Origin of the sequence: Streptomyces roseolus, assembly GCF_014649855.1 — a bacterium.
Taxonomy (GTDB): Bacteria; Actinomycetota; Actinomycetes; order Streptomycetales; family Streptomycetaceae; genus Streptomyces; species Streptomyces roseolus.
Map to the genome: position 1 here is coordinate 295948 of NZ_BMTV01000001.1, position 55301 is coordinate 351248.

Below are 55301 nucleotides of genomic sequence, written 5' to 3' on the forward strand. Positions count from 1 at the left end.
GTCCACAGCCGGAGGAAGGCCGCCGGGCGGTCGGCGGGCGGGGCGTCCGCCAGGAGGGCGCGCTCCGGCGCGGTGAGGGATTTCGCCTCCAGGCGGGGGGAGGGCGGGGGGCCGGGGAGCTCTTCCATGTCCACGCCCACCAGGCCCTCCGCCACCACGGCGATCAGGATCCAGTGGGCGGTGTGGGCCACCGAGTAGTCCAGGGGGGTCTCCGCGTCCCAGCGCGGGCGGCCGTGGTCCGCGCCGCAGTGGTGGCAGGTGCGGTCGATCGGCACCCGTGCGGGCGGCAGCCCCACGTAGTGCCACGCCAGGAGGCGTTGGGCCGAGCGGGACGCCGTGTAGGTGTCGCGTGACGGACCCGGGGGGAGGGCGGCCGCCCTGCCCGCCTCCTCGGGGGCGAGCAGGCGCCGCACGTCACGGGGCGGGCGGGCCGGGGTCAGCCACAGGTGGCACTCACCGGGGGCCGGGAGCACGCTCGGCGCCTTCCGCCGGGGCGGGTTCGGGGGTCGCGGACGTCCGCGTCCTCCAGTGGCGGACCAGGGCGAGGGAGGCCAGGTAGACCACCAGGCCGTCCAGGAGGTGCCACAGGAAGTGGGTGCCCACCGGAAAGTCGGAGCAGACGGACTCGTCGGCCGTGCGGGCCAGCAGCGCGCCGGCGAAGGACACGGTGGCGAGGCCGAACGTTCCGGCGTGCACGCGGAGTTCGGGGTCCGGAGAGGTGCGCAGGACCACGGTCAGGGCCGCGAGGAGGAGGAGCACGGGGACGTACGTGCCCGACCTGTTGGGGACGTACGGGCCCACCACGACGATGAACGCGGCGAGGAAGGCGATGAACGCGACCACGCCGAGGAGGGCGCGGCGGCGGGAGAGGCCGTGGAACCAGTGCAGGTAACTGCCCAGGAACCACAGGACGAAGAGGGCGATCGGCGCGACGTCGAGGACCTGCGCCCAGCGGGTGCCGAGGGTGTGGAAGGCGAAGCTGCCCAGGCTGATGGAGGCCGCGAGGGGCACCGTGAAGGCGATGCTCAGCGGGGCCTTCCGGCCGGCCGGGCCGGTGCGGTGGCGGGCGAGCATCCGCCAGATCGCCCAGGCGGCGACGGCGAAGGAGAGGTTGCTCAGCGCGTTGACGGGTTCGGCCCAGAAGGCGGCCGAGGCCCGCTCGCAGTACTGGTCCACGTGCTCGTACAGGTTCATCGTCCGGTTCCTACGGTCTCGTCGGCCGTCGCGTGGGCGAGGGGGGCGGGGGCGGCCGGGTCGGGCGCGGGGTGCGGTGCGGGGTGGTGCTCGGGCGGCGGGGCGGCGTCGAGGAGGGGACCGGCCATCGCCGTGGTCACGACGGCCATGACGACCATCATCGAGTAGACGGTCCCGTCGATCAGGCCGAGTTCGAGGCCGACCGAGAGGATGACGATCTCCGTGAGGCCGCGGACGTTCATGAGGACCGAGAGCGGCAGCGCCGACCGGTGGTCCAGGCCGGAGAGGCGGGCTCCGGCGTACACGCCGGCCGCCTTCGCGGCCACGGCGACGGCCAGCAGGGTGAGGAGCGTGACGAGGGTGGAGGTGCCGAAGCCGTCCAGGCTCACCTTGGACCCCGCCACCACGAAGTACAGCGGCAGCAGCAGCGTCCCGGCCTGGTCCGCCGTGTGGATCAGGCGGTCGCGGAGCTTCTCCAGGCCGGCGCGCGGCATGATCGCGCCGAAGGCGAAGGAGCCGAAGATGTAGTGCACGCCCATCCACTCGGTGGCCGCGCACGACAGCAGCAGTCCGGAGACCAGGAGCGGGAAGAGCGCCGCCGGTGCCGTCGGCCGCTCGGCCCAGCGGGTCAGCACCCGCTTCAGCAGGGGGCGGGCGCAGAGGAGGAGCAGGACGTAGACCGGCAGCAGGGCGATCCGCCACTGCTCGCCGGTGGCGGTCAGCGCGGCCACGCCGGCCAGGCCCACCCAGGCGACCAGGTCGCCGACGGCCGCCGCCGCGAGGGCGAGGCCGCCGAGGGGGCCGTTGGTGAGGCCCCGGTCGGCGAGGATCCTGGCCAGGACGGGGAAGGCCGTCACGGACATGGCGATGCCGAGGAAGAGCACGAAGCCGGTCCGGGAACCGGGGGCGTACCGGGCGGCGAGCGGCACCGCGACCAGGACGCCGACGACGAGCGGCACCAGGACCGAGCCGACCGCGACGCCGAGCGCGGCGCGCCGGCGGCCGCGCAGCAGGGTGTGCTCCAGCTCGTACCCCACGACGAACATGAAGAGGGCGAGGCCCACCGCGGCGAGCGCCGAGAGCAGCGGCGCCACGTCCGGGGGGATCAGGACGGCGCGCACGGACTCGGGCAGGACCAGCGGGCCGCACAGGACACCGGCGACGATCTCGCCGACCACCGGCGGCTGCCGGACGGCGCGGCCGAGGGCGCCGAAGAGCTTGGCCACCGCCAGGAGCGCGGCGAGGCTGAAGAACAGGTGGACCGTGGTCTGGCCCGTCATGGGGTCACCGCCAGGGAAGGAGGGGCTGAACCGTCCGGCTGCCGGGGCGGCGGGCTCGAACGGACGATCAGTGAGGCGGCGAGCGCCCCGAGGAGCAGGAGCCCGGCCGGCAGGTAGACCGTCTCGGCCAGGGCGGCGCTCAGCGCGGGAGGGGCGGGATCGGTGCCGCCGGCCGCCGCCGGGCCGTCCGTCAGGCCGTCCGTCAGGCCGTGGGCGGCCAGCCGGGAGGCCAGGACGGCGCTGACCGCGGCGCTGCCGAGGACGGAACCGACCTGCCGGAGGGCGTTGTACGCGCCCGAGCCCGCGCCCGCCCGGTCGGCCGGGAGCCGCAGGGTGGCGGCCACGGCCAGCGAGGGCCAGATGCAGGCGTTGGCGAGCCCGGCGAGGGCCGCGCCGGCCAGGAACCAGCCGAGCGGCAGGTCGAGGGTCATGAGCGCGGCGAACGCGGCGAGGGAGGCGGCGAACAGCACGAGCCCCACGAGCGGCACGGTGCGCGGGTGGAGGCGGTCGCCGAGCAGGCCGACGAGGGGGACGCACACGATGGCGGCCACGGCCATCGGCGCGAGCACGGCGCCCGCTCCCGTCCCGGACAGCGCGCGGGCCTCCTCCAGGTAGAGGTACAGCGGCACCATCACGGCCGTCACCGCCGCCGCGGCGAGGGCGACCGCCAGGGAGGCGGCGACGAACGTCCGGTCGCGGAAGATGCCGAGCGGCAGCAGCGGATCGGCGGCCGTGCGGGTCTGGTGGACCACGAACAGGGCCAGGACGGCGAGGCCGGCGGCCGTGGCGCACCAGGTCCAGGCGGTCCAGCCGCGGCTGCCGCCCTCCTGGAGACCGAGGACGAGCGCGGCCATGCCGACGGTGCTGAGGACCAGGCCGACGGTGTCGAAGCGGTGCGGGCGGGTGGGCAGCACGGGCACGTACCGGACGGCCAGGACGAGGCCGATCAGGCCGATCGGCAGGTTGGCGTGGAAGATCCACTGCCAGCCGGCCCGGTCCACGACCAGGCCGCCGAGGAGCGGGCCGAGGAGGTTGGCCAGTCCGGCGACCGCGCCCCACACGCTCATCGCGGCGGCGCGGCGCTCCGGCGGGAAGGTGCGGCTGATGACGGCCATCGTCTGCGGCGTCAGCAGCGCGGCGCCGACGCCCTGGACGGCCCGGGCCGCGATCAGCGTCCCGATGTCCGCCGACAGGCCGCACCACAGGGACGCGCCGGTGAACACGGCGAGTCCGGCGAGGTAGACGAGCCTGGGGCCGAAGCGGTCGCCCAGCCGGCCGGCGGGCAGCAGCAGGGCGGCGAAGGTGAGCAGGTAGGAGCTGGTCGCCCAGACGAGGGACGTGACGTCGGCGCGCAGGCTCGTCATGATCGCCGGGTTGGCGACGGAGACGACGGTCATGTCGAGGATGACCAGGAAGTAGCCGACGCAGAGCGCCGCCAGCGCCGGCCAGGGACGGGGTGGAGCGGACACGGGCAGGGTCCTCACGGGGCGGGCGGGCGGACGGGAGGGGACGGGGCGGAGCGGTCGGTCGGGGTGGCGGGGGGACGGGGCGGGGCGGGCGGTCGGGGTGGCGGGGGAACCGGCGGGGTGCGGCGCGGGTCATCGCGGGCGGGGCCGCCGCCGCGCCCGGACGGGGCGGCGCACGGCGGCCGGCCGCCGACGGCTCTCCGCGCACGGCCGGGCACGGCCCACCGCGTACGACCGCCCCGCGGCCCGCCGCTCGCAGTCGCCCGCGGCTCGCCGACGGGTACGGTCGCCCGCCGCTCACCGCCCCCGTGGGCTCACAGCAGGCTGCTCGTGACGCGCTTGACGCGGAAGGGGACGCGGCGCAGGCCGTGGACCAGGGCGGTCAGGGTGTGGGGGGAGGAGGTGCGCAGGTAGTGGCCGACGACGGGGCCGAAGACGTACTGCCAGCGCGGCCAGTCGTGGCCCAGGCGGCCGAGTTGCTCGCCGATGTCGATGGCCATGACCCGGACGGGCTCCTTGGTGTACGGGTGCGTCTTGGAGATCGGCAGCTTGCGGCCGCCGAGGCGCTCGTACTGGGGGACGAGCTTGTCGATGGCGTCGAGGACGAGGTAGCGGCAGCCGAGGTTGAAGGCCAGCCGGGCGATCTCGCGGAAGAGGGCGAGGACGACGCCGGAGCCCCGGTAGTCGGGGTGGATCGCGAGGCGGGAGACCTCGACGAAGCCGCCCTGCCAGATGTGCGGCGGCAGCCCTTCCGTCTGCGCCTCGATCTCGCTGAGGTCGCGGTCGCCGGCGTTGACGACGATCCGGCCGGTGCCGACCGGCTTGTCGCCGAGCCGGCAGACGATGCCGACGGCGTGCCGGTCGAGGCGGTCGCCGACCTCGCTGCTGTCGCCGACGTCGGCGAGCCGCCCGAAGTGCCGGTTGCCGGCCAGCCGGACGTCCAGGGCCTGCCGGTACGTGGCCTCGTCGGCGACCGTACGGATCGACAGGTAGCGGTTCACCCGGGACGGCCGGACGCCGGCGGCCCGCAGCGCGGGGAAGCCGAACTCCGGGACCGTACCGGCGAGGACGACGGCGCAGTCGCGTACGGACCTCCGGGTGGCGGTCCGGAAGGAGAAGCGGGCCTCGCCGCCGGACTGGCGGCAGGACGTGAGCCGGGCGGCGATCCTCCGGCCGCCCAGCCAGGGCAGCCACAGGTCGAGCGTCACGGACATGCCGGGAGCCAGCAGGCGTCCGGGGTCGTCGGCGGAGAACTCGCCGCCGTACGGGCCGAGTCGGCCGATCGTGACGCGCTGCGGCCGGGCGAAGAGGGTGGGGCTGTCGAGGCGGGCCGTGATCGGTTCCGCCAGCGCGTGGGTGTGGGCGTCGTCGCGGACGGCGGGCGGCCGCACCTCGATCCGCCCGGTCCGGTGGTCGACGGTGTGGTCGCGGCTGAAGAGCGGGACCGGGGCACCGCCGCCGGGGCGCCGGCCGTCGCCGCGGAAGAGCAGCGCGAGGCGGGCGCCGGGCCGGATGCCGGACAGCCGGTCCGGTTCGGGCGCGGTCAGGACGAGCGTCCCGTCCGCGGTGCGCTCGTCGAGGACGCACGTCACCCGGTGGCGGCCGGACCGGAGGACGACCTGGGGCCGGTGCAGATCGGCCGGCCAGTACCGGTACGTCGCCGGGGTGGCCGGGGCCGCCCGGTGCGCGGGGTCCGCCGGGTCCGCCGGGCCGGACGAGGGGCGGACCGGCTCGGCCTGGACAAGTTCCATCGTTGCTCCCTGCTGTTCTCCCCGGGCGCGGACGGCCTCGGGGGTGTGGCCGGACCGGGGCGGCACCGGCGGGCGGAGCCTGGTCGGCTCCGCCCGCCGGTGGGCACGCCACCGCTGTGCCCGTGTGCCCGGGGGGACCTCGGGCTCAGGCCGTCAGGCCTTCAGGGCGTCCTGGAAGAGCTGCCAGCCCTCGCTCCACTCCCCCAGTCCGGAGGAGGCGTTGATGTGGCCGAGGCCGCCGACGTTGTGGAGGCGGGCGCCGAGCTGCCGGGCGGCGTTCTCGGCGTGCTCCAGGGAGCCGTACGGGTCGTCCTCGCTGGCGACGACGACGGCGGGGAACGGCAGCGGCAGCGCGTACGCGTCGGTGGCGAATCCCTCCGCCTGGGCGGGGAAGTTCTCGCCCGCGACGTCGGGCGCGGCGACCAGGAAGGCGGCCGTGACGTCGGCGGAGGCCGGGGCGTCGGCGCGGGCGCGGGCCCACTCCGCGAGGAGGGTGCAGCCGAGGCTGTGGGCGACGACGACCTTCGGGCCCGGGACGGCGGCGAGGGCCTCGTCGAGCTCCTTCACCCAGGTGGCGGCGACGGGCTCGTCCCAGGAGGAGTGCTCCACCCAGACGGCGCGGTCGGCCTCGCGCTCGAACCACTGGCGCTGCCAGTGCTCGGGGCCGGAGTTGCCGATGCCGGCGAGGAAGACAAGGGTCGGGTTCTGGTCGGACATGGTCGTCACACCTCGTACTCGACGCCGACGCCGTCGAAGCGCAGGCGGTCCTGGATGAAGACGGGCTGGTCGTTCTTGTCGTAGCCGGTGACGAGACCGGCCTCCATGAGCCGGATGACGATCTGGGAGCTCAGCTCCTGCTTGCCGGTCTCGCTCAGGCGGCGGATGACCTCCTTGTAGCCGAGGTCCTCCTTCAGCAGGGCCTCGAAGATCTCCCGGTGCTCCTCCTCCAGCGGCCACTTGACCATGTCGACGCCGGCCTCGTTGCCGATGACCTGCTTGCGCTGGAGCGTGAAGCCCTCCGGGTCCACCTTGTAGAAGGGCTCCAGGCGCACCTCCGCGCCGTTCCACTGGAGGCGCTTGATGCTGTTGAGGTCCTTGGTCAGGCGGCTGATCCACTGGACGCGGGCGACGTTGAGCTCGTCGTCGGTGAACTCGTCGCTCAGTTCGAGGCGCTGGTGCCTGCCGATGCCGATCATCGTGGAGGCGCGGTCGCGGAAGTCGGCGATCGACCAGTCGCTGCTGCCCCGGTCGGCCTGGACGAGGCGGTCGAACCACGCCTTGCGGCTGAGGCGCTCGTCGGCGGACTCGCTGATGCGGCGCTTGAGCCAGAACTCGGACTCCGGCTCGGTGAAGGAGGCGAAGGTGTAGAAGGAGGCCAGGAACTCGTGGTACTGCTCGTAGGTCTCGCCGTAGGTGCGGTTGTACCAGGCGTGGACCTCGTCGCTCTCGTCCGGGTTCGCGGTGATCCGGTCGATCGCGGCGGCGGCGGAGACCGCGGACTGGGTGGCCAGGTGGACGCCCTGGGAGAAGAGCGGGTCGGTGAAGCAGGCGGCGTCGCCACTGAGGAAGAAGCGGCCGGCGGAGACGTACTCGGAGTCGTACGACCAGTCGTGGACGATCCGCACCTCGTCGACCATCTCGGCGCCGTCCAGGAGGGCGGTGGCGCGCTTGGCCTTGGCGAGGGTCTCGCGGTAGAAGCGCTCCGGGCCCAGCTCCTTGACCTCGGCCGACTTCGAGCGGTCGACGACGAGGCCGACGCTGTACAGGTCGCCCTTGAGCGGGATCATCCACACCCAGCCGTCCTCGAAGGTGATCGAGTACGTGGTGCCCTTGAGGTCGCCCTCGAAGGGGTCGGGGCGCTTGAAGTACGACCAGACCGCGAAGTTCTTGTAGAACTCGTCGTAGCGGCGGATCTTCAGCCGGCGGGCGAGCGGGCTGTGCGAGCCGCTCGCGTCGATGACGAAGTCGCTGACGACCGTGCGGGTCTCCTCGCCCTGGCGGACGGTGAGGGTGACGGAGTCGGCGGCGGATATGTCGACGTCGGTCACCGGGGTGGACTCGTGGACGGTGACGCCGCGCTCGCGGACCTCGTCGACGAGGAGCTGGTCGAACTCCTCGCGCTTGACCTGGATGGCGTGGTCGAAGACCCACGGCGAGGTGCGCGGGGTGGTGAAGGAGAACGTCCACGGGGCCTGGTCCTGGCCCCAGAGGAAGGTCGCGGAGGGCTTCTTCACGAACCCGGCGGCGTCGATCTTCTCCTGGAGGCCGAGCCGGGTGAGGATCGACAGGGTGCCGGGCAGGAACGACTCGCCGACGCGGTAGCGCGGGAAGGTGTCGCGCTCGAAGACCTCGACCTCGTGGCCGAGTTTGGTGAGGGTGAGTGCCGCCACGCAGCCCGCGGGGCCCGCACCGATGACGGAAACCTTCGACTTCTTCATGTGCTGTCTCCTCAAAGGGACTTGATGGTCTTGATGCGGCTCGGTGCGAGGTACGTGAGGCCGCTGGCCGCGTTCTCGAAGAGACCGAGGCCGGCCTGGAAGCGGCAGTCGCTGCCGATGACGACCTCCGGGGCCACGGTGCACGCGAGCCCGAAGAAGTTGTCGTCGCCGATCTCGACGCTGTTGCCGCAGTGGAAGTTCGGCGCCAGGAAGTTGTTCGAGCCGAGGCGCGAGTGGTGTCCGACGCTGCTGAGGTAGTTGAGGACGTTGAAGTCCCCGAGGGACACGTTCACGCCCAGGTAGTTGTCCGGGCCGATGACGTTGCCGACGCCCTGGAGGGCGGCCGGGTCGACCCGGGACGCGGGGTGGACGACGTTCTCGGCCGCGAGACCGTGCTTCACGACGACCTCGTCGATGAGCCGGCGCCGTACGGCCGTGTCCGAGACCGCGAGCACCACGGGGGTGCCGGGCTCCCACACGACCTCGTCGAGGCCGGTGCACAGCTCGGCCGGGGCGTGCGCCGTCTCGCCGTCCACGACGACGTGGCGCACGATCCGGTACGTCTCCGGGCCGGCGGCGGAGGCGTCGGCCACGTAGCGGGCGACCTCCAGGGCGAACTTGCCCGCCCCGAGGAAGACGAGCTCCTTCATGCGCGGATCCTCTGCTTCTTGAACCGTTCGGACACCCGCAGCTCCTCGACGAGGTTCACCTTGGCGGGCAGCTTGAAGGGCTCGACCTTGCCCTCCAGGAACTCGCGGACGTGCCGCCGGGCCTCGGCCCGGGTCATCGGGCCGCTCGGCTTGACGTCGACGCAGACGGACTGGCCGGTGATCGAGTTCGGCCGGCCGTAGACCACGCAGTCGTCGATGAGCGGGCTGCCGAGCAGGATCGACTCCAGCTCCAGCGGGAGGACCTTCTCCCCGCCCACGTTGATGACCTCCTTGGCCCGGCCCTTGACCTTGAGGAAGCCGTCCTCCTTCTCCTCGACGAGGTCGCCGGTGCGGAACCAGCCGTCCTCGGTCAGCGAGTCGTCGGGGTAGTTGAGGTACCCCATGAACTGGGTGCGGCTCTTGAGCTGCAGCTCTCCGTCGACGATCCGGTACCGCACGTTCTCGTCGGAGATCCGGAAGTACGTGCTCTCCGAGGACTCGCTGGTGGTCGCGGAGATGCCGGTCTCGCTGGTGCCGAAGGTCTGCAGCAGCCGGGCCCGCGGCAGCGCCGTGTGCAGGCGCCGCAGCAGCTCCTCGGGCATGGGCTCGGTGCCGTACGAGATCATCCGCAGGCTGCTCAGGTCGTGCTTGCGGTGGTAGTCGCCGATGAGGATGAGGTTGAGGAAGGTCGGGCTGGTGGGAAGCAGCCGGATGCCGTGCTCCTCGATCAGCGCGCAGATCTCCTCCGGGGTGCGCCGGGCCGGCAGCACCGCCGTCCCGTTGACCTTGAAGACGCCGAGCAGCGAGTTGATGCCGCCGATGTGGTCGAAGAGCAGGAACATCAGGATGTTCGTGGTCCGCGAGCCGACGCGGTCGCCGGAGCCGGCCTTCTCCGCGACGAGCGTGTCGAGGTTGTGCAGGATCGCCTTGGGCGCGCCCGTGCTGCCGCTGCTCAGCAGGACGAGGCCCGCCGCGCCCGCCTCGACGAGCGGGCGGTACGCCTCCGGGGTCGCCGCCCCCGGCTCCGTACCGGCCTGTGCGCCCGGATCCGCCGCCGCCATGGGCTCGACGACGAGCTCGGAGCCGTCGTCGGCGACCTTCACCAGGTGGCGCGGGGCGCAGGAGTCGTTGACGGTGCGCAGGGCGCCCTCGGTGAAGGCCACCAGGGGAACCACGACGTTCCGGTTCAGGTACAGGGCCAGCAGGGTGGCGATGGAGCCGAACGAGAAGTCGGCGTTGAGGACGACGGCCTCGTGCGGGGCCACGCCCCGCTCCCGCAGCCGGTCCGCCGTGGTGCGGATCGCGTGGGCCAGGTCGCCGTAGCTGTGCGTCCGGCCCTTGTCGATGACGGCGGGGCGGTCCCCCAGCCGGGCGAACCTCTCCGCCAGTTCGTCGCGGCGGTCCGGTGCGTCGCGACGGTCCAGTTCATCGCTCATGTCAGTGGACTCCCCCCAGGAAGAGCGTTTCTCCGGTGACGAATCCGGATTGCTCGGAGATCAGGAAATCGACGGGGCCGAAGAGGTCCGCCATCGTGCACATCCGCTTGATGGCCTGCCGGTCGACCAGGGACTCGACCATGCCCGCGGGCAGGGTGCGGGTCAGCACGGTCCGCACCGGGGGCAGCCCGATGCCGTTGACGCGGATGCCGAAGCCGGCCAGCTCCTTGCTCATGACCCGGGTCAGCTGCTCGACGGCGCTCTTGCTCGCCGAGTACGCGAGCTGTCCGTCGAGCGCCCACGGCACGGCGACCGTCGAGACGTTGAGGATCGCCGACGAGGGGCCGGGGCTCTTCTGCAGCAGCTTGGCCGCCTCGCGGCAGGAGTTGAGCACCGCGAAGAAGTTGATGTCGAAGATGTCCCGGACGGTCTTCTCCGGGGTCATCATGAAGTGGTTCATGCTGGACGTGCCGGCGTTGTTGACGAGGGCGTCGAGGTGGCCGAACTCCCGGCGCACCTCGCGGAACATGGCCCGCAGCGCTTTCGCGTCGGTGAGGTCCACCTCGTGGTGCCGGTAGCCGGGGTGGTCGACGGTCGACGGCCTCCGGCTGCATCCGACGACCTGGTGGCCCTGCTCGACGAGGTGCTCGGCGAGCGCCTTGCCGACCCCCGACCGCGTGCCCGTGACAAGGATGTTCATCGTCGTCAGTGCAGCCGGTAGCCGATGAGCAGGGGAAGCGAGTACAGGGCGGGCCGCATGTCTTCGGGCTCCAGGGTCTTGGACTTGAACTGCGAGGGGACCGCGCGGGTGACCAGGCGGGTGAAGGCGGGCGGCTCGACGGCCGCCGCGGTGCCGGCGAGTTCCGCGTCGTCGATGACGGTGAAGGCGAGGCCGAGCCGGAGGCACCAGCGGATCCGCAGGTGGTCGAGCGCCTCCAGGAACATCGGCTTGTCGCTGACGTACAGGAGGCGGCCGAAGGGCACGAACCGGCCCAGGCGCAGCTTCTTGAGGATCACGTACAGGTACTCGGAGCTGTCCTTCCTGGTGATCAGGAAGTGCCGGCAGCGGAGGTCGGCGTGGTCGAGGAAGATCCGCCGGTCGGCCTCGTCGAGGTGCTGCGCGATGACGTGCTTGCGGGTCTCCACCCGGAAGCCCCGCCCGAGGCTGCGCGGCGTCGGCACCGGCAGGAACTGCCGGACGCCCGTCTCCAGGTCCTTCCAGCCGAACTTCTTGCTGATGTCGTACACGGCCTGCGTGGGCGTGTAGTTGACCAGGGTCACCTTGCGCAGGGACGTGACCGGCAGGAAGAGACGGAGGCTCTCGTGGCGGTACTCCTCCTTCACGTACCAGCTGTGGATCTCGCAGAACCTGTGCGGCTCGCCCCGCACCTCCCGCTCGGTGAAGAGCGTGCCGAGGAAGCCCACGACCTCGTCGCCGTCCTCCATGACGTAGCCGTAGTAGCCCTCGCTGCCGCCCCAGACCGGCTGGAACATCCGCCGGCGCCACTCGAAGGGGATCCACGCGGAATTCAGCGTCGATCCCTTGAGGAGCAGGTAGACCTTGTACAGGTCCCCCTCCAGGGCCTTTCTCACCGTCACCGACATGTTCTCGCCTCTCCGCGGGGACCGGGCCGTCAGGCCGCGGTCGTCTCCGCGTTCTCGTTCATCTCTTCCTCGATGAACTCGATGAGCCGGCTGACGCGGCTGAACGGGCTCACCCGCCGGGAGACGGCCTTCTCCGAGGTCAGGGAGATCTCCACGTCGAATTCGTCCTCGATCGCCTCTTCCACGAGCGTGAGGAAATTGACGAGGTGCATCGAGTCGAAGACGCCGGCGTCTCCGTAGAGGCTGACGTCGAGGAGGTTTTCCGTGGGGATCTTCTCGTCCCGCCGTTCATTGACTTCGGCCACGACGTTCCCGATGAGGCCGACAAGACGCTCGCGCATCGTTCTTCCCTTTCTGATTCCACGCACTCAACACGTTCTACGTTCAAAAGAGGCAGGTCGGAGCAGGGCCGGCCTCCTGCTCGAAACGGCGGCGAGGCAGTGCCCTTTCCGCACGGCACGCCCTTCCGGATCTCTGCATCGGGGAAGCGGCGAAGCTTTCGACACGGGGCGAGAAGGCGACTCGGACCGGTCCGAGAACTCCCCTTCACGGCCCGGGGCAATAAGGCGCACACCCCTCCGGAAAACCCCTGGGAAGAGGTTTTCCGGATCCGTGGGGATCAGCGGCGAGTGATTTCTATACGCAATCGGCGCCGGAGATCCAGTGGGTTGTCCGCATGACGAGACCCCGCCGCTGTCTTTGTCCGGTTTCGCCGCCGAAGTGGTCTGGCGCATCTGCGACTGTCGCGGATGCGGCACCCGGAACCGGTGTCTCCGGAGCGCCGCGTGCACCAGAGTCGTCCGTGTCAGCAGGCGGCGCGTCCGCCGACCGTCGAAGGTGAGGAACCCCCTGTGCCCCGTTTCCGCAGCGCATGGTCGCCCGTCGTCCTCAGTGCCCTCGTCGTGGCGTTGTGCAGCGTCGGCGTCGTCAAGAGCGGTACGGGACAAGGCACTTCGGGCTCGGCTGCCGGTCCGGCCGCCGGCGGCTCCGACACCGACGCCGCCCTCTCCCTCGACCTCGGCTGGGACTGAGCCGGCGCCCCGCAGCCACCGCCGGGCACGGCGACTCCCCCGACCGTGCGCCCGACGTCCCGTCCCCCGGCCGTGGCCCCGACGACGCAGCCCACCGAGACCGGAACCCATGACCACGACACCCGGCACCGTCCCGCCCCGGCACATCGATCTCGCCGAGGCCGTGCTGCTCACCCTCGCCCGCCTGGGCTTCGGCCACTTCACGGGAGTCCCCTGCGCGACGCTCCACGGGGTCTTCCGGCTCCTGGAGGACGCGCCGCGGAGCCCCCACCCCGAACTCCGCGACCTCGTCTACCTGCCCGCACCGCACGAGGACGCGGCCATCAGCATGGCCACCGGCATGGCCCTCACCGGCGGTGACGCCGCCGTGTTCCTGGCGCACACCGGACCCGGACACGCGCTGGCCGCCCTCACCGCGCTGAACCGGGCCTACGAGGTGCCGCTCCTGGTGGTCGCCGGGCGCCCGGCGAAGGACGCCGAGGAGGAACCCGACGGCCTGGACGCCCAGTTCGCCCCGCCCGGCGTCGTCCTCGACCCGCTGCGCCCCGAGGAGGCCGTCGGGGAGTGCCACCGGCTCATGCAGCGGACCCGGCGTCCCGCGGTCCTGATCGTGACCGATCCGCTGTGACCCCGCTCGGGCCCCCGCCCGGAGCCCCGCTCAGGGCCGTCCGGTGCCGTCCCCCACGGGCTCGTCCTGCCGGAACGACCGGTCCAGCAGCCCGTGCTTGTGGATCAGGTAGCCCGCGTGCAGCCGGTTCCGGGCACCGAGCCTGGTCATGACCTCCGACAGGTGGCGCTGGCAGGTCCGGATGGACACGCCCAGCTTCCTGGCGATCACCTTGTCGTCGTCGCCCTCGACCAGGAGGCGCAGCAGCGCCTGCTTGAACTCCTCGGAGGCGTCCACCACTTGGGCCCGCTGCTGCTGCAGGGGGAACTCGGCGGCGGTGTTCCAGGTGTTCTCGAAGATCTCCGTCATGAACTCCAGGACGCTGCACTCCCGGACCACCACCGCGCCGTGGGGAAGGCCGGGCAGGTTGATCAGCGCCGCCTCGCGGTCGAAGATCAGCAGCCGGGACACCACCCCGCTGGCGATCCGCACCTCGGCGCCCAGCTCGCTCACCATGCGCACGTAGTCGACGGTCGTGCCGTCGAACCGGGCCGAGTGCTGGTAGAGGGTGCGCATCCGCACCCCGCGCCCCAGCAGCCGCACCGTGCGGTCGTGCGCCTCCGAGATGCTGCCCGGCGGGCGGCTGCCGCCCGGCTGCACGGTGAGCACCTCCTCCTTGGCGCGCGCCGCGAGCTCGGTGATCACCTGCCGGGTGGTGGCCAGGTCGGAGAGGTACTGGAAGGCCGGCTGCTCCAGCTGCGACAGCACCCCGGACTCGTACGCCGGCATCATCGCCAGGATCCGGGCGAAGGACTGCCCCATCTCCCGCTGGCTCTCGCGCAGTTGGCGGATGGCCGGCATCAGCAGCTGCGCGCCGGCGGTGGCCGGGGGAACCGCGCACAGGCGGGTCCCCTCGGGGTCCACGCTGCGCAGCAGCCGCAGCTCGCGGAGGTTCCTGATGACGTCCCGCGCGGTCTCCTGGGGGGCGTCCAGGATCTGCGCCAGCTCGTCCTCCGTCACGTGTTCCCGGGGCACCGCGTACGAGTAGGCGGCGTACTCCAGCTGAGCCTCCCCGGAGGCGTGCATCAGTTCCAGCCGCGCGACAGTCATGCAACCAGCTCCTAGATCACTCAGATCAGAACCAGCTCGCCCCGTTGCGAACCCCTAGTTACCTGCGGGTTCCCCCGAGCGTAGAAGATCTGGCGGAGAAATCCACGCCCTTCCACCATCCGGACACCGCCATCTCGGTGTCCGATTCCGGGTGTTGCCCGGTGCCGGGGAGGCGCGCCGGACGCGCCCGGGGGGGCGGGCGTCGGCCGGAGGGGCACATGGTCTCGGTGGCCCGGGCGTGCTGTTCTCGGTCATGCGCGCACCAGGCCTTCCACGGGCGGGACGAACGGGCGACGGATCACGGACGCCCCACCGTACGCCCCGGAGCGCGTGGCCCGGATCACTCTTTCGGGCCGCCACGGCTGTCACGCGCCGAGGAACCGTCCGGTCATGAGGGTGTAGCCACCTGGAGGTTGACCATGAGGATCCTGCTCGCCGGTGCCACCGGCGCCATCGGCCGCCCGCTGACCCGCGCCCTCGTCCGGGACGGGCACGAGGTGCTGGCCCTCGCCCGCTCGGACGGTTCCGCGCAGGCGGTACGCGCCCTGGGCGCGACGCCCGTGCGGGCCGACGCGCTCGACCGGGAGGGGCTGCTGCGGGCGCTCGACGGCCTGTCCGCCGACGCGGTGGTCCACCAGCTGACCGCGCTCAAGGCGCCCAGGCTGAGGCTCACCGCGGACGACCCCAGCAACGTGCTGCGGGAACGCGGCACCGCGCACCTCCTGGAGGCGGCGGGCGTGCTCGGGGCGGGCCGCTTCGTCACCCAGTCGCTGGTCCTCGGCTACGGCTACCGCGACCACGGCGAGCGCCCCGTCACCGAGGACGACCCCTTCGGGGTGCGCGGCGGCACGGTCGCGGACCACGTGATCACGGGCCTCGTCGAGGCGGAGGGCCGGTTGTTCGCCGCGGACCACGTGGCGGGCACGGCGCTGCGGTACGGCGTCTTCTACGGCCCCGGCACCTGGTTCGACCCGACGCCCGGCACCCGGCCGTTCCCGGTCCCGAGGGGCGGCGGCGGCACGATGTCGTGGATCCACGTCGAGGACGCGGCCGAGGCGACCGTCGCCGCGCTGGAGCGGGGCCGCGCGGGCGAGGCGTACAACATCGTCGACGACCGTCCGTCCACCTGGGGCGAACTCTCGGCGGCCCGCGGCGGCCGCCGCCTCGTCCTCCCCGGCCGCCTCCTGCGCCTCGCCGTCCCCTATCTGGGCGCCCTCATGCTCGACACCCGCCTCCGCGTCTCCCACGCCAAGGCCACCCGCGACCTCGGCTGGACCCCGCGCCACCCGGACCACCGGGCGGGGATGCGGGCGTGACCGGCGGAGCGGGGGTCAGGCGGCGGCCCTCTTGACGAGGGCCTCGATGCGGGCCTCGACCTCGGGGGTGAGGGTGGTGAGGGCGAAGGCGGTGGGCCACATGTCGCCGTCGTCGAGGGCCGCGGAGTCGTTGAAGCCGAGGGTGGCGTAGCGGGCCTTGAACTTGGCGGCGCTCTGGAAGAAGAGGACGACCTTGCCGTCCTTGGCGTAGGCGGGCATGCCGTACCAGGTCTTGGCGGCGAGCTCGGGGGCGACCTTCTTGACCAGGGCGTGGACGCCCTCGGCGAGCACGCGGTCGTCGCCCGTCATCTCGGCGATCTTCGCGAGGAGGTCGGCCTCGGCGTCGGCGGCCTTGCCGCGGGCCTTGGCGGCCTTCAGCTCCTTCGCCCGCTCCTTCATCGCCGCCCGCTCGTCGTCGGTGAAGCCGTCGTTCTTCGTCGTCCTGGTGGTCATGACCGGTCCCCTCGTTCGTCGCGTCCGTCGCGTCCGTGGTCGTCCCGCGGTGTTTCCAGGCTAGGTTCCGGCGTTTCCCGGTGCTTCTCCGAAACTGACCGGGTGCCGTCCTGCCGTTCCCGGAGCCGTACCGCCTCCGTGCGGGCCCGGGCCCATCCGGGGCGGCACATCAGCGGGTTTCCTGGATGCGGATCAGGTTGCCCGCCGGGTCGCGGAAGGCGCAGTCGCGGATGCCGTACGGCTGCTCGGTCGGCTCCTGCACGATCTCGGCGTCGCCGGCGGAGACCTTCGCGAAGACGGCGTCGAGGTCGGGGGTGGCGAGGAGGATCCAGCCGTACGTGCCCTTCGCCATCATCTCCGTGATGGTGCGGCGCTCGTCCTCCGTGATCCCCGGGTCGACGGCCGGCGGCGCGAGGAGGATCGAGGTGCCGGGCTGTCCGGCGGGGCCGACGGTGATCCAGCGCATCTTCCCCTGGCCGACGTCGCTGCGGACCTCGAAGCCGAGGACATCGCGGAAGAAGGCGACGGACGCCTCGGGGTCCTCGTGCGGGAGGGCGGTGGTGTGGATGGTGATGTCCATGGAACCGAAGGTAGTTGGCCGGATCGGTGCGCGCTTCTCCGTTCCTGACCGTGTCGGGGCGCCTGGACCGTCTCCGCCGGATGGGGGAACGGCCTAAGGGGTCGCGCGTTCCTCGTCCCCGCCCGCCAGGAAGTCCGTCACCGCCAGCGCGAGGAGCAGCGCGAGCGCCAGGCCGATCACGACCCAGCCCGTCGGGTGCGGCCACAGGACGAAGGCGAGGGCCGCGCCGGCGACCAGGATCCACACGATCCAGGTGCGGAAGCGGCGGACGAAGCCCCCGACCGGGCCGAGCCGCATGCCCGCCCGGTCGGCCGTCGAGCGGGTCGCCGTGATGCCCGAGCGCCACAGGCCGCGCGCCAGGACGGCCGGGCGGCCCGGCCCCGACAGCCAGGCGGCGAGGGCGACGAGCACACCGAGGACCGCGCACACCCGGACCGAGGTGCGCAGGAAGCGGATCAGGGTGTCGTAGACGGAGCCGGCGGCGGCCGGGGAGACGGAGGCGGGCAGCGCGTTCAGGTAGACCGTGCGGAAGACGGTGAGCGCGATCCCGAGGACGACGGCCGCCACGGCGAAGCCGAGGGCCGCGGCGACCAGCGCCCGGCGCCTGCGGACCGCGAGCAGCACCCCGCCGGCCACGCACAGAACGGCGATCACCGGCAGCCACACGCCGAGGGCCTGGAGCAGCGCGAAGCCGGTCCTGGCCTTCCCGATGTCGTCGGAGCGCAGCACCGTGAAGTCGGTGTGCACCTCGGGGATCTTCCCGGCAGCGGTGAGGCCGGAGTCGACGAGGCGTTCCTTGACGCGTTCGACGACGGGCGCGAGGTCGATCGTCACCGCGTCCGTCTCGATCTTCACCGCCCCGTCCTGGTCGCCCGTCAGGGCCCGGTCGAGGGAGGTGTGGACCGCGCGGTTGGCGTCGGTCCAGACGGTCTCGAAGGCCGGGGAGTCGACGACGTCCTGGGCCCGGTCGTGGACGAAGCTCGTGAGCGCGCCCTCCAGCGAGCCGCCGAGCTTCCCCAGCGCCTTCTCCACCAGGGGCCGCTGGTCGGGGGCGACGTCCTCCAGGAGCGTCGGCAGGTCGATGTGGTCCATGACGGCGTCGGTGGCCCGGTTCGCGACCGCCGCCCGCACGTCGGGGTCGGAGGCGAGCGGCTTCACCGTCTGCACGTAGCGGTCGGTGTCGCCGAGGAGGTCGGCGGTCCAGGCGGCGACCAGGCCGAGCGGCACCAGCACGCAGCCGATGACCACGAGGAGCCCGGAGAAGAGGGAACGCAGGCGGTGGTGCTCGCGCCGCGGCCGGTCCTGGGCGGCGCCGTCCTCCAGGGCCGCCACCCGGGCCCGCAGCCTGGTGAGTTCGTCGTCGCCGCTCGCGCCGGCCGGTGTTCCCATGGGGCCACCCTGGGGGCGGGTCCCGGTGACGGCTCCCCGGGCGGGCCCGAACGGGTGAGCCGTACGGGGGGGCCGGGCCGGGGCGGCTCGTGGCCGTGCGGCGGGTCAGCCCATGCTGGTGCGCGCCAGGTCGAGGAACTCCTCTTCGGTGAGGCCGAGTTCGCGGGCCTCGGCGGCGGCCTCGCGGAGCCGGGTGACGAGCCGGGCGCGGTCGGGGGCGGCGGCGCCGGGGACGATGAGGGCGCCGCGGCCCCGGCGGAGCTCGATGAGGCCCTCCTCGCGGAGCCGCTGGTAGCCGCGCAGGACGGTGTGGACGTTGACGCCGAGGGAGTCGGCGAGTTCGCGGGCGGCGGGGAGCCGTTCGCCGGGGGCGGCGGTGCCGTCGGCGAGGGCGCCGCGGACGCAGCCGGCGATCTGGTCGCCGAGCGGGACGGCGGAGGCGGGGTCGACGCGGAAGAGCACGGTCAGAGCCTTCCACGTCGTGCGACGAGGGTGTTGAGGAGGGCGGCGGCGGTCCGGGCGTCGGGCACGGTGACGGCGAACTCGCGGCCGTTCCCGCGCCGGACCACCAGGGCCTCGCCGGAGCGCAGGACCACGCCGGAGCGGTGGGCGCGGACCCGGTATCCCCAGCCGCCGAACTCGCGCAGCGCGTCGACGTCGCGGGTGTCGGCGGCGGCGATGTCGGCGAGCGGCACGTGGACGCGGGGCCGGGGGGTGAGCGTGGAGCGGACGGTGAGGCCGTGCCGGTCGACGTTGACGCGGACCCGGGCGAGGGCGAGCCCGGGCACGCCGACGGCGAGCGCGACGAGGAGCAGCGGCCACGGGCCGAGGAGGGCGGCGACGGCGCCGGCGGCGAGGAAGAGCAGGCCGAGGACGGTGAGCGGGGCGGAGGCGGTGGCCCGGGACCAGCCGGCGACCTCCCCGGCGCCGAGGTCGAGCCGGGGCGCGTCCGGCTCCGGCTCCGCGTCGCCGGCGTCGTGCTCCTCCGGCGGGACCAGCCGGGAGAGGGCGTGGCCCGCGAGGGCGAGGACGGCGCCGGCGGCGGCCGCGACGGCGAGGTGGGAGAGCGGGGAGGTGACGGCGGCGGGGTCGGCCGCGTCGAGGTTGTCGTGGACGACGAGGCAGAGGAGGGTGCCGGCGAAGCCGGCGGTCAGCCAGGCGCCCCAGAGGGCGTTGCGCCGGACGAAGACGGTCCAGCCGGCGCCGAGGGCGAGCAGCAGCCCGGTGCCGACGGCGGCGAAGGCGCCCCGGCCGGTGAAGCCGTCGGCCTCCCCGCCGGGGGAGAAGTGGGTGGCGAGCCGGCCGGGGAGCCGGTCGGACCAGAGGGCGGAGAGCAGCAGGTACGCGGCGGCGGCGAGCACGAAGGGGAGGGCGGTGAGAAGGCGGAGACGGAGCGGGACGCGGAGGGGCGTGCGGAGGACGGCGGGGCGCGGGACGTCGGTCATGGGGACCTCCTTTGTTCGTACTCTACTAGAACAAGCGAGGTTTCAAGCGGGACGGCACCGGCCTCCTTCCGGATGCGACGGCGCACGGCCGGTAGTTGAATGACCCAAATACCAACAAATGCCGTCGCACGGCCGTCGAATGGGGAGTCTTCATGCGCCGTCGGTCCGCCGTCCTCACCGCCCTGGCCGTCCTCACCGCCGCCTTCGCCACCGCCTGCGGGAGCGACGAGGAGCCCGACCCGCTGCGGAGCCGGCAGTGGGCGCTCGACTCGCTCAAGCTCCCGGACGCCTGGGGCACGGACAAGGGCGACGACACGGTCATCGCCGTCGTGGACACCGGCGTCGACCCCGGTCACCCCGACCTCAAGGGGCGGCTCGTCGACGGCTACGACTTCGTGGACGGCGACGCCGACCCGAAGGACCTCAACGGGCACGGCACCCACGTCGCGGGCATCGCCGCCGCCCACACCGACAACGGCATCGGCATCGCGGGCGGCGCGCCCGGGGCGAAGATCATGCCGGTGCGGGTGCTGGGCGCGGACGGCAGCGGCAGCGACGCGAACATCACGAAGGGGATCGTCTGGGCCGCGCAGCACGGCGCCGACGTCATCAACCTCTCCCTCGGCGAGTCCGGCCTGATGGCCCGGCTGCTCAAGGGCGGCGTCCTCAACGACGCGATCTCGGCCGCGAACGGCAAGGGCGCGGTGGTGGTGGCCGCCGCCGGCAACGACGCGACCCTGCTCCAGCCGTACAGGCTGACGACGCCGGTCCTCGTCGTGAACGCCGCCGACCGGAACGGGCGGCCGGCCGAGTTCACCAACTTCGGCGCGCAGAACGCGGTGGCGGCGCCCGGCGTCGACATCCTCTCGACCCTGCCGACGTACAAGGCCAGGGAGACGCTCAGGAACACGACGGGGTACGGCGAGCTCTCCGGCACCTCCATGGCCTCGCCGTACGTCTCCGCCGTGGCCGCGCTCCTGCACCGGCAGGGACTGAACCCGGCCGAGATCATGAAGGCCATCCGCGACACGGCGGAGAACCCGTCCCAGGACCCGAAGCTCGGCCTGGGGAACGTGGACGCGGCCGCCGCCGTGAAGGCGGCGACCGACGGGAACTGACCCCGACGCCCCCGGGGGCCCCGGGGCCCCCGGGGCCCGTCTCAGCCCTCCAGGACCGTCCGCAGCGCCTTCGCGAACTCCTCCGGCGCCCCCTGCTGCCCGAACTCGCCGCCGAGGAAGCCCCCGTGGTGGCTGGGGAAGACGGCGAGCGGGAGACCGAGCCGGTCGGCGAGCGCGGCGGCGGCTCGGGCGGCGAGCTCCTGCCGGGACTCCTCGCCGGCGGCGACGACGATCCGGGTCGTGCCGGCGGCGGCCTTCAGGGCCTCGGTGTCGGGGACGTACGAGGTGCAGCCGCGCATGTTCCTGCCGAGCAGGGGGTCGTCCCGGCGCCCGTCGTCCTCGGCGGGCAGGCCGTACGTCTCCGGCGGGACCGGCAGCCCGGCCCAGTCGGCCGGGATCGGGCCCTGGTGGCTCGTGAGGGCGATGAACTTGGCCATGCCGGCGCCCCAGCCGTCCCGCTGGTAGACGGCCCGCACGTCGGCGCAGGCGGCGAGGGCCTCGGCGGCGTCGGGGACGAGCCCGGCGGCGGGCGGCTCGTGGGCGACGAGGGTGTGCACGAGCTCGGGGCGGCGGGCCACCAGGGCCAGCGCGTTGACGGCGCCGCCGCTGCTGGCGAAGAGCTCCACCGGCCCGGCGGCCAGGTCCTCGATCAACCGCGCCAGGTCGTCGGCGTGCTCCTCCGGCCGGATCTCCGTCGGGGCGCCCTCGGCCGTCTCGCTGCGTCCCACGCCGCGCGGGTCGTAGGTGACGACGGTCCGGTCGGCGAAGTGGGAGGCGAGCGTGGTGAATCCGGTCGCGTCCATGGGGGAGCCGACGAGCAGCAGGGGACGCGGGTCCGCGCCGGTGCCGGGGCGGACGTCGTAGCGCAGGGTCGCGCCGGCGGTCTCCAGGGTGCGGGTGGTGGTCTCGGCCATCGTTCTCTCCTCCGTGCGGTGCTCTCACGGGGGTAGACGGCCGGGGGCCGGCGAACTCATCGGCCGGCCGGCGCTTCCCTTCGGACGCGTCGGCTACGCGCCGCAGTCGTGGTCGGCCGGGTCGACGACCACGCGGTCCAGGAGGCTGCGGAGCAGGGCCCGTTCGGCCTCGGTCAGGTCGGCGAAGAGTTCGCGCTCGGCCTCGGTGACGGCCTGGTCGACGCGGTCCAGGACGGCCGCGCCGGCCGGGGTGATCTCCACGATGTGACGGCGCCGGTCCGCCGGGTCGCGGCGGCGCTCGGCGAGGCCGGACGTCTCCAAGTCGTTCAGGATCGCGACCAGTTGACTGGGGTCGACCTCCATGGCGGCGGCCAGGTCGCGCTGGCTCATGGGCGCGGGGGCGAGCTGCATGAGGGCCATGGCGTGGCGCGGGGGCAGCCCGGCGACGCCCAGGGCGGAGCGGATGCGCGCACCGGTGAGCTCTCCGCGGAAGGAGAGGAGGAAACCGAGGCGGTCGGTCGGGAGGGCTGCCATGTCGTCCACCGTAACAACAACGACATTGTGGAGCGAGAGAAACCGTTGTTACGCTTCAATGGTTTCCGTCCCCGGATCATTGGAGCGCACCCATGTTCATCGGCTACGCCGTCCTGGCCGTCCTGCTCGCCCTCGCCATGACCGGCTCCGCCGTCGCGACCCTCACCCGCAACCCGGCGGTCGTGGGGAGCATGCGGAAGGCGGGCGTACCGGACGGATGGCTGCCGTGGCTGGCCGCGGCGAAGCTCACGGGGGCGCTGGGTCTCCTCGCGGGGCTGGTGGTCCCGGTGCTCGGCGAGGCGGCGGCGATCGGCCTGGTCCTCTACTTCGTCGGCGCGGTCGTCTCCCACGTCCGCGTGAAGGACTACGCGGTGGCACCGGCGGTCATCCTGGCCGTCCTCCCGGCGGTCGCGCTGGTGCTGCGCGCGGCCAGCGCCTGACCCCTCCCCCGCACCCCTTTCCCCGAACCCCCGACAAGACGAGACGAACCGTCTTGTCAAATCCCCCGGGACCCTTTACCGTCGAGTCAGCGAGACGTTGCGTCTCGCTTCCCCGACGGCAGGAGACCGCCCTTGTTCCGTGCCCGACTCACCGAGGTCACCAAGCGCTACGACGACCGGCACGTCCACCACCGGACCGTCCTCGACCGGGCCTCCCTCACCGTCCGTCCCGGCGAACGCCTCGGCGTCGTCGGCGACAACGGCTCCGGGAAGTCCACCCTGCTCCGGCTCCTCGCCGGCCTCGAAAGCGCCGACCACGGCACCGTGGCCGTCGACGCCCCCGGCGGCCTCGGCCATCTCGCCCAGACCCTCGACCTCCCCGCGACCGCGACCGTCGGCGACGCCGTCGACCACGCGCTCGCGGAGATCCGCGAGCTGGAGCGGGAGATCCGGGAGGCGGAGGCCGCCCTCACCCCCGCCGGACTCGACCGGTACGCCGCCCTGCTCGCCGCCCACGAGGCGCGCGGCGGCGCGGGGGCCGAGCGGCGGGTGGCGACCGTGCTGCGGCGACTCGGCGAGACCGCCCCGCTCGACCGGGACCGGCCGCTGGCCACGCTCTCCGGCGGGCAGCGGGCCCGGCTCGCCCTGGCCGGCGTGCTCGCCGCCGAACCCGAACTGCTGCTGCTCGACGAGCCGACCAACCACCTGGACGACGCGGCCGTGGGCTGGCTGGAGGAGCGGCTGCTCGCCCACCGGGGCACCGTCGTCGCCGTCTCCCACGACCGCGTCTTCCTCGACCGCGTCGCCACCGCCGTCCTGGAGGTCGACGAGGACCGGCACACGCTGCGCCGCTACGGCGACGGCTACGCCGGCTACCTCGCCGGCCGCGCCGCCGAACGGGCCCGCCGGATCCGCGAGCACGAGGAGTGGAAGGAGGAACTGGCCCGCCACCGGGCCCTCGCCGACCACACCATCGACCGGTTCTCCGCCATCCCGCGCAAGGCCCCCGCCGCCTTCAGCGGGGCGGGCGCCTTCCGTGCCCGGTCCCGGGCGCACGGCGCGATGAGCCGGATCCGCGCCGCCCGCGAGCGGCTGGCCCGGCTCACCGAGCACCCGGTGCCCGCGCCGCCCGAGCCGCTGCGCTTCCGGGCGGAGCCCGCGGGCGAGGGCGCGGCCGTCACCCTGACCGGGGTGCGCGTCGACGGCCGGCTCCGGCTCGGCGCGCTGCACCTCGAAGCGGGCGAGCGGCTGCTCGTCACCGGCCCCAACGGCGCGGGGAAGACCACCCTCCTCCGGGTCCTGGCGGGCGAGATCGCCCCGCACGCGGGCACGGTGACCGTGCCCGCCCGGGTCGGCATGCTCCGCCAGGACACGGCCTCGCCCCACGACCCCCGTACGGTGGGCGAGGCCTTCGGAGAGGGCCGCGAGGACGAACTGCTCGCCCTCGGGCTCTTCGCGGCCCGGGATCTGACGACCCCGGTCCGCCTGCTGTCGACGGGCCGGCGCCGCAAGCTGGAGCTGGCCCGGCTGGTGACCGCCCCGGCCGATCTGCTCCTCCTCGACGAACCGACCAACCACCTGGCGCCGGCCCTCGTGGAGGAGGTCGAGGCCGCGCTCGCGGCCTACCGGGGCACGCTGGTGATCGTCAGCCACGACCGCCGGCTGCGGCAGGGCTTCCGGGGCCGGCGCCTCGAACTGGCCCCGGCCCACGCCCTCGTCACGAGCTAGACACGCGGCCTACTCGTCCGCGGAACCCTCCAGGTCGCCTTCCGTCTCCAGGAAGACCCGGCGCAGCGCGGCCAGCGTCTCCGGGTCCGGCTTCTCCCACATGCCCCGCGACTCCGCCTCCAGGAGGCGCTCGGCGATGCCGTGCAGGGCCCAGGGGTTGGCCTCCTTGAGGAAGGCCTGGTTCGTCTCGTCGAGGACGTACTCCTGGGTGAGCTTGTCGTACATCCAGTCGGCGACGACACCGGTCGTGGCGTCGTAGCCGAAGAGGTAGTCGACGGTCGCCGCCAGCTCGAAGGCGCCCTTGTAGCCGTGGCGGCGCATCGCCTCGATCCAGCGCGGGTTCACCACCCGCGCCCGGAAGACCCGGGAGGTCTCCTCGACGAGCGTCCGGGTGCGGACGGTCTCCGGGCGGGTCGAGTCGCCGATGTACGCCTCGGGGGCGGTGCCCCGCAGCGCGCGGACGGTCGCCACCATGCCGCCGTGGTACTGGAAGTAGTCGTCCGAGTCGGCGATGTCGTGCTCGCGGGTGTCGGTGTTCTTCGCCGCGACCGCGATCCGCTTGTACGCGGTCTCCATCTCGGCGCGCGCCGGCCGGCCCTCGAGCCCGCGCCCGTACGCGTACCCGCCCCACACCGTGTACACCTCGGCGAGGTCGGCGTCGGTGCGCCAGTCCCGCGAGTCGATCAGCTGGAGGATGCCCGCGCCGTACGTGCCGGGCCGGGAGCCGAAGATGCGGGTGGTGGCGCGGCGCTCGTCGCCGTGCTCGGCGAGGTCGGCCTGGGCGTGGGCTCGGACGTAGTTGTCCGAGGCCGGCTCGTCCAGGCCCGCGACCAGCCGGACGGCGTCGTCGAGGAGGCCGATGACGTGCGGGAACGCGTCCCGGAAGAAGCCGGAGATGCGCAGCGTGACGTCGACGCGGGGGCGGCCCAGCTCCTCCAGGGGGATCGGCTCCAGGCCGTTGACGCGGCGCGAGGCCTCGTCCCACAGCGGGCGGACGCCCAGCAGGGCCAGCGCCTCGGCGACGTCGTCGCCGGCGGTGCGCATCGCGCTCGTCCCCCACAGGGAGAGGCCCACCGAGGTCGGCCACTCGCCGTTGTCCTCGCGGTAGCGGGTCAGCAGCGAGTCGGCGAGCGCCTGGCCGGTCTCCCAGGCGAGCCGGGACGGCACGGCCTTCGGGTCGACGGAGTAGAAGTTCCGGCCGGTCGGCAGCACGTTGACGAGGCCGCGCAGCGGCGAGCCGGACGGGCCGGCGGGCACGAAGCCGCCGTTCAGGGCGTGCACGGCGTGCGTCAGCTCGTCGGTGGTGGCGGCGAGGCGCGGCACGACCTGCTCGCAGGCGAAGCGGAGCACGTCGTGGACCTCGGAGCCGTACGCGGCGGCCACCGCCGGGACCGCGTCCACCGCCCAGTCGGCGGCCTCCATCGCCTCGACCAGCTCGCGGGCCTTCGCCTCCGCCTCGTCGGCGGTCGTGCGGGTCGCGGCCGACTCGTCCAGGCCGAGCGCCTCCCGCAGGCCGGGCAGGGCCTGCGTGCCGCCCCAGATCTGGCGGGCGCGGAGGATGGAGAGGACGAGGTTGACCCGCTCGGGGCCGGTGGGCGCGCCGCCGAGGACGTGCAGGCCGTCGCGGATCTGCGCGTCCTTGACCTCGCACAGCCAGCCGTCGACGTGCAGCAGGAAGTCGTCGAAGCCGTCGTCCTCCGGGCGCTCCTCCAGCCCCAGGTCGTGGTCGAGCCTGGCGGCCTGGATCAGCGTCCAGATCTGGGCGCGGATCGCCGGGAGCTTCGCCGGGTCCATGGAGGAGATCTGCGCGTACTCGTCGAGGAGCTGCTCCAGGCGCGCGATGTCGCCGTACGAGTCGGCGCGGGCCATCGGCGGCACGAGGTGGTCGACGAGGGTGGCGTGGACGCGGCGCTTGGCCTGGGTGCCCTCGCCCGGGTCGTTGACGAGGAACGGGTAGACCAGCGGCAGGTCGCCGAGGGCCGCGTCGGGGCCGCAGGCGGCGGACAGACCGGCGTTCTTGCCCGGCAGCCACTCCAGGTTGCCGTGCTTGCCGAGGTGCACCATCGCGTCGGCGCCGAAGCCGCCGTCCTCCGCGCGCGCCGCGATCCAGCGGTAGGCGGCCAGGTAGTGGTGCGAGGGCGGCAGGTCCGGGTCGTGGTAGATCGCGATCGGGTTCTCGCCGAAGCCGCGCGGCGGCTGGATGAGGATCAGGAGGTTCCCGCGCCGCAGGGCGGCGAGGACGATGTCGCCCTCCGGGTTCCGGGACCGGTCGAGGAACATCTCGCCGGGCGCGGGCCCCCAGTGCTCCTCGACCCGCTCGCGCAGCTCGGCCGGGAGTTCGGCGTACCAGCGCTTGTAGTCGGCGGCCGGGATGCGGACCGGGTTCTTCGCCAGCTGCTCCTCGGTGAGCCAGTCCTGGTCGTGGCCGCCGGCCTCGATGAGGGCGTGGATCAGCTCGTCGCCGTCGCCGGAGACCAGGCCCGGGAGGTCGGCCTCGGGCCCGAAGTCGTACCCCTCCTCGATCAGCCGGCGCAGCAGCGCGACGGCGGAGGCGGGGGTGGCGAGGCCGACGGCGTTGCCGATGCGGGAGTGCTTGGTCGGGTACGCGGAGAGGACGAGCGCCAGCTTCTTCTCGGCGTTCGGGATGTGCCGGAGGCGGGCGTGGCGGACGGCGATGCCGGCGACGCGGGCGGCGCGCTCGGCGTCGGCGACGTACGCGGGCAGGCCGTCGGCGTCGATCTCCTTGAAGGAGAACGGGACGGTGATGAGCCGGCCGTCGAACTCGGGGACGGCGACCTGGCTGGCCGCGTCCAGCGGCGACAGGCCCTCGTCGTTCTCCTCCCAGTTCGCCCGCGAGCCGGTCAGGCACAGCGCCTGGAGGACGGGCACGTCGAGCGCGGCGAGCGCGCCCGCGTCCCAGGCCTCCTCGTCTCCGCCGGCCTGCGCGGCGGCCGGCTTGGTGCCGCCGGCGGCGAGGACGGTGGTGACGACGGCGTCCGCCCCGCGGAGCTCGGCGAGCAGCTCCTCCTCGGGGGCGCGCAGCGAGGCCACGTACAGCGGGAGGGCGCGGGCCCCGGCGTCCTCGATCGCGTCGCAGAGGGCGTCGACGAAGGCGGTGTTCCCGCTCATGTGGTGGGCGCGGTAGTAGAGCACGGCGACCGTCGGGCCCTCGGTGACGCGGGCGGTGCGCTCCAGCGGCCCCCAGGTGGGGGCGGCGGCCGGGGCCTCGAAGCCGTGGCCGGTGAGGAGGACGGTGTCGGAGAGGAAGCGGGCCAGCTGCTCCAGGTTGCCCGGGCCGCCGTGCGCGAGGTAGGCGTGCGCCTCGGTGGCGACGCCGATCGGCACGGTGGAGGCGGCCATCAGCTGGGCGTCGGGGGCCTGTTCGCCGCTGAGGACGACGACCGGCTTCCCGGTGGCGAGGACCGCGTCGAGGCCCTCCTGCCAGGAGCGGACGCCGCCGAGGAGGCGGACGACGACGAGCTCGGCGCCGTCGAGGAGGCCCGGGAGGTCGGCCATCGGAAGGCGGGAGGGGTTGGCGAAGCGGTACTCCACCGGCCCCCCGGCCGCGCGGGCGCTGAGCAGGTCGGTGTCGGAGTGCGACAGCAGCAGGAGCATGGCGGGGCTCGGGCCTTCCTCGGGGTTGTCCGCGCCCCGGGTGGTCGATGGACGGCGGGAGTTCCTGACTCACCCGTGCCGTCGCCGGTACGGGCTCACAGTGGCGGGACCGCGCCGGATTCTCACCGGGCTTCCTCCCCGGGGCCCTGGGACCCCATGCCGATCTGCATAGTAAGGCGTGCCGTCGGCGGGCCGGAGGGGGCCGGGGAGTCGGCCGGATCACACTCGGTGGCCGCCCGGTTCCCCGTGGGTATGCTCGCCGCCATGCCGCCGACCCCGACCACCCCGCCCGAACCGGGCGAAGCGCCGATAAGGGACCGTGGCGACGCGTGCCCGGGGGCGCTCCGGCTGCACGCCGCCGCCGACGGGCTCCTCGCCCGACTCCGCCTGCCCGCAGGAAGATTGACGCCCCGTCAGGCCATGATCCTGGCCGACGCGGCGGAGGAGACGGGCGACGGCAGCCTCTCCGTCACCTCGCGCGGCAACGCCGAGCTGCGCGGCCTGCGCGACGGCTGCGGCGCCGGTCTCGCCGCGCTCCTCGCCGACGCGGGCCTGCTGCCCTCCCCCACCCACGAGCGGGTCCGGAACATCGTCGCCTCCCCGGCCGCCGGACTCGACGGACTCGGCCACGCCGACGTGCAGTTGTGGGCCCGCGCCCTGGACGCCGCGCTCTGCGCGGAGCCCCGCGCGGCGGCCCTCTCCGGCCGCTTCCTCTTCGCCCTCGACGACGGCCGCGGCGACGTCGCCGGCCTCGGCGGCGATGTGACCTTGATCGCAGCGCCGGACGGTGCCGCCCTCCTGACGGCGGGCACGGAAACCTTCCGCCTGGCGGCCCCCGGTCCCGGAACCGCCGCCGACGGGCCCCCCGCCGGAACCGACGCCGCCGACGCCGGGGCCCCGGCCGAGCCCGGCACCGCCACCGCCACCGCCGGAACCCCGGCCGGAACGGCCGCCGGAACCACCGCCACCGTCGTCCGCGCCGCCCTCGCCTGCGCCCTCGCCTTCCTGGACGCCGCCGAGGCCGCCGGGACCGGGGCCTGGCGGCCGCGCGAGCTCCCGGCCGGGCAGCGTCCGGACTGGGCCGGTGCCCTGTCCCGTGCGGCGGTCACCGCGGAGCCCGTACCCTCCTTCTCCCCTCCCCCGGCACCGCCGCCGCCCGCACCCGGCCCGCTCGGCGACCACGCCCTGCACGTCCTCGCCCCCCTCGGCCGGCTGACCGCCGCCCGGCTGCGGGCGCTCGCCGAGGGCGCGGACGAGGTGCGGCTCACCCCGTGGCGCGGGGCCGTCGTGGTGGGCCCGTCCGCGGACCGGCTCCCCGCGCTCGCCGCGCACGGCCTGGTCACCGACCCGGCCGACGCCCGCACCGGCGTCACCGCCTGCACCGGCACACCCGGCTGCGCCAAGTCCCTCGCCGACGTGCGGGCGGACGCGGCGCGCGCGCCCGGCGGGCCGCTGCCCGTGCACTACTCCGGCTGCGAGCGCCGCTGCGGGCATCCGCACGGCACCCGGATCGAGGTCACCGCCCTCGACCCCGACACGTATCTGCTGGACGGCGTCCCCGTCCCCCGTACCGCCCTGGCCGAGGCCGTCGCGGCGGCCCGTACGAAACCGATGGAGAGCTGAGGATGTACGAGTACGAGAAGGACGGCGCCGAGATCTACCGCCGCTCCTTCGCCACGATCCGCGCCGAGGCCGACCTCGGCGGGCTGCCCGGCGACCTCGCCACGGTCGCCGTCCGCATGATCCACGCCTGCGGCATGACGGACCTCGTCCGGGACATCGCGTACTCCCCCGGGGTCGTCGCGAGCGCCCGCGCCGCCCTCCGGGCCGGCGCCCCCATCCTCTGCGACGCGCAGATGGTCGCCTCCGGCGTCACCCGCAAGCGGCTGCCCGCCGACAACGACGTGCTGTGCGCGCTCTCCGACCCGGCCGTGCCCGCCCTCGCCGCCGAACTGGGCACCACCCGCTCCGCCGCCGCCCTCGAACTGTGGCGGGACCGCCTCGAAGGTTCCGTCGTCGCCATCGGCAACGCCCCCACCGCCCTCTTCCACCTCCTGGAGATGATCGCGAAGGGCGCGCCGAAGCCGGCCGCCGTCCTCGGCATCCCCGTCGGCTTCATCGGCGCCGCCGAGTCCAAGGACGCCCTCGCCGCCAACGAGCTCGGCCTCGACTACCTGGTGGTCCGCGGCCGGCGCGGCGGCAGCGCGATGACCGCCGCCGCCCTCAACGCCCTCGCGCACGAACCGGAGATCCAGGCATGAGCACCGTGACCGGCAAGCTGTACGGCGTCGGCCTGGGTCCCGGCGACCCGGAGCTGCTCACCCTCGCCGCCGTGCGGGCGATCGCCGAGGCCGACGTCGTCGCCTACCACTCGGCCCGCCACGGCCGTTCGATAGCGCGCTCCATCGCCGCCGCGCACATCCGCGAGGACCACGTCGAGGAGCGGCTGATGTATCCGCTCACCGTGGAGACCACCGACCACCCCGGCGGCTACCGGGGCGCCCTCGACGACTTCTACGAGGAGGCCGCGGCCCGGCTCGCCGCCCACCTCGACGCGGGCCGCACGGTCGCCGTCCTCGCCGAGGGCGACCCGCTGTTCTACGGCTCCTACCAGCACATGCACAAGCGGCTCGCGGACCGGTACGACACCACCGTCATCCCCGGCGTCACCTCCGTCAGCGCCGCCGCCGCCCGGCTCGGCGAGCCGCTGTGCGAGGCCGAGGAGGTCCTCACGATCATCCCCGGCACCCTGCCGGAGGACGAGCTGACGGCCCGCCTCGCGGGCACCGACTCGGCGGTCGTGATGAAGCTCGGCCGCACCTTCCCCGCCGTGCGGCGCGCCCTGGAGCGGGCGGGCCGCCTGGAGGACGCGCGCTACGTGGAGCGGGCGTTCATGGCGGGCGAGCGGACGGAGCACCTGGCGGACGTGGACCCGTCGACGGTCCCGTACTTCTCCGTCGCCGTGCTGCCCTCCCGCATCGACCGGGCCAACCCCGTGCGGGAGACGGGCGAGGTCACCGTCGTCGGCACCGGCCCGGCCGGGGCCCCCTGGCTGACGCCCGAGTCGCGCGGCGCGCTCGTCAACGCCGACGTGCTCGTCGGCTACACCACCTACCTCGACCGGGTCCCGGCCCTGCGCCCCGGCCAGATCCGGCACGGCTCCGACAACAAGGTCGAGTCGGAGCGGGCCGAGTTCGCCCTGGACCTGGCCCGCCGCGGCCACAAGGTCGCGGTCGTCTCCGGCGGCGACCCCGGCGTCTTCGCCATGGCGACGGCCGTCCTGGAGGTCGCCAGCGAGCCGGCGTACGCGGACGTGCCCGTACGGGTGCTGCCCGGGGTGACCGCCGCCAACGCCGCCGCCGCGGCGGCCGGCGCCCCCCTCGGCCACGACTACGCGACGATCTCCCTCTCGGACCGCCTCAAGCCCTGGGACGTCATCGCGACCCGCCTGCGCGCGGCGGCGGAGGCCGACCTGGTCATCGCCCTCTACAACCCCGGCTCCAAGTCCCGCACCCACCAGGTGGCCGCCGCCCGCGACCTCCTCCTGGAACTCCGCTCCCCCGACACCCCCGTGGTCGTCGCCCGCGACGTCGGCGGCCCGGAGCAGTCCGTCCGCGTCCTCACCCTGAAGACCCTGGACCCCTCCGAGGTCGACATGCGCACCCTCCTCCTGATCGGCTCCTCCCAGACCCGCGCCGTCGAACGCGGCGACGGCCGCACGATCACCTGGACCCCGAGGCGCTACGGCTGAGCGTCCCGGCCCCCTCGCCGTCCGGCGGCTCCCCTCAGCGGGAGAGCGCCCACTCCGCCGCCCGCTCCGGTGAGGCCACCGTCGGCACGCCCTCCGGGACCGGCGGGCGGCGGACGACGACGACCGGGATGCCGGCCTCGCGGGCGGCGGTGAGCTTGGGGGCGGTGGCGGCGGCGCCGGAGTCCTTCGTGACGAGCACGTCGACGCGGTGACGGGCGATCAGTTCCCTTTCGCCGTCGAGGGTGAACGGGCCACGGTCCAGGAGGACTTCGGTCCGCGCGGGCATCGGGGCGTCCGGCGCGTCCACCGACCGCACGAGGAACCACTCGGGGCGGTCGGCGAAGGCGGCGAGCCCCATCCGGCCGGTGGTGAGGAACACCCGGTCGCCCAGCCCGTCGAGGGCCGCGGCCGCCTCCTCCAGGGACGCCACGTCGCGCCAGTCGTCGCCGTCCCCCGGGACCCACCCGGGGCGGCGCAGCGCCAGCAGGGGAACATGGGCGGTGGCGGCCGCCCGGGCCGCGTGGAAGCTGATCCGCTCGGCGAAGGGATGGGTGGCGTCGATGACCGCGTCCACGGCGTGCTCCCGCACCCACGCCGCCAGCCCCCCGGCGCCGCCGAAGCCGCCGATCCGCACCTCTCCGGCGGGCAGCCGGGGCGCCGCGACCCGCCCGGCGAGGGAGCTGGTCACCCGCGTGCGGGGGTGCAGCAGCCCGGCCAGGACGCGGGCCTCGGTCGTCCCCCCGAGAATGAGTACGTGCATAGGAGCCCCTTCGTGAGTACCGGCGGCGGGCGCGAGGCCCAACTCAAGCACACCGGTCTGCGGCCCGGCTGGACGACCGGCGCGTGCGCGACGGCGGCGACGACGGCCGCGTACACGGCGCTGCTCACCGGCGACTTCCCGGACCCGGTGACGATCACCCTGCCGAAGGGGCAGACGCCGTCGTTCGCGCTCACGGCCGAGTCGCTGACGGCGGGCGCGGCGATGGCGGCGGTGGTGAAGGACGCGGGCGACGACCCGGACGTCACGCACGGCGCGGTGGTCCGCGCGACGGTGCGGCTCCTGCCGCCGGGCTCCGGCGTCGTGTTCCGCGCGGGCGAGGGCGTCGGCACGGTCACCCTGCCGGGCCTGCCCCTGGAGGTCGGCGAACCGGCGATCAACCCGGTGCCGCGGCGGCTGATGCGGGAGCACGTGGCGGAGGTGGCGGCGGCGCACGGCGCCCCCGGGGACGTCGAGATCACGATCTCGATCGACGACGGCGCCGAGATCGCCCGCTCCACCTGGAACCCGCGCATCGGCATCCTCGGCGGCCTGTCGGTCCTCGGCACGACCGGCGTCGTCGTCCCCTACTCGTGCTCGGCGTGGATCGACTCCATCCGCCGGGGCGTCGACGTGGCCCGCGCGGGCGGCCTCACGCACGTCGCCGGCTGTACGGGCTCCACCTCGGAGCGCACGGTGACGGAGCTGTACGACCTGCCGGAGATCGCCCTCCTCGACATGGGCGACTTCGCCGGCGCCGTCCTGAAGTACGTCCGCCGCCACCCCGTCGACCGCCTCACCGTCTGCGGCGGCTTCGCGAAGCTCTCCAAGCTGGCCGCCGGCCATCTGGACCTGCACTCGGCCCGCTCCCAGGTCGACAAGGGCTTCCTGGCGGACCTGGCCCGCGAGGCCGGCGCGTCCGAGGCCCTGGCGGCGGAGGTCGCCGCCGCCAACACGGGCCTGGCCGCCCTGCGGCTCTGCGAGGCGGCCGGCGTCCCCCTCGGCGACCTGGTGGCCGCCCGCGCCCGCGACGAGGCCCTCACGGTCCTGCGCGGCGCCCCGGTCACCGTCGACGTGGTCTGCATCGACCGCGCGGGCGCCGTGGTGGGGCGTGCGGAGCCGGCGGGACCGTAGTCCGGCGTCCGGTCAGGCGGCCGCCGTCGGGTAGCCGATCTCCGTGACGTCCTCGGCCAGGTCGGCGAGGTCCACGCCGGGGTGGAGGACGGAGACGAGCTCCCGGGTGAGCGGGCGCAGGGCGAGGACGTGGCGGACGGCGTCGAGGTCGACGGGGGTCTCGTAGTACTCCGAGGCCCATGCCGCGTACGCCTCGGGGGTGCGGTCCAGGAGCAGGCGGAGGAGGCCGTGGGAGCCGTCCGGGTCCGGGTGGCCGTCCAGGTCGGGGAAGGCGACGGGGCCGGTGTGCCAGGCGGTGTCCGCGGCCTCGCGCCACAGGCAGGCGGTGGTGACGTGGACGTCGTCCTCGTCGAGGAAGGCGGGCTCCGTCAGGTACTCCCGGAAGGCGTCCGGGACACCGTCGAGCACGCCGGGCCAGGTCGCTCCGTCCGCGAGGGGCCCGTACGGGCTCAGCGGCGACTCGTGGTCGAAGACGCGGGCGAAGGCCCCCGCCGGGGAGAGGACGATCGTGTACTCGCCGCCCTGGCCGTCCTTCATCGACGCCAGCTGCTCGGTCCCGGACCAATGGGCGTCGAAGGAGTAGTACCGGCCCTCCCACGCGGGGCTCAGCACGGCGTCCAGCATCGCGAGGCCCCGGGAGTGGTCGCGCAGTTCCTCGATGCCCGGCAGCGCCCGGGCCACGTCGTAGACGGTCATGGGCCCATTCAAGTGGACGGCACCGACGTGCGGAGCCCCGCCCCCGAACCTACGCTGGCCACGACGCAACCCCGCGAGAGAGGGAGTCCCATGGCGAAGCGCGGCAACAAGAAGCGGGCCCGCAAGAAGAAGAAGGCGAACCACGGCAAGCGGCCCAACGCCTGAGCCGTGGCGAGGACGGGGGCCGGGCCGCTACGGGCCCGGCCTCCGGTGCGTCAGCAGGTGTGGCGGTCGCGGGCCGGGTCGTAGAGGTGGCTGTCGCGGAACTCGGAGGCGGCGAGCGTGCGGCCGACGACGATGACGGCCGTCCTGGTGACGCCGGCCTCCTTCACCTGGCCGGCGATGTCCTCCAGGGTGCCGCGCAGGACCAGCTCGTCGGGGCGGCTGGCCATGGCGACGACGGCCGCCGGGCAGTCGGCGCCGTAGTGGGGGACGAGTTCGGAGACGATCCGGTCCACGTAGCGGGCGCCGAGGTGGAGGACGAGCAGGGCACCGCTGCGGCCGAGGGTGGCGAGGTCCTCGCCCTCCGGCATGGGGGTGGCCTGCTGGGCGACGCGGGTGAGGATGACCGTCTGGCCGACCGTGGGGACGGTCAGCTCGCGCTTGAGGGCGGCCGCGGCGGCGGCGAAGGCCGGGACGCCGGGCACGACCTCGTAGGGGATGCCGGCCGCGTCGAGCCGGCGCATCTGCTCGGCCATGGCGGAGAAGACGGACGGGTCGCCGGAGTGGAGCCGGGCCACGTCCTGGCCGGCCTCGTGGGCGGCGGTGATCTCGGCGACGATCTCGTCCAGGTGCATCTTCGCCGTGTCGACGAGCTTCGCGCCGGGCGGGCACTCGGCGAGGAGCTCGGCGGGGACGAGGGAGCCGGCGTAGAGGCAGACCCCGCAGGCCGCGAGGGTGCGGGCGCCGCGCACGGTGATGAGGTCGGCGGCGCCGGGGCCCGCGCCGATGAAGTAGACGGTCATGCCTCTGGAGAACCCTTCGTTACGGACCATTGCGTGACGGGCATCGCCGTGCGCCAGCCGGTGAAGCCGCCGACGGGCACGGCGGCGGAGACCGCGAGCCGGACGAGTTCGCCGCCGTGGCGGCGGTGGCGGTCGGCGAGCAGCGCCTCGGATTCGAGCGTCACGGTGTTGGCGACGAGCCGGCCGCCGGCGGGGAGCGCGTCCCAGCAGGCGTCGAGCAGGCCGGGGACGGTGAGCCCGCCGCCGATGAAGACGGCGTCGGGGACGGGGAGGCCGGCGAGCGCGGCGGGGGCCGGGCCGGTGACGACGCGGAGGGCGGGCACGCCGAGGGCGGCGGCGTTGCGGGTGATGCGGGCGGCCCGTTCGGGGGCGCGCTCGACGGCGATCGCCCGGCAGTCGCGGTGGGTCCGCATCCACTCGATGCCGATGGAGCCGGAGCCGCCGCCGACGTCCCAGAGGAGTTCGCCGGGGGCGGGCGCGAGGGCGGCGAGCGTGGCGGCGCGGACGTACCGCTTGGTGAGCTGCCCGTCGTGCTCGTAGGCCTCGTCGGGCAGGCCGGGCGCGGCACCGAGGCGGAGGGTCCCGGGGTCGCGGACGCAATCGAGGGCGAGGACGTGGAGGGCGTCGGTGCGGGCGTGCGGCCAGTCGGCGGCGGTGGCGTCGAGGAGCCGCTCGGCGGGGCCGCCGAGCTGTTCGAGGACCCGGATCCTGGTGCCGCCCCAGCCGGCCTCGCGGAGCAGCGCGGCGACCCGCGCGGGGGTCTCGGGGCCCTCGCCGAGGAGGAGGAGCCGGCGGCCGGGGTGGAGGGCGGCGCGCAGGGCGTCGAGGGGACGGGCGACGAGCGAGAGGGTCTCGACGGCCTCCAGCGGCCAGCCGAGCCGGGCGCAGGCGTAGGAGACGGAGGAGGGGTGCGGGTGGACGTCGAGCGCGGGCGCCGGGTCGCCGGCGGCCTCGGCGAGGGTGCGGGCGATGCCGTGGAAGGAGGGGTCGCCGCTGGCGAGGACGGCGATCGCGCGGCCCGCGTGGGCGGCGAGCAGGCCGGGGACGGCGGGGCGGAGCGGGGAGGGCCAGGCGATCCGCTCGCCGGGGCAGTCGGCGGCGGGGAGGAGGTCGAGCTGGCGGGGCCCGCCGATGAGCACCTCGGCGGCGCGCAGGGGGCGGCGGGAGCTCTCGGGGAGCCCGTCCCAGCCGTCCGCGCCGATTCCGACGACCGATATCGCACCGTTCACGTCGGCGACTCTACTTGACTGCTCCCCTCCCCCAAGAGGAGGGAATTTCTGGCTCAGGCAGCCTGGTGAGGCAGCGCCTCACCAGGTCTTGGGCCCTCAGCACCAGCAGGGCACAGACCAGCCCTGATCAGCATCACGCGTGCGGAGTTCTTGTCCCGAGGAGACGAGACCCCGCACGCGGAGCAGGTGTAGACACGCATCCCCGGCGGCAGTACGTGCTTGGCTCTCGCTCCGCACTGCGCGCAGTCCATCGTGGTGTGCGCGGGGTTGACCAGGTGCACGGCCCTGCCGGGCGACCTTCCTGTACAGCTTCGCCCGTAGCCTCTTCGCCGTGCGGTAACCCTTCGATCCGGACCGGCCCTTCTCCGGCTTGCGACGGGCCGTCATTCGGTCATACCCGGCCAGCTTCTCCCGGGCCTGCTTTCCGTGTCCTGCACAAGGCAGGTCATACGAGTCGGAGGTGGTGGTCGCGGTCACCTTCACACCCCAGTCGATACCGATGACCCTGCCTGTGGCGGGCAGCGGTTCCGGTCGGGCGGGAACGACGAACGAGCAGTACCAGTGCCCGATGTGGTCGCGGTATACGCGCACGCTGGACGGGGTGGCGGGAAGATCCCTCGACCACACCACCGTCAGGACGATTCCACCTGCCAGGTACAGCCGCCCGCCCTTGATCCGGAACCCGTTCCGGGTGTAGTTCAGGCTCGGGTCGGTCTCCCTCTTCCGCCGGTATCTGGGCATTCCTGTCCGGCGGTGGATGGGCAGCCCGGCCTTGATGTCCTTCAGCGCCTTGGCTCGGGAGGAGCCGAAGTCCCGCACGACCTGCTGCTGGGGAACGGAAGATCCCTCACGCAACCAGGGGCTGCGGGCGCGAGCCTGTGTCAGCAGCTTGTCGAGTTGCGCCGGCCCACACGTCACTCTCTGGCCGGACGCCTGATTGTGTGCGTACACCCGCTTGGCCACGGAGACGCACTCGTTCCAGATCCAACGGCACCGCGCCCATTCCGCCGACAACCCCGCAAGCGCGGCGGATGACACACGGAGGCGGTACGTATATCGGACACGCCTGGCGTCCGCCACGTCTCCTCGTGTCACGACCGCCCCCGCCCGTTCCCGACCCGAATGACCTCGCATCCGGCAAGAGAACCGTAGGCGCGAGCACCGCACACCCGCACGCACTCGACGCGAGAACCGCGCCTCCCGGCGATCAGGCGAACACCAGTTCGCGTCGTGGAGGCGTGCCGCCTACTTCTGGGCGTTCTGCCCGACGTGGAAGAGGAGCCAGACGAAGCCGGCGAAGGCGTGGGTGGCGAAGACGTAGACGAAGACGCGGAGCATCACGCCCCGCTCCTTCCAGCTCTCGCTGTCGTGCGTCCTCCCGGTCATGGCGTCCAGGGTACGGGTCGGGGAGCGGGCGGTCCGGGGCCGGGGAATAGGCGGGCGGGTGGCGCCGTTGGACGAGATGATTTAAGCTTCAACTACTACTTCGGAACGCGAGAGGTGACCACGATGCAGTTCGGGATCTTCACCGTCGGCGACGTGACGACCGACCCCACCACCGGCCGCACCCCCACCGAGCACGAGCGCATCAAGAACACGGTCGCCATCGCGCTCAAGGCCGAGGAGGTCGGGCTCGACGTCTTCGCGACCGGCGAGCACCACAACCCGCCGTTCGTCCCGTCCTCCCCCACCACCCTCCTCGGCCACATCGCGGCCCGCACGGAGAACCTGGTCCTCTCCACGTCCACGACCCTCATCACCACCAACGACCCGGTGAAGATCGCCGAGGACTACGCGACCCTCCAGCACCTCGCCGACGGCCGCGTGGACCTGATGATGGGCCGCGGCAACACCGGCCCGGTCTACCCGTGGTTCGGCCAGGACATCCGCCAGGGCATCCCGCTCGCCATCGAGAACTACGCGCTCCTCCACAAGCTGTGGAGGGAGGACGTCGTCGACTGGGAGGGCAAGTTCCGCACCGCCCTCCAGGGCTTCACGTCCACCCCGCGCCCGCTCGACGGCGTCCCGCCGTTCGTCTGGCACGGCTCCATCCGCTCCCCGGAGATCGCCGAGCAGGCCGCGTACTACGGCGACGGCTTCTTCGCCAACCACATCTTCTGGCCCAAGCAGCACACCGAGAAGATGGTCCGGCTCTACCGGCAGCGGTACGCGCACTACGGCCACGGCACCGAGGAGCAGGCGATCGTCGGCCTCGGCGGCCAGGTCTTCATGCGGAAGAACTCCCAGGACGCCGTGCGGGAGTTCCGCCCGTACTTCGACAACGCGCCGGTCTACGGCCACGGCCCCTCCCTGGAGGAGTTCAGCAGCCAGACCCCGCTGACCGTCGGCTCCCCGCAGGAGGTCATCGAGCGCACCCTCTCCTTCCGCGACTACGTCGGCGACTACCAGCGCCAGCTCTTCCTCGTCGACCACGCCGGACTGCCCCTGAAGACGGTCCTGGAGCAGCTCGACATCCTCGGCGAGGAGGTCGTCCCCGTCCTCCGCAAGGAGTTCGCGAACCTCCGCCCGGCCGGCGTCCCGGCCACCGCCCCGCTCCACCCCGCCGTCCTCGCGTCCAAGGAGGTCTGACGCCATGCGTACGCTGAAGCTGGTCGCCGTCTCGGCGGGCCTGAGCAGCCCGTCCTCCACCCGCCTCCTCGCCGACCGCCTCACGCAGGCGGCCCGCTACCGGCTCGCCGAGCGGGAGTACGCCGTCGAGGTCGAGGTCGTCGAACTCCGCGACCTGGCAGTGGACATCGCGAAGAACTTCGTCTCGGGCTTCCCGTCGGAGGCGCTGGAGGAGGCCATCGAGAAGGTCACGGGCGCGGACGGCGTCATCGCCGTCACCCCCGTCTTCACCGCCTCCTACAGCGGCCTCTTCAAGTCCTTCTTCGACCTGGTCGACCCGGCGGCCCTCACCGGTACGCCGGTCCTCCTCGGCGCGACCGGCGGCACCGCCCGGCACAGCCTGGTCCTCGACCACGCCCTCCGCCCCCTCTTCGCCTACCTGCGCGCCCGGATCTCCTCCACCGCCGTCTACGCGGCCTCCGAGGACTGGGGCACGGGCGGCGACGAGTACACCGAGGGGCTCCCGCACCGGATCACCCGGGCCGGCGAGGAGTTCGCGGACCTGGTGGCGGCGACGGCGGACAGCGGCCCCGGGGCCGAGGAGGAGCTCGTCCCCTTCGAGAAGCAGCTGGCGGACCTGAGGCTCGACTGACCGATTTGTTAGGTTGAGGAGAGTTTGACTCTTCTTGACTCTCGCGACGACGGACGGAGGTCGGCGATGGCCGGCGGCAGGATCGTGGTGGGCGTGGACGGCTCGGGCCCGTCCCTGAAGGCACTGAAGTGGGCGGCCGGGCAGGCCGCGCTCACCGGGGACACCATCCACGCGGTGATCAGCTGGGAGTACCCGGCGTCCTGGGCGACGCTGATGCCTGCCGTGCCGCCGGAGTTCGACCCCGAGCGGCTCGCCGGGCAGATCCTCGACCAGGCCCTCGCGGAGGCCCTCACGCCGGAGCAGGCGGCGGCGACGACCCGCACGGTCGTCTCCGGCAATCCGGCGCAGGCACTGATCGACCAGGCGCGGGGGGCGGAGCTGCTGGTGGTGGGGGACCGGGGGTACAGCGGCTTCAAGGCGGCGGTCCTGGGCTCCGTCTCCACCAACGTCACCCAGCACGCCCCCTGCCCGGTCGTCGTGGTCCGCACCGTCTGACCCCGTGCGGGGCGCCGGTTCCGCCGGCGCGGCGCCCCCGCCCGGGGGACGGCGGGTGCGTCCGGCGGGCGGGCGCGGGCTTCGGGGCGGAGGATTCTGCCATGGACATCAGACTGGAACTGATCGGCGTGCCCGTGACCGACGTGGACCGGGCCAAGGCCTTCTACGAGCGCGTCGGCTTCCACCCCGACCACGACGTCACCGTCAGCGAGGACATCCGCTTCGTCCAGATGACCCCGCCCGGCTCGGCCTGCTCGATCGCCTTCGGGAAGGGCATCACCGAGATGGCCCCGGGCTCGCTCGACAACCTGCAGGTCGTCGTCGACGACATCGAGCGCGCCCACGCCGAGCTGACCGCCCGCGGCGTGGACGTCGGCGAGATCGACGACCAGCCCTGGGGCTCGTTCGTCCGCTTCGCCGACCCGGACGGCAACCGCTGGGCCGTCCAGCAGAAGACGCCCCGCGGCCGGTAGGCGTCACTTGCGGTTGTAGAGCCGCATCGTCACCGCGCCGAAGACGACGACGAAGAGCACGGACCACCCCAGCGACCAGGCGATGTCGGCGGCCGGCCACTCACCGGCCATCAACTCCCGCACCGCCGTCGCCAGGTGCGTCACCGGGCTGTTGTTCACGAAGGCCTGGAGCCAGCCCGGCATGGTCCTCGGGTCGACGAAGACGTTGGAAAGGAAGGTCAGCGGGAAGATCACCATCATGCTGACGCCCATGACGGACTTCTCGCTGCGCAGCAGCAGTCCGAACATGGTCCAGATCCACGAGAAGGCGAACGAGAAGACCAGCAGCAGCGCCACCCCGAGCAGCACGCCCACCACCCCGCCGCCGGGCCGGTAGCCGATGAGGAGGCCGACGCTCAGCATCACCGCGGAGGCGATCAGATAGCGCACGACGTCGCCGAGGAGGTAGCCGACCATCGGCGCCGGCCGCCAGATGGGCAGGGTGCGGAAGCGGTCGAAGACGCCCTTCTCGATGTCGGTGTTGACCGAGACGCCGGTGTACATCGTGATCATCACGACCGACATCACGAGGATGCCGGGCAGCAGGAACTGGATGTACGCCGAGACGGAGCCGGCCAGCGCGCCCCCGAAGAGGTACGTGTACATCAGCACCATCATGATCGGGAACGCCGTCACGTCGAACAGCTGCTCCGGCACGTGCTTGATCTTCAGCATGGCCCGCCAGCCGAAGGTGAGCGACGCGGAGAGCGCGCCCGGCCGGGCGGGCCGGTCCTTCGCGAGGAGGAGGGCGGCGAGTTCGTCGGCGCGGGGCGCGGCGAAGTCGGCCCCCCGGTCGGTCTCCGTGGACGTGCCGGTGCTCATGCGGCCGGTCCCTTCCGGTCGGTGAGGGCGAGGAACACCTCGTCGAGACTGGGCTGGCCCAGTGCGAAGTTGTCCACCGTGATCCCGGCGCGGGCCAGCTCGGCGAGGGCGCGCGCGGCCTGTTCGGCGGCGCCGAGGTCGGTGCCGTGGCCGTTGACGGTGGCGGTGAGGGCGACCGGGTCGGGGTCGAGCTGGACGGCCGCGTTCAGGGCGGTGGTGAGGACCCGTCCGGCCTCCGCCCGCTGCTCCGCGTCCCGGAGCCGTACGTGCACCGAGCCCGAGCCCACCGAGGCCTTCAGCTCGCCCTTGGTGCCCTCCGCGATCACCTTGCCGCGGTCGATGACGGCGATCCGGGAGGCGAGCTGGTCGGCCTCGTCGAGGTACTGGGTGGTGAGGAGGACGGTCGTGCCCTGGTCGACGACGGCCCGCACGATGTCCCAGACCTGGTTGCGGCTGCGCGGGTCGAGTCCGGTGGTCGGCTCGTCGAGGAAGAGCAGGTCGGGGGTGTTGAGGATGGACGCGGCGATGTCGATGCGGCGCCGCATGCCGCCCGAGTAGTTCTTGACCTGCCGGTCGGCGGCGTCCGTGAGGCCGAAGGCGTCGAGGAGCTGCGCGGACCGGTCGCGGGCGGCGGGGCGGCCGTGGCCGAGGAGCCGGGCGAGGAGGACGAGGTTCTCGGTGCCGGTGAGGTCCTCGTCGACGGAGGCGTACTGGCCGGTGAGGCTGACCCTGCCGCGTACGGTGTCGGCCTCGGCGACGACGTCGTGCCCGAAGACGCGGGCGTGCCCGGCGTCCGGGCGGAGCAGCGTGGCGAGCAGCTTCACCGCGGTGGTCTTCCCGGCGCCGTTGGGCCCGAGCAGGCCGTACACGGTCCCGGCCGGGACGCGCAGGTCGACGCCGTCGACGGCCCGGTTGGCGCCGAAGGCCTTCACCAGGCCCTCGGTCTCCACCGCGACGCCGTTCGTTCCGGCCATGCCGTGCCTCCCTCTGCGGACCGCACCCCTCCAGTCTGCTGCGGGACGGGCGCGGGCGCAGTCCGGAGGGGGTGGCCCCGGACGGGTGCGGTCAGTACGGCGCGGGACGTCCGGCGGCGTCCTCGTGCGTGTAGAAGAGGTAGAACATGCCCGCGCCCACGGCGATGGCGACCGCGAGCCCGAGCCCGCTCGACGAGAGCACGCTCGCCCCGGAGAGGCTGTAGAGGAAGCCGGTCGCGCCGCCCGCGACCGCTCCCCACGCCACGGCGCGCGCCTCGCGCGGCAGGGCCCGCCCGAAGGTGCGGAGCGCCCACAGGGCGCCGGCGAGCAGGGCCGCCGAGAGGATGCCGAGCCAGAGCTGGCCCCAGGTGAGCGCCCCGCCGTGCCGCGAGACGGTGGCGGCCCAGAGGCCGTAGAGGACGCCGATGACGGCGGGCAGGACGGCGCCGTGCGTCTCCACGGAACGCCGTGCGGGTACCGCTGCGTGTGCGGCCATGGCAGGAGCTCCTTCGTGTCGCCCCCCTGCTGCTGCACCCTCCAGGGCACACCCGCGGCCGGCGTCCCGCAAGTCGGGTCAGTGGCCCGCGGTTCCGTCCCGGTCGGCGGGCCGGACGGCCACCGCGTCGATCTCGAAGAGCATGCCGGGGAGGGCGAGCGAGGCGACCCCGCTGAGCGTCTGCGCGGGCAGCCGCTCGCCGAACGCCTCGTGCAGCGCCTTCCCGAGGACCTCCAGCTTCGCGAGGTCGTGGTCGACGACGTACGAGCCGAGCCGGACGACGTGCTCGTATCCGAGGCCGACGCCTTCGAGGGCGTGGCGGAGGTTGCCGAGGGAGAGCGCGACCTGGTCGGCGAAGTCTCCGGGGACGGGCGCGCCGGTGGCGTCGGAGGCGTACTGGCCGGCGATGAAGACGAGTTCGCCGGGGGCGGAGGCGGCGTGGCTGTAGCCGAAGGGGGCGGGGTCGTGGAGGGCGGGCGGGTTGGTGAGCGTGCGCTGATCGGTCATGCCGGAGGTTCCTTCCCCATCGGATGATTCTGGATGTTTCATGTCCCGAACAAGGAGCCGGGACGGCACCGCCGCCGCGCGGCCGCCGCTCACGCCACGTTCGCGAACCACCGCCGGATGCGGTCCGGGGCGTCCGGCGCCTGGCGTTCGGCGCGCTCGCGGACGGAGTCCAGGGTCTGGGCGGCGAGTTCGCGGCGCCAGGCGAGGTCGGCGCGGCCCATCGCGCCGGCGATGGCGCACTCGGGGGCGCGCCCGCCCGCGGGGCCGGCGCCCGGAGCCGCGCCCGGCCCCTGCTGCCGGATCTCGGTGCAGCGGAAGGCCTCTTCGGGGCCCTCCAGGGCGGTGACGACGTCCATGAGGGTGATCCGGTCGAGGTCGCGGGCGAGCCGGAAGCCGCCCTTGGGCCCGGAGGCGGACGTGAGGACGCCGGCCCGGACGAGCGCCTGGAGCTGCTTGTTCAGGTACGCGGCGGGCAGCTCGTGGTAGGCCGCGAGCCGGGCGGCGGTGACCGCCCGTCCGGGGCCGATCCAGGCCAGGTTGAGACAGCTGTGGAGCGCCCACTCCACGCCCTCGTTCATCCTCATGATTCTGGACTCTATCCGTCCAGATTAAGAGGACGCAAGCACGCTCGCTCCACTCGTCCGGAGTAATCAGAAGGCCGAAATGTTCCTATTGATCCCACTATGGGCCCATGAGCCAGAACAGCACACCCCCGCGACCGGACGCCGCCTCCCGCCCCCCGAGGTCGAGCACCTCGGAGGCCTGGGCCTCCGGCGGAACGCTCTTCGCCGGCGTCCTCATGCTGGTCACCGGCATCATGGACGTCTTCCAGGGCATCGCCGGGATCGCCGAGGACGACGTCTACGCCCGCGTCGGCGACTACGTCTTCAAGTTCAACCTCACCACGTGGGGCTGGATCCACCTGATCCTCGGCATCATCGTCGCGATCGCCGGCTACGGGATCCTCAAGGGCGCCGAATGGGGCCGGGTCGCCGGCATCTCCCTGGCCTCCCTCAACCTCCTCGCGCAGTTCCTCTTCATCCCCTACCAGCCGTGGTGGGCGCTCTTCTCCATGGCCATCTCGGTCTTCGTGATCTGGGCCCTGGCCACGGACGACCACTACGGCCGCGACGAGCGCCACTGACGTGGGCGCCCGCCGGCGCCGACGGGCCGTGGCCGCGCTCCTCGCCCTCGCCGCGACCGGCGCCGTCGCGGGTGCCGCGACCGGCTGCGGGGCGGCCGAGGAGGCCGCCGGGGACATCGTCTCCTCGGCGAGCTCCGCGGTCGCCTCGGCGGCGCGGCGGAAGGCGGACGAGATCAGGGACGGGGCGAACGCCACCGCCGACGTGACCGCGGGCCCGGCCTCCGCCGACGGCGACCGCACGGTCGCCACGGTCACCGCCACCAACCCGGAGGACGCGACCGCCGACTACACGGTCCTGGTCACCTTCCGCGGCGACGGCGGCACCTTCCTCGACACCGTCGTCCTCACCCTCGACGGCGTCCCCGCCGGAGCCTCCAAGTCCGGTACGGCGCGCAGCAACCGGACCCTCACGGGCCCGACGACCGCGGAGATCGAACGGGCCCTGCGACACTGACGGAGTGGACCGCGCCCTCGCCCCCGACGCCCAGCCGACGCCCGCCGCGGAGGCCCCCGCCCCCCGGCCCCCCGTCCCCCTCCGGCCCGGGCCGGGCAGCCGCGCCGCCGCCTGGGCCGCCGGACCGCTCCTGGCCGTGCCGGCGGTCGTCGCCGGCTGCAAGGCCTACGGCACGGACGGCGTCACCCCCGTCCCGCAGCTGCTCTCCCTCCTCCCCTGGCTGACCGTCCCCGCCGCCCTGGGAGCACTGTGCGCGGCGGCCTCGCGGCACCGGCCGCTGACCTGGCTCGCGGTCCTCGTCCTCCTGTTCACGGCCTGGACGACGCTCCCCCCGATGCTCGTGCACTCCTCCGGCACGCCCGTCGCGCGGATCCGCGTGATCGCCGCGAACGTCGAGTTCGGGCAGGCCACCGGCTCCCTCGTCGACCTCGCGCGCCGCGAGAAGCCCCAGCTCCTGTACGTCTCCGAGTGCGACCCCCGCTGCGCGGACACCCTCACCGCCGCGCTCTCCGCGCAGCTGCCGCACCGGGCCTCGGTGGACGCCGAGGGCTCGAAGGGCTCGGTCATCCTCAGCGCCTACCCCCTCCGCGACCGGTCCGCCGTCCCCGCCACCATGGGGATGCCCGGCGCGACGGCCGAGATCGCCGGAAGGCCGGTACGGCTCCAGCTCGCGCACCCCATGCCGCCGCTGCCGGACCAGGTGGACCTCTGGAAGACGGAACTGGCCCGCCTGCGCGCGGAGGTCGCGTCCCGCCCGCCGGGCGAGCCCCTCCTCCTGGCCGGCGACTTCAACGCCTCCCAGGACCACGCCGCCTACCGCGCCTTCCTCACCGCCCGCCCCCTCCTCGACGCGGCCCGTGCCACCGGCGCCTCCCGCACCCCCACCTGGCCGGCGGAGGGCCCGATCCCGCCCTTCGTGCAGATCGACCACGTCCTCGCGTCCCCCGGCCTCACGCCCGTCGCCACCCGCTTCCCGCCCCTCCCCGGCAGCGACCACCGGGCCGTGCTCGCCGACGTCGACCTGCACGAAGGGCGCTGATCGGCGACGCTGGGAGCATGGACAACGAGCAGATCCTCGACGACATCGGAGCGCTCGTGGAGGAGGAGCGCGCCCTGCGCGGGCGCACCGGCGGCCTCCTCCCCGAGGAGCGCGAACGCCTCGCGGCCCTGGAGGTCCGCCTCGACCAGTGCTGGGACCTGCTCCGGCAGCGGCGCGCCAAGTCCGAGTTCGGCGAGGACCCCGACACCGCCACCCTCCGCCCGGCCTCGGAGGTCGAGTCGTACCGCAACTGACCCGCCCCCGCCCCACGGCGGGCGGCGCGTGCGCGGCGGGGCCCGGCGGGTCCACGTAGGTTGGGGGCATGGCTTCTGGGACGGGGCGGATGGTGCCGCCGGCGTGGCTGACGGCCGGACTGCGCCCCGAACCCGCGCCCGTCCCCTGGCCCGCCACCGTCCGCGCGGCCCTCGCCCTGTCCCTCCCGCTCGCCGCCGGCCTCGCCCTGGACCGCCCCGCCGAAGGCGCCCTCGTCTCGATGGGCGCGCTCTCCGGCGTCATCGGGGACACCGCCGACGCCTACCGGATGCGCGTCTTCAACATCGCCGTCCCCCAGCTCTTCGGCGCCCTCGGCGTCACCCTCGGCACGCTCGTCTTCGGGCACGGCTGGCTCGCCGTCGCCACGCTCACCCTCGTCGCGCTCGTCTCCGGGATGATCTCCTCGATCGGCGCGGTCGCCTCCGCCTCCGGCCTCCTCCTGCTCCTCAACGCCGTCGTCGGCGCGGGCCTGCCGATGCCCGACCCGTGGTGGAAGGCCCCCGTCCTCCTGGGCCTCGGCGGCCTCGTCGTCCTCGCGCTCACGCTGCTCGGCTGGCCGCTGCGCCGCGCCGCCCCCGAGCGGGCCGCGGTCGCGGCCACCTACCGGACGGTCGCCGACCTGTACGAGGCGGCGGGCTCGGAGGCGTACCAGGAGAGACGCCACGCGGTGACCGGCTCGCTGAACCAGTCGTACGACCTGATCCTCGCCCGCCGCACCCGCCAGCACGGCCGCACCTCCTCCCTGGCCCGGCTGCTCGCCCAGCTCAACGTGCTGATCCCGCTCCTGGAGGCCGCCCCCGCCGCCGACCTCCGCGCCCGCCGCCACGGACCGCTCCCCCCGGCCGTCGCCGCGACGGTCCGCGCCCTCGCCGACGCCGTGGAGCACGGCCGCGCCGAACCCGCCGCACCGGTCCTCCCGCCCTCGGACCGCCCCTCCGACAAGGCCGTCGAGCACGCGCTCCGGCACGCCGCGGCCGTCGTCCATGAGGCCCGGACCCACCCCCACGACGTCGACGACCGCCTCGGCCGCCCCGCCTCCCTCGCCGTCCGCGCCCGCCGCGCCACCCGCACGATGCTGCTGTCCGCGCCCTCGTGGCGGTACGGGCTCCGCCTGGCGCTCTGCATCGGCCTCGCCCAGTCCCTCGTCTCGCTGATCGCCGTGCCCCGCTCGTACTGGGTCGCGCTCACCGTCACCTTCGTGATGAAGCCCGACTTCGGCTCGGTCTTCTCCCGCGCCGTGCTCCGCGCCGTCGGCACCTGCCTGGGCCTGGTCTCCGCCGCCCTCGTCCTCGCCGAGGTGCCCCGGGGCTGGTGGGACGTACCGGTGATGGCGGTGCTCGCCGCGCTCATCCCGGTCTTCTCCGCGAAGGGGTACGCCTTCCAGACCGCGGCCGTCACCCCCGTCATCCTGCTGCTCTCCGACGCCCTCAACCAGCAGGGCTTCGGCCTCGTCCTGCCCCGCCTGTACGACTCCCTCATCGGCTGCGCCATCGCGCTGGTCGCCGGCTACCTGCTCTGGCCGGAGTCCTGGCACAGCCGGATCGGCGACCGGCTCGCCGACGCGGTCGCCGACGCGGCCGCGTACGTGGCCCTCGCCTTCCGGCCCGCCGCCCCCGGGACCGGCGCCTCCGAGACCGGTGCCGCCGGGACAGGCACCACCGGGGCAGGCACCACCGGGGCAGGCGCCTCCCGGCCCGGCGTCGACGCCGCCCGGCTGCGGGCCCGCCGCAAGCTGTACCGGGACCTGTCGACGGTCCGCTCCGAGTTCCAGCGGGCCCTCACCGAACCGCCGCCGACCGGCACCCGCGCCGCCGCCTGGTGGCCGCTGGCGATCGCCGTCGAGCGGATCGTGGACGCCACCACCGCCGCCCGCATCCGCGTCGCGCACGGCGCCCCGCCACCGGACCCGGCGGAGGTCGCCGAGGTGGCGCGCGAGCTGCGCGAACTCGCCGACGGGCTGCGCGCCACCGACGTCCTCGTCCCGGTCCGCGCCGAACTGCCCGACGACGAGGACGGCGTCCTCGCGCCGCTCCGCCAGGAGGTCCGCGCGGCCCGCGCCATCGCCGGCCCCGAACTCCCCCCGGACAGGACGTAAACCCTCCGCCAGGGGCGCGTCGAAGGACTTACCGGCGGTCACGGAACGGAACCTTCCTGCCACCGTTACCGGATTCCATCCGGGCGACTACGATGCGCTCGACCGCCCCGATGTGATCAGCGTCCGCAGGCCTGCCCGTCCCCTGCCGTACCCCTGCCCGCGCCCGCACGAGGCCCGTCACCCGGCCCGCCCGTCACCCCGCTCCGCCCTGCCCGCTCGCCCCGCCGCCCTCCCGCCCCTCCCTCCGTCGTCCGGAACCCCCACTCCCCACCCCCAGGACTCCGAGGACACCGTCATGCGCACGACCACGAGCAGAGGGCTCCAGCCCAACGTCCTCGGCACCTTCGACACCATCGTGATGGCCGTCGCCGGCAGCGCCCCCGCCTACTCGCTCGCCGCCACCACCGCCGTCCTCTTCGGCGCGGTCGGGTTCGCCGGGCCGGCCGCGCTCCTCTACTGCGCGATACCGATGTTCGGCATCGTCCTCGCCTACGCCCGCCTCGGCCGGATCGACGTCAACGCGGGCGCCGGCTACTCCTGGGTGGGCCGCACCCTCCACCCCTTCCTGGGCTTCCTCTCCGGCTGGGCGCTGGTCTTCGCCGCCACCGTCTTCATGGTGGCGGGCTCGCTGCCCGCCGGCTCCCTCACCCTCGCCCTCGTCGCCCCCGGCCTCGCCTCCTCCACCCCGCTGGCCACGGCCGTCGGCGCCTGCTGGTTCCTGCTGATGCTCGGCGTCGTCCTCGGCGGCACCCGGCTCACCGTCCGCGCCCAGCTCCTCATGTCGGGCATCGAGATGGCCATCCTGCTCGCCTTCGTCCTGGCGGCGGTGGCGCACCGGGGCCGGGCGGTCGCCTTCGACTGGTCCTGGTTCGGCCTCGGGCACTTCCACGGTCCGGAGGGCTTCGCGGCGGGCGCGCTGATCGCCGCGTTCTACTACTGGGGCTGGGACGTCACCAGCAACCTCAGCGAGGAGACCCGGAACAGCCGGCGGACCGCCGGGCTCGCCGCGCTGGTCGGCGTCGGCTTCGTCTTCCTCCTCTTCGTCGCCTTCACGGTCGCCGTGAACGTGCTGCTGCCCGCCGACCGGATCCTCGACGCGGGGCCGAACGTGCTCGCCGTCCTCGGCGAGGAGATCTGGCCCGGCGTCGGCGGGAAACTGCTGGTCGTCGCCGTGATCCTGTCCACGGTCGCCACCCTGGAGACCACCCTGCTCCAGGTGACCCGCTCGCTCTTCGCGATGGGCCGCGACCGGACCCTGCCGGCCGCCCTCGGCCTCGTCCACCGCCGCTGGAACACGCCGTGGGTCGCGATCGCCGCCGTCGGCGCCGCCGCCCTCGTCCTCTTCGCCGCCGCGGCCGCCGCCGGCTCCGTCCAGCGGATCCTGCGGGACGCGGTCTCCGCGATCGGCCTCCAGATCGCCTTCTACTACGGCCTGGCCGGCATCGCCGCCGCCGTCGCCTACAAGTCGCTGCTGCTGCGCTCCGTGAAGAACCTGCTGCTCGGCGGGGTGTGGCCGCTGCTCGGCTCGGCGTTCATGCTGTGGGCCTTCGTCGAATCGCTCGGCGAACTGTCCACCACCGCGCTCACCATCGGCCTCGGCGGCCTCGCCGCCGGCCTCGTCCCGATGGCCGTCTACCGGCGCCGCGGCAGCGACTACTACCGCCCCGCCCGCCTGGACGCGGGCCGCGCGCTCGCCGCCGCCGGCGAGGCCGCCCCCACCTCCCCCGGCGCGCGCCTGCGGGACAAGAGCTACGCCACGGACTTCTGACGACGACACCCGGCACTTCGTGAGGGAAGGAGGCCCCATGGGCGTACGCCGACGCGCCCTCAGGCGGTCCCGCGGGGAGCGGTTCACGCCCGACTTCGACCCGGACTTCGGTGACCGCGCGCTGACGGAGGCCCGCCACGACATCGTCATCGGCCGGTGGCAGGGCGTACGCGACCTGCTCGCCGCCACCGGCGACGACTGGGCCCGCCGCACCCACCGCGTCCGGCTGCTCTCGCACGCCGCCGCCGGCAGCTCCACCGTCGAGACCTGGCGGGCGGCCGAACCGCACAGCGCGGACGCGGCCGTGCTGCGGGCGGCGACCGAGGTGGTACGGGTCTTCGACGCGGCCATCGCCGCCGGGAGGGGCGCCGCCGTCGACCGGACCAGGATCGACGCGGCCGTCGACGCCTGCCGGAGCGCCGCGGAGGCCGCGCCCGCCGACCCGATGCCGTGGGTGTCGCTGCTGTCGGTGGCGCGGCTGTACGAGGGCGGCGTCCCGCGCCGCGAACTGCGCTACTGGTTCGACGAGTTGCGCCGACGCGACCCGTACAGCATCGAGGGCCACGTCCAGGTCCTGCGCTACCTCTCGGCCCGCTGGCACGGCACCCACGGCTCCATGTACGACTTCGCCCGCGACGCCGCCGGAGTGGCGCCGCCCGGCTCGGCGCTGCCGGTCCTGGTGCAGGTGGCGCGGGTGGAGGAGTACCGCTACATCGCGGACGGGGCGCTGGGGCGCGGCCCGGTGCGCGGCTTCGACCAGCACTGGAAGCACGAGCTGGCGGTGACCGAGCTGCGGCGCACCCACGACCGCTGGATCGGCGGCCGGGACGCGTCCCGGCCGATCGCGCCGGAGGAGGTCGGCGAGCTCAACTTCCTCGCCCACGCGGCCTGTTACGCGGGCCAGGTGGAGCTGGCGCGGGAGCTGATGGGCCTGCTCGGCGTGCGGGCGGCCTGGGTCCCGTGGGCGTACACGGGCGACCCGGAGGAACAGTTCGTCCGCTTCCGGGAGGGCCTGGGGGTGGCGTGACGCCACCCCCGGGCCCCGCGGCCACCGGTCTCAGACGCCGATGTCGCGGCCGTCGGTGCGCCAGACGGCGACGACCGACGGGCGGACGATCTTGCCGGGACCGTCGGGCCAGGTGGAGGCCGGGTTCTCGACGGAGGCGCCGTCGAGCTCGCCCGGGTGCTGCACGGCGACCAGGACGCGGCGGTCCTGGATGACCGGGCCGCAGGTCTCGGCGCCGCGCGGCACGGTGAGGAACTGCTTCAGCTCGCCGCGGCGGTCACCGTGCACGGCGACGCCGAAGAGGCCGTCGTGGGAACCGAGCTGGTTGCCGTCCGTGGAGATCCACAGGTTGCCGTGCGGGTCGAAGGCCACGTTGTCCGGGCAGGAGATCGGGGAGACCTTCTCCTTCGGGTAGCCCGCGAAGTAGGTGGCCGGGTCGTTCGGGTCGCCGGCGACGAGGAAGAGGCGCCAGGCGAAGCCGTCCGAGGACGGGTCGTCCCAGTGCTCGGCGAGCTCCAGGACCTGCCCGTGCTTGTTGAGGTTGCGCGGGTTGGCCTCGTCCGCGCCCGGGTTGGTGCCCTTGCCGCGGTTGGTGTTGTTCGTCAGGGCGACGTAGACGCGGCCGGAGCGCGGCGACGGCTCGACGTCCTCGGGGCGGTCCATCTTCGTGGCGCCGACCTTGTCACCGGCGAGGCGCGTGAAGACGAACACCTCCTCGGCGGTCATGCCGGGGACGTGCGAGACGGCGCCGTCCTCGCCGGCCGTGGCCAGCGGGATCCAGGTGCCGGAACCGTCGAACTCGCCGTCGTTCGGGAGCTTTCCGGTGCCGTCGATCTCGGCGGCCGGGGAGTCGCCGGTGAGCTTGGCGACGTACAGGGTGCCCTCGTCGAGGAGGGTGAGGTTGTGCTCGCGCGCCTTCCGCGAGTTCCCCTTCATCATCCGCTTCGAGGAGACGAACTTGTAGAAGTAGTCGAAGCGCTCGTCGTCGCCCATGTAGACGACCGGACGCCCGTCGGCGGTGAGGCGCGGCTGGGCGGCCTCGTGCTTGAACCGGCCGAGCGCGGTGCGCTTGCGCGGCGTCGACTCCGGGTCGTACGGGTCGAGCTCGACGACCCAGCCCTGGCGGTGGACCTCGTTCGGCTCCGCGCGGAGGTCGAAGCGCTTGTCGAACCGCTCCCACTTGCGCTCGGAGGCGCCGGTGCCGACGCCGTACCGCTTGTCGGTGGCGGAGGAGCCGTACGCGAAGTACTGGTTGAAGTTCTCCTCGCCGTGGAGGGTGGTGCCCCACGGGGTGGTGCCGCCGGCGCAGTTGTTGAGCGTGCCGAGGACGGTACGCCCCTCCGGGTCGGCGGAGGTCCTCACGAGCGCGGACCCGGCGGCGGGCCCGGTCAGCTCGAACTCGCTCGTGGTGTGCAGCCGCCGGTTCAGGTAGTGCCGGGAGACCGGGGAGAGCTTGCCCGTCCGGTGCTCCTCCTGCACCACGACGACGGAGAGGCCGTGCGCGGCCCAGGCGATCTCGACCTGCTCGCGGGTCGGGTTCTCGGAGTCGTACCCGCGGAACATCAGCACTTCGTCGGTGTACTCGTGGTTGGCGACGAGCACCTGGCGCCCGCGCTCGCCGCGCAGCGGCAGCAGGGAGAGGAAGTCGTTGTTGTAGCCGAACTGCCCGGCCTGCGCCGCGGCGGTCTGCTTCTCGGCGTCGAAGGCGGGCGCGCCGCGCAGAATCGGTTCGCCCCAGCGGATGACGACGTTCTGGCCGTACCCGGCCGGCACGGTCACCGCGTCGGCGGTGTTGGGCGCGACGGGCGCGAAGCGGAGCCCGCGGGCGCCGTCCGCCGTGGGGGCGGGCTTGTGCCCCGGGCGCGCCTCGGCGGCGGGCGCCCCGCCGACCACCACGGCACCGCCGGCGGCGGAGGCGACGGTCACGACGGCGGCGGCGCGCAGCGCGGAACGGCGCGACAGCACACCGGCTATGACGTCGCCGACGTACTCGTTGTCGCTGGTGTTGGGCACCTCGTGGAAGCAGGCGTCACCGCACCGGAACCGGCAGGTGAGGGCGGAACGGCCGCCTCCGTGCGGGTTCGTACCGATCAGCGGCAGCAGTTTGCGCACTTGGTCCTCCTCCGGCGCAGCACTGCGCCGACATGGTGTCGGGAATCCGTTCGGCCGTGACGGTATGTGTGCACATCTGCACGCGGGCGGCGGCGGAATGAACGCCGGATGAATGCGCGGCAACCGTGACCGACGGGGTCCCCGGAACCGGAGGACGCGGCCGCTAACCTTACGTGTCCGCCCTGGCCAGGGATGAAGGACGCATACCGCATCCAACTCATGCGAAAGGGTTCGCCCATGGGTATTCGGAGCTTGCTGCGCAAGGTATTCGGCCGCGACCGCGAAGATCCCGCGACCCCTTCCGTCCCTCCTCAGTCCCGCGAACCGGAACTCCCGAAGGCGGAGGAGCCCCGGCAGTCCCTGGAGCCGACGCCCCAGGAGCCCGCGAAGACCCCGGAGACCCGGGAGAGCCGGGAGAGCCGGGAGAGCCGGGAGACCTCAGAGGCCCAGGAGCCCGCGGAGGCCCCGGAGGCAGCGGCCCGGAAGGCCGCCGACGACCTGGTGGCCGCCGCCTTCGACAACCCCCAGATCCCCAAGGCCCGCACGGCCCACCCGGAACCGGCGAAGGCGGCGGAAGCGGAGGCGGAAGCGCCGAAGGCGGACGCGGATACGCCGAAGGCGGCGGACGCGGAGGCTGAGGCGCCGAAGACGGACGCGGAGGCGGAAGCGGAAGCGGAAGCGCCGAAGGCGGACGCGGCGCCCGAAGCCGAGCCGAAGACGGAGGCGGAGGTCGTACCGACCGCCACCGACGTGGAGCCGGCGGCCGTGGCCGACGGTGTGGCCGAGGCGGAACCGGCGGCCGACACCGACGCGACGCCCGCCCCGGCCGCCGAGGCGGCAGCCGAGGCCGAGCCGACCGCCGATCCGGCGGCTGACACCGCACCGGGAGCGGAGACCACTTCGGCCACGGACGAGGCGAAGCCCGGGGCCGACTCCGAGCCGGAGGCGGAGGCCGCACCGACCGCAACCGAGACGGAACCCGCCCCGGAGACCGAGGCCGCCCTCGAGGCTGCGCCGACGGCCGACACCGCGCCGGAGGCGGAGGCGGAGACCGCACCGTCGGCCCCCGCCGAGACGGTCCTCGCGGCCACCACCGAGCCCGAGCCCACGGCCGTCACGGAGCCGGAGGCCGAGGTCGCACCGGCCGCCGCCGACACGGAGCCGGCAGCCGCGGCCGAGCACGAGGTCGCCGCCGACGCGACGGCCGCCCCGGACACCGAGGCCGCCGCCGAACCGGCCCCGGAGCCCACCGCCCCCGCCGCCGCCGCCATCGCCGAGGCAACGGAGAACGCGGAGGACGCGGAGGCCCCGGCCGAGACCGAACCCACCGCCGAGACCGACCCGGCCACGGAAGGCGAACCCACCGCCGAGACCGACCCGGCCACGGAGGCCGTACCGGCCGAGGCGCAGCCCGTCGCGGCGGCCACGGCGGAGGCGGACGCCCAGCCCACCACCGACACGGACACCGGCACCGGCACCGACGCCCCCGCCACCGGCAGCGCCCCGCAGGGCCCCGCGGTCGCGCTCGCGCGCGTGAAGGCGGTCGCGACGCCCGAGCTGGTGGAGGCGTACAAGGCCGCCGGGAGCGTCCTGCGGAAGGAGGGGCTCGCGGGGGCGCGGGCGCAGGTGTACCTGGTCGTCGACCGGTCCGGGTCGATGCGCGGGTACTTCAAGGACGGCTCCGTGCAGCGCCTCGCCGAGCAGGCCGTCGCGCTCGCCGCGCACCTGGACGAGGACGCGACGGTCACGACG

General features: G+C 74.0%; 54 protein-coding genes, 2 pseudogenes and 1 riboswitch (1 of these 57 running past the window's edge). Of the genes and pseudogenes, 23 read left to right on the forward strand and 33 right to left on the reverse strand.

Features of this window, described 5'->3' with window-relative positions:
* The 12 genes and pseudogenes from IE245_RS01385 to IE245_RS01440 all read right to left on the reverse strand — a co-directional run.
* Positions 1 to 473 (reverse strand): 4'-phosphopantetheinyl transferase family protein (locus tag IE245_RS01385; protein ID WP_373305243.1); only part of this gene is annotated, 473 nt, incomplete at its 3' end.
* A complete protein-coding gene (locus IE245_RS01390) occupies positions 454 to 1194 on the reverse strand; it encodes a ceramidase domain-containing protein (protein ID WP_189944691.1) in 741 nt (246 codons plus the stop codon). The genes IE245_RS01390 and IE245_RS01385, both read right to left, overlap by 20 nt.
* A complete protein-coding gene (locus IE245_RS01395) occupies positions 1191 to 2474 on the reverse strand; it encodes a cation:proton antiporter (RefSeq protein ID WP_189944692.1) in 1284 nt (427 codons plus the stop codon). The genes IE245_RS01390 and IE245_RS01395 overlap by 4 nt, the downstream gene beginning before the upstream one ends.
* Positions 2471 to 3943, reverse strand: coding sequence for a DHA2 family efflux MFS transporter permease subunit (locus IE245_RS01400; RefSeq protein ID WP_229851029.1), 1473 nt, complete (start codon positions 3941 to 3943; stop codon positions 2471 to 2473). Before IE245_RS01400 ends, IE245_RS01395 begins: the two co-directional genes overlap by 4 nt.
* Before the next feature lie 311 nt (positions 3944 to 4254).
* Entirely contained in the window at positions 4255 to 5691 is a 1437-nt protein-coding gene (locus tag IE245_RS01405; protein WP_189944693.1) for a GNAT family N-acetyltransferase, read from the reverse strand.
* Between the two features lie 153 nt (positions 5692 to 5844).
* On the reverse strand, positions 5845 to 6408 hold the full coding sequence (locus IE245_RS01410) for an RBBP9/YdeN family alpha/beta hydrolase (RefSeq protein WP_189944694.1): 564 nt from the start codon (positions 6406 to 6408) through the stop codon (positions 5845 to 5847).
* A 5-nt stretch (positions 6409 to 6413) separates the two neighbouring features.
* Positions 6414 to 8114: pseudogene (gene cmlS, locus IE245_RS01415) on the reverse strand (chloramphenicol-biosynthetic FADH2-dependent halogenase CmlS); the annotation flags it as partial.
* 26 nt (positions 8115 to 8140) lie between these two features.
* Complete coding sequence (locus IE245_RS01420; protein ID WP_189944696.1) at positions 8141 to 8779, reverse strand: LbetaH domain-containing protein; 639 nt, start codon at positions 8777 to 8779, stop codon at positions 8141 to 8143.
* A complete protein-coding gene (locus IE245_RS01425) occupies positions 8776 to 10215 on the reverse strand; it encodes a long-chain fatty acid--CoA ligase (RefSeq protein WP_189944697.1) in 1440 nt (479 codons plus the stop codon). Before IE245_RS01425 ends, IE245_RS01420 begins: the two co-directional genes overlap by 4 nt.
* Before the next feature lies 1 nt (position 10216).
* A complete protein-coding gene (locus IE245_RS01430) occupies positions 10217 to 10915 on the reverse strand; it encodes an SDR family NAD(P)-dependent oxidoreductase (RefSeq protein ID WP_189944698.1) in 699 nt (232 codons plus the stop codon).
* A gap of 5 nt (positions 10916 to 10920) precedes the next feature.
* The gene (locus IE245_RS01435; protein ID WP_189944699.1) at positions 10921 to 11814 is read right to left on the reverse strand and encodes a GNAT family N-acetyltransferase; all 894 of its coding nucleotides are present in this window, start codon (positions 11812 to 11814) and stop codon (positions 10921 to 10923) included.
* 35 nt (positions 11815 to 11849) lie between these two features.
* The gene (locus IE245_RS01440) at positions 11850 to 12161 is read right to left on the reverse strand and encodes a hypothetical protein (protein WP_189944700.1); all 312 of its coding nucleotides are present in this window, start codon (positions 12159 to 12161) and stop codon (positions 11850 to 11852) included.
* A 510-nt stretch (positions 12162 to 12671) separates the two neighbouring features.
* Between IE245_RS01440 and IE245_RS01445 the strand changes: the two genes are divergently transcribed.
* Both IE245_RS01445 and IE245_RS01450 read left to right on the forward strand, forming a co-directional pair.
* Entirely contained in the window at positions 12672 to 12851 is a 180-nt protein-coding gene (locus tag IE245_RS01445; protein WP_189944701.1) for a hypothetical protein, read from the forward strand.
* A gap of 109 nt (positions 12852 to 12960) precedes the next feature.
* Complete coding sequence (locus tag IE245_RS01450; protein ID WP_189944702.1) at positions 12961 to 13479, forward strand: thiamine pyrophosphate-binding protein; 519 nt, start codon at positions 12961 to 12963, stop codon at positions 13477 to 13479.
* 30 nt (positions 13480 to 13509) lie between these two features.
* Here IE245_RS01450 and IE245_RS01455 read toward each other — a convergent pair whose 3' ends face one another.
* On the reverse strand, positions 13510 to 14568 hold the full coding sequence (locus IE245_RS01455) for a helix-turn-helix transcriptional regulator (RefSeq protein WP_189944703.1): 1059 nt from the start codon (positions 14566 to 14568) through the stop codon (positions 13510 to 13512).
* Positions 14569 to 14987: 419 nt separating this feature from the next.
* On the opposite strand from IE245_RS01455, the gene IE245_RS01460 reads away from it, so the two are divergent.
* Positions 14988 to 15884 (forward strand): NAD-dependent epimerase/dehydratase family protein, encoded by an 897-nt coding sequence (locus IE245_RS01460; protein ID WP_189944704.1) that lies wholly within the window; start codon positions 14988 to 14990, stop codon positions 15882 to 15884.
* 15 nt (positions 15885 to 15899) lie between these two features.
* Here IE245_RS01460 and IE245_RS01465 read toward each other — a convergent pair whose 3' ends face one another.
* The 5 genes from IE245_RS01465 to IE245_RS01485 form a co-directional block, all read right to left on the reverse strand.
* Complete coding sequence (locus IE245_RS01465; protein ID WP_189944705.1) at positions 15900 to 16337, reverse strand: iron chaperone; 438 nt, start codon at positions 16335 to 16337, stop codon at positions 15900 to 15902.
* Between the two features lie 169 nt (positions 16338 to 16506).
* Complete coding sequence (locus tag IE245_RS01470) at positions 16507 to 16917, reverse strand: VOC family protein (protein WP_189944706.1); 411 nt, start codon at positions 16915 to 16917, stop codon at positions 16507 to 16509.
* Positions 16918 to 17010: 93 nt separating this feature from the next.
* The gene (locus IE245_RS01475; RefSeq protein ID WP_189944707.1) at positions 17011 to 18306 is read right to left on the reverse strand and encodes a hypothetical protein; all 1296 of its coding nucleotides are present in this window, start codon (positions 18304 to 18306) and stop codon (positions 17011 to 17013) included.
* A 105-nt stretch (positions 18307 to 18411) separates the two neighbouring features.
* Positions 18412 to 18768 (reverse strand): GntR family transcriptional regulator, encoded by a 357-nt coding sequence (locus tag IE245_RS01480; RefSeq protein WP_189944708.1) that lies wholly within the window; start codon positions 18766 to 18768, stop codon positions 18412 to 18414.
* 2 nt (positions 18769 to 18770) lie between these two features.
* The gene (locus IE245_RS01485) at positions 18771 to 19751 is read right to left on the reverse strand and encodes a DUF1648 domain-containing protein (protein WP_189944709.1); all 981 of its coding nucleotides are present in this window, start codon (positions 19749 to 19751) and stop codon (positions 18771 to 18773) included.
* Positions 19752 to 19903: 152 nt separating this feature from the next.
* On the opposite strand from IE245_RS01485, the gene IE245_RS01490 reads away from it, so the two are divergent.
* The gene (locus tag IE245_RS01490; protein WP_189944710.1) at positions 19904 to 20869 is read left to right on the forward strand and encodes a S8 family serine peptidase; all 966 of its coding nucleotides are present in this window, start codon (positions 19904 to 19906) and stop codon (positions 20867 to 20869) included.
* Between the two features lie 41 nt (positions 20870 to 20910).
* On the opposite strand, the gene IE245_RS01495 is transcribed toward IE245_RS01490, so the two are convergent.
* The gene (locus IE245_RS01495; RefSeq protein WP_189944711.1) at positions 20911 to 21783 is read right to left on the reverse strand and encodes an alpha/beta fold hydrolase; all 873 of its coding nucleotides are present in this window, start codon (positions 21781 to 21783) and stop codon (positions 20911 to 20913) included.
* Between the two features lie 93 nt (positions 21784 to 21876).
* Entirely contained in the window at positions 21877 to 22317 is a 441-nt protein-coding gene (locus tag IE245_RS01500) for a MarR family winged helix-turn-helix transcriptional regulator (RefSeq protein ID WP_229851030.1), read from the reverse strand.
* A 92-nt stretch (positions 22318 to 22409) separates the two neighbouring features.
* Between IE245_RS01500 and IE245_RS01505 the strand changes: the two genes are divergently transcribed.
* Together IE245_RS01505 and IE245_RS01510 are read left to right on the forward strand one after the other, a co-directional pair.
* Entirely contained in the window at positions 22410 to 22757 is a 348-nt protein-coding gene (locus IE245_RS01505) for a DoxX family protein (protein ID WP_189944713.1), read from the forward strand.
* Positions 22758 to 22889: 132 nt separating this feature from the next.
* Entirely contained in the window at positions 22890 to 24485 is a 1596-nt protein-coding gene (locus IE245_RS01510; RefSeq protein WP_189944714.1) for an ABC-F family ATP-binding cassette domain-containing protein, read from the forward strand.
* Between the two features lie 9 nt (positions 24486 to 24494).
* On the opposite strand, the gene cobN is transcribed toward IE245_RS01510, so the two are convergent.
* Positions 24495 to 28100 (reverse strand): cobaltochelatase subunit CobN, encoded by a 3606-nt coding sequence (cobN, locus tag IE245_RS01515; RefSeq protein WP_189944715.1) that lies wholly within the window; start codon positions 28098 to 28100, stop codon positions 24495 to 24497.
* Between the two features lie 38 nt (positions 28101 to 28138).
* Positions 28139 to 28274: riboswitch (cobalamin riboswitch) on the reverse strand.
* Positions 28275 to 28352: 78 nt separating this feature from the next.
* Between cobN and IE245_RS01520 the strand changes: the two genes are divergently transcribed.
* Genes IE245_RS01520 through IE245_RS01530 form a run of 3 tightly spaced genes read left to right on the forward strand, consistent with a single transcriptional unit; the run spans position 28353 to position 31851 of the window.
* Entirely contained in the window at positions 28353 to 29723 is a 1371-nt protein-coding gene (locus IE245_RS01520; protein ID WP_189944716.1) for a ferredoxin-like domain-containing protein, read from the forward strand.
* A gap of 2 nt (positions 29724 to 29725) precedes the next feature.
* Positions 29726 to 30361 carry a precorrin-8X methylmutase gene (locus IE245_RS01525; protein WP_189944717.1) on the forward strand — a complete coding sequence of 212 codons (636 nt, stop codon included), beginning with the start codon at positions 29726 to 29728 and terminating at the stop codon, positions 30359 to 30361.
* Positions 30358 to 31851, forward strand: a complete 1494-nt coding sequence (locus IE245_RS01530) for a precorrin-2 C(20)-methyltransferase (protein WP_189944718.1) — start codon at positions 30358 to 30360, stop codon at positions 31849 to 31851. Before IE245_RS01525 ends, IE245_RS01530 begins: the two co-directional genes overlap by 4 nt.
* Positions 31852 to 31885: 34 nt before the next feature.
* Here IE245_RS01530 and IE245_RS01535 read toward each other — a convergent pair whose 3' ends face one another.
* Positions 31886 to 32611, reverse strand: a complete 726-nt coding sequence (locus IE245_RS01535; RefSeq protein ID WP_189944719.1) for a cobalt-precorrin-6A reductase — start codon at positions 32609 to 32611, stop codon at positions 31886 to 31888.
* Positions 32612 to 32623: 12 nt separating this feature from the next.
* Between IE245_RS01535 and IE245_RS01540 the strand changes: the two genes are divergently transcribed.
* A complete protein-coding gene (locus IE245_RS01540) occupies positions 32624 to 33742 on the forward strand; it encodes a cobalt-precorrin-5B (C(1))-methyltransferase (RefSeq protein WP_189944720.1) in 1119 nt (372 codons plus the stop codon).
* Between the two features lie 12 nt (positions 33743 to 33754).
* Here IE245_RS01540 and IE245_RS01545 read toward each other — a convergent pair whose 3' ends face one another.
* Positions 33755 to 34438: a hypothetical protein gene (locus IE245_RS01545; RefSeq protein ID WP_189944721.1), complete on the reverse strand. Its 684-nt coding sequence runs from the start codon at positions 34436 to 34438 to the stop codon at positions 33755 to 33757.
* Between the two features lie 90 nt (positions 34439 to 34528).
* Between IE245_RS01545 and IE245_RS37995 the strand changes: the two genes are divergently transcribed.
* Positions 34529 to 34603, forward strand: coding sequence for a 50S ribosomal protein bL37 (locus IE245_RS37995; RefSeq protein WP_099895366.1), 75 nt, complete (start codon positions 34529 to 34531; stop codon positions 34601 to 34603).
* Positions 34604 to 34653: 50 nt separating this feature from the next.
* Here IE245_RS37995 and cobM read toward each other — a convergent pair whose 3' ends face one another.
* The 4 genes and pseudogenes from cobM to IE245_RS01570 form a co-directional block, all read right to left on the reverse strand.
* Positions 34654 to 35403, reverse strand: a complete 750-nt coding sequence (cobM, locus tag IE245_RS01555) for a precorrin-4 C(11)-methyltransferase (protein WP_189944722.1) — start codon at positions 35401 to 35403, stop codon at positions 34654 to 34656.
* On the reverse strand, positions 35400 to 36632 hold the full coding sequence (gene cbiE / locus IE245_RS01560; RefSeq protein ID WP_189944723.1) for a precorrin-6y C5,15-methyltransferase (decarboxylating) subunit CbiE: 1233 nt from the start codon (positions 36630 to 36632) through the stop codon (positions 35400 to 35402). Before cbiE ends, cobM begins: the two co-directional genes overlap by 4 nt.
* Before the next feature lie 53 nt (positions 36633 to 36685).
* Positions 36686 to 37766: pseudogene (locus IE245_RS01565) on the reverse strand (RNA-guided endonuclease InsQ/TnpB family protein).
* Positions 37767 to 37877: 111 nt separating this feature from the next.
* Positions 37878 to 38018, reverse strand: a complete 141-nt coding sequence (locus IE245_RS01570; protein ID WP_189944724.1) for a DUF6126 family protein — start codon at positions 38016 to 38018, stop codon at positions 37878 to 37880.
* A gap of 123 nt (positions 38019 to 38141) precedes the next feature.
* Between IE245_RS01570 and IE245_RS01575 the strand changes: the two genes are divergently transcribed.
* From IE245_RS01575 to IE245_RS01590, 4 genes are all read left to right on the forward strand, one after another.
* Entirely contained in the window at positions 38142 to 39221 is a 1080-nt protein-coding gene (locus tag IE245_RS01575) for an LLM class flavin-dependent oxidoreductase (RefSeq protein WP_189944725.1), read from the forward strand.
* Between the two features lie 4 nt (positions 39222 to 39225).
* The gene (locus IE245_RS01580) at positions 39226 to 39852 is read left to right on the forward strand and encodes an FMN reductase (RefSeq protein WP_189944726.1); all 627 of its coding nucleotides are present in this window, start codon (positions 39226 to 39228) and stop codon (positions 39850 to 39852) included.
* A gap of 66 nt (positions 39853 to 39918) precedes the next feature.
* Positions 39919 to 40347 carry a universal stress protein gene (locus IE245_RS01585; protein WP_189944727.1) on the forward strand — a complete coding sequence of 143 codons (429 nt, stop codon included), beginning with the start codon at positions 39919 to 39921 and terminating at the stop codon, positions 40345 to 40347.
* Positions 40348 to 40448: 101 nt separating this feature from the next.
* Positions 40449 to 40820, forward strand: a complete 372-nt coding sequence (locus IE245_RS01590; protein ID WP_189944728.1) for a VOC family protein — start codon at positions 40449 to 40451, stop codon at positions 40818 to 40820.
* A 3-nt stretch (positions 40821 to 40823) separates the two neighbouring features.
* Here the strand turns inward: IE245_RS01590 and IE245_RS01595 are convergent, their stop codons facing one another.
* The 5 genes from IE245_RS01595 to IE245_RS01615 form a co-directional block, all read right to left on the reverse strand.
* Entirely contained in the window at positions 40824 to 41681 is an 858-nt protein-coding gene (locus tag IE245_RS01595) for an ABC transporter permease (protein WP_189944729.1), read from the reverse strand.
* Positions 41678 to 42655, reverse strand: a complete 978-nt coding sequence (locus IE245_RS01600) for an ATP-binding cassette domain-containing protein (RefSeq protein ID WP_189944730.1) — start codon at positions 42653 to 42655, stop codon at positions 41678 to 41680. Before IE245_RS01600 ends, IE245_RS01595 begins: the two co-directional genes overlap by 4 nt.
* Before the next feature lie 91 nt (positions 42656 to 42746).
* Entirely contained in the window at positions 42747 to 43151 is a 405-nt protein-coding gene (locus IE245_RS01605; protein WP_189944731.1) for a hypothetical protein, read from the reverse strand.
* Between the two features lie 78 nt (positions 43152 to 43229).
* Positions 43230 to 43658, reverse strand: a complete 429-nt coding sequence (locus tag IE245_RS01610) for a RidA family protein (RefSeq protein ID WP_189944732.1) — start codon at positions 43656 to 43658, stop codon at positions 43230 to 43232.
* An 89-nt stretch (positions 43659 to 43747) separates the two neighbouring features.
* Positions 43748 to 44236 (reverse strand): RrF2 family transcriptional regulator, encoded by a 489-nt coding sequence (locus IE245_RS01615; RefSeq protein ID WP_189944849.1) that lies wholly within the window; start codon positions 44234 to 44236, stop codon positions 43748 to 43750.
* A gap of 113 nt (positions 44237 to 44349) precedes the next feature.
* On the opposite strand from IE245_RS01615, the gene IE245_RS01620 reads away from it, so the two are divergent.
* The 7 genes from IE245_RS01620 to IE245_RS01650 all read left to right on the forward strand — a co-directional run bounded on the left by IE245_RS01620 (position 44350) and on the right by IE245_RS01650 (position 51458).
* Positions 44350 to 44802 (forward strand): DUF7144 family membrane protein, encoded by a 453-nt coding sequence (locus IE245_RS01620; protein ID WP_189944733.1) that lies wholly within the window; start codon positions 44350 to 44352, stop codon positions 44800 to 44802.
* 1 nt (position 44803) lies between these two features.
* On the forward strand, positions 44804 to 45256 hold the full coding sequence (locus IE245_RS01625; RefSeq protein WP_189944734.1) for a hypothetical protein: 453 nt from the start codon (positions 44804 to 44806) through the stop codon (positions 45254 to 45256).
* A 4-nt stretch (positions 45257 to 45260) separates the two neighbouring features.
* On the forward strand, positions 45261 to 46295 hold the full coding sequence (locus IE245_RS01630; protein WP_189944735.1) for an endonuclease/exonuclease/phosphatase family protein: 1035 nt from the start codon (positions 45261 to 45263) through the stop codon (positions 46293 to 46295).
* A 17-nt stretch (positions 46296 to 46312) separates the two neighbouring features.
* Positions 46313 to 46549 carry a DUF2630 family protein gene (locus IE245_RS01635; RefSeq protein ID WP_189944736.1) on the forward strand — a complete coding sequence of 79 codons (237 nt, stop codon included), beginning with the start codon at positions 46313 to 46315 and terminating at the stop codon, positions 46547 to 46549.
* 68 nt (positions 46550 to 46617) lie between these two features.
* On the forward strand, positions 46618 to 48663 hold the full coding sequence (locus IE245_RS01640) for an FUSC family protein (protein ID WP_229851032.1): 2046 nt from the start codon (positions 46618 to 46620) through the stop codon (positions 48661 to 48663).
* Between the two features lie 295 nt (positions 48664 to 48958).
* Positions 48959 to 50431 (forward strand): APC family permease, encoded by a 1473-nt coding sequence (locus IE245_RS01645; RefSeq protein ID WP_189944737.1) that lies wholly within the window; start codon positions 48959 to 48961, stop codon positions 50429 to 50431.
* 37 nt (positions 50432 to 50468) lie between these two features.
* Positions 50469 to 51458 (forward strand): hypothetical protein, encoded by a 990-nt coding sequence (locus IE245_RS01650; RefSeq protein ID WP_189944738.1) that lies wholly within the window; start codon positions 50469 to 50471, stop codon positions 51456 to 51458.
* 30 nt (positions 51459 to 51488) lie between these two features.
* Here the strand turns inward: IE245_RS01650 and IE245_RS01655 are convergent, their stop codons facing one another.
* Positions 51489 to 53549: a PhoX family protein gene (locus tag IE245_RS01655; protein WP_189944739.1), complete on the reverse strand. Its 2061-nt coding sequence runs from the start codon at positions 53547 to 53549 to the stop codon at positions 51489 to 51491.
* 237 nt (positions 53550 to 53786) lie between these two features.
* Between IE245_RS01655 and IE245_RS01660 the strand changes: the two genes are divergently transcribed.
* On the forward strand, positions 53787 to 55301 hold the 5' portion of the coding sequence (locus tag IE245_RS01660; protein WP_189944740.1) for a VWA domain-containing protein. 420 nt of this gene lie beyond the right edge of the window; the window shows 1515 of its 1935 coding nt (coding positions 1-1515); its start codon is at positions 53787 to 53789; its stop codon lies beyond the right edge, outside the window.

What these genes read in the sequence shown, in the direction of transcription:
- IE245_RS01475 (WP_189944707.1), bottom strand. Translation starts at nt 18,306, where the DNA reads ATGGGAACACCGGCCGGCGCGAGCGGCGACGACGAACTCACCAGGCTG.
- IE245_RS01595 (WP_189944729.1), bottom strand. Translation starts at nt 41,681, where the DNA reads ATGAGCACCGGCACGTCCACGGAGACCGACCGGGGGGCCGACTTCGCC.
- IE245_RS01450 (WP_189944702.1), top strand. Translation starts at nt 12,961, where the DNA reads ATGACCACGACACCCGGCACCGTCCCGCCCCGGCACATCGATCTCGCC.
- IE245_RS01530 (WP_189944718.1), top strand. Translation starts at nt 30,358, where the DNA reads ATGAGCACCGTGACCGGCAAGCTGTACGGCGTCGGCCTGGGTCCCGGC.
- IE245_RS01470 (WP_189944706.1), bottom strand. Translation starts at nt 16,917, where the DNA reads ATGGACATCACCATCCACACCACCGCCCTCCCGCACGAGGACCCCGAG.
- IE245_RS01620 (WP_189944733.1), top strand. Translation starts at nt 44,350, where the DNA reads ATGAGCCAGAACAGCACACCCCCGCGACCGGACGCCGCCTCCCGCCCC.
- IE245_RS01425 (WP_189944697.1), bottom strand. Translation starts at nt 10,215, where the DNA reads ATGAGCGATGAACTGGACCGTCGCGACGCACCGGACCGCCGCGACGAA.
- IE245_RS01535 (WP_189944719.1), bottom strand. Translation starts at nt 32,611, where the DNA reads ATGCACGTACTCATTCTCGGGGGGACGACCGAGGCCCGCGTCCTGGCC.
- IE245_RS01650 (WP_189944738.1), top strand. Translation starts at nt 50,469, where the DNA reads ATGGGCGTACGCCGACGCGCCCTCAGGCGGTCCCGCGGGGAGCGGTTC.
- IE245_RS01485 (WP_189944709.1), bottom strand. Translation starts at nt 19,751, where the DNA reads ATGACCGACGTCCCGCGCCCCGCCGTCCTCCGCACGCCCCTCCGCGTC.
- IE245_RS01635 (WP_189944736.1), top strand. Translation starts at nt 46,313, where the DNA reads ATGGACAACGAGCAGATCCTCGACGACATCGGAGCGCTCGTGGAGGAG.
- IE245_RS01525 (WP_189944717.1), top strand. Translation starts at nt 29,726, where the DNA reads ATGTACGAGTACGAGAAGGACGGCGCCGAGATCTACCGCCGCTCCTTC.
- IE245_RS01410 (WP_189944694.1), bottom strand. Translation starts at nt 6,408, where the DNA reads ATGTCCGACCAGAACCCGACCCTTGTCTTCCTCGCCGGCATCGGCAAC.
- IE245_RS01420 (WP_189944696.1), bottom strand. Translation starts at nt 8,779, where the DNA reads ATGAAGGAGCTCGTCTTCCTCGGGGCGGGCAAGTTCGCCCTGGAGGTC.
- IE245_RS01545 (WP_189944721.1), bottom strand. Translation starts at nt 34,438, where the DNA reads ATGACCGTCTACGACGTGGCCCGGGCGCTGCCGGGCATCGAGGAACTG.
- IE245_RS01405 (WP_189944693.1), bottom strand. Translation starts at nt 5,691, where the DNA reads ATGGAACTTGTCCAGGCCGAGCCGGTCCGCCCCTCGTCCGGCCCGGCG.
- IE245_RS01395 (WP_189944692.1), bottom strand. Translation starts at nt 2,474, where the DNA reads ATGACGGGCCAGACCACGGTCCACCTGTTCTTCAGCCTCGCCGCGCTC.
- IE245_RS01570 (WP_189944724.1), bottom strand. Translation starts at nt 38,018, where the DNA reads ATGACCGGGAGGACGCACGACAGCGAGAGCTGGAAGGAGCGGGGCGTG.
- IE245_RS01615 (WP_189944849.1), bottom strand. Translation starts at nt 44,236, where the DNA reads ATGAACGAGGGCGTGGAGTGGGCGCTCCACAGCTGTCTCAACCTGGCC.
- IE245_RS01645 (WP_189944737.1), top strand. Translation starts at nt 48,959, where the DNA reads ATGCGCACGACCACGAGCAGAGGGCTCCAGCCCAACGTCCTCGGCACC.
- IE245_RS01430 (WP_189944698.1), bottom strand. Translation starts at nt 10,915, where the DNA reads ATGAACATCCTTGTCACGGGCACGCGGTCGGGGGTCGGCAAGGCGCTC.
- IE245_RS01575 (WP_189944725.1), top strand. Translation starts at nt 38,142, where the DNA reads ATGCAGTTCGGGATCTTCACCGTCGGCGACGTGACGACCGACCCCACC.
- IE245_RS01605 (WP_189944731.1), bottom strand. Translation starts at nt 43,151, where the DNA reads ATGGCCGCACACGCAGCGGTACCCGCACGGCGTTCCGTGGAGACGCAC.
- IE245_RS01455 (WP_189944703.1), bottom strand. Translation starts at nt 14,568, where the DNA reads ATGACTGTCGCGCGGCTGGAACTGATGCACGCCTCCGGGGAGGCTCAG.
- IE245_RS01610 (WP_189944732.1), bottom strand. Translation starts at nt 43,658, where the DNA reads ATGACCGATCAGCGCACGCTCACCAACCCGCCCGCCCTCCACGACCCC.
- IE245_RS01440 (WP_189944700.1), bottom strand. Translation starts at nt 12,161, where the DNA reads ATGCGCGAGCGTCTTGTCGGCCTCATCGGGAACGTCGTGGCCGAAGTC.
- IE245_RS01500 (WP_229851030.1), bottom strand. Translation starts at nt 22,317, where the DNA reads ATGGCAGCCCTCCCGACCGACCGCCTCGGTTTCCTCCTCTCCTTCCGC.
- cobM (WP_189944722.1), bottom strand. Translation starts at nt 35,403, where the DNA reads ATGACCGTCTACTTCATCGGCGCGGGCCCCGGCGCCGCCGACCTCATC.
- IE245_RS01460 (WP_189944704.1), top strand. Translation starts at nt 14,988, where the DNA reads ATGAGGATCCTGCTCGCCGGTGCCACCGGCGCCATCGGCCGCCCGCTG.
- IE245_RS01490 (WP_189944710.1), top strand. Translation starts at nt 19,904, where the DNA reads ATGCGCCGTCGGTCCGCCGTCCTCACCGCCCTGGCCGTCCTCACCGCC.
- IE245_RS01505 (WP_189944713.1), top strand. Translation starts at nt 22,410, where the DNA reads ATGTTCATCGGCTACGCCGTCCTGGCCGTCCTGCTCGCCCTCGCCATG.
- IE245_RS01590 (WP_189944728.1), top strand. Translation starts at nt 40,449, where the DNA reads ATGGACATCAGACTGGAACTGATCGGCGTGCCCGTGACCGACGTGGAC.
- IE245_RS01465 (WP_189944705.1), bottom strand. Translation starts at nt 16,337, where the DNA reads ATGACCACCAGGACGACGAAGAACGACGGCTTCACCGACGACGAGCGG.
- IE245_RS01585 (WP_189944727.1), top strand. Translation starts at nt 39,919, where the DNA reads ATGGCCGGCGGCAGGATCGTGGTGGGCGTGGACGGCTCGGGCCCGTCC.
- IE245_RS01600 (WP_189944730.1), bottom strand. Translation starts at nt 42,655, where the DNA reads ATGGCCGGAACGAACGGCGTCGCGGTGGAGACCGAGGGCCTGGTGAAG.
- cobN (WP_189944715.1), bottom strand. Translation starts at nt 28,100, where the DNA reads ATGCTCCTGCTGCTGTCGCACTCCGACACCGACCTGCTCAGCGCCCGC.
- IE245_RS01640 (WP_229851032.1), top strand. Translation starts at nt 46,618, where the DNA reads ATGGCTTCTGGGACGGGGCGGATGGTGCCGCCGGCGTGGCTGACGGCC.
- IE245_RS01495 (WP_189944711.1), bottom strand. Translation starts at nt 21,783, where the DNA reads ATGGCCGAGACCACCACCCGCACCCTGGAGACCGCCGGCGCGACCCTG.
- IE245_RS01580 (WP_189944726.1), top strand. Translation starts at nt 39,226, where the DNA reads ATGCGTACGCTGAAGCTGGTCGCCGTCTCGGCGGGCCTGAGCAGCCCG.
- IE245_RS01520 (WP_189944716.1), top strand. Translation starts at nt 28,353, where the DNA reads ATGCTCGCCGCCATGCCGCCGACCCCGACCACCCCGCCCGAACCGGGC.
- IE245_RS01390 (WP_189944691.1), bottom strand. Translation starts at nt 1,194, where the DNA reads ATGAACCTGTACGAGCACGTGGACCAGTACTGCGAGCGGGCCTCGGCC.